The sequence below is a fragment of the Erwinia persicina genome (genome assembly GCF_014838825.1).
Classification (GTDB): domain Bacteria; phylum Pseudomonadota; class Gammaproteobacteria; order Enterobacterales; family Enterobacteriaceae; genus Erwinia; species Erwinia persicina_A.
This window is the reverse complement of sequence record NZ_JACYMO010000001.1, coordinates 400,407-456,253: the sequence shown is the minus strand read 5'-3', so window position 1 is coordinate 456,253 and position 55,847 is coordinate 400,407. Positions and strand designations below refer to the sequence as shown.

The following is a 55,847-nucleotide window of genomic DNA, read 5'->3' as shown; positions in this document are numbered from 1 at the left end:
TCGCCCGGCGGTGACGCCAGCCAAAACGCTGAAACCAGCGGCCTTTCCACGTCCAGCGCGGAATGGCCTGCTTAAGCTGGGTACCAATACTTTCTGACGGGTCGAGACACGACTGCGGCTCCTGAAAAATCATCGACACGTTATGGCCGACGATCTTGCGCCGTTCACGCGGCGACAGGTGCAGCAGGTCGATATCATCAAAGCGCATCCGATCTGCCGTGATGCGCCAGTTATCTTTGGTCACGCCGCAGATCGCTTTAGCGATCAGGCTTTTTCCTGAGCCGGACTCACCGACCAGGCCACGCACTTCGCCTTCAGTCAGCGTCATACTGACCCGATCCACTGCTTTCACCGGCCCGTCGGCCGTCATAAATTCAATGGTCAGGTTACGAATATCGAGCAGCGGCATTATTCAACTCCCGCATCGATGGCCCGGCGAACGCCGTCACCCAACAGGTTAACAATCAGAACACTGAGCATAATCGCCGCACCCGGTAGCATCACGGTCCAGGGGGCCACGTAGATCAACTCCAGTGAATCACCCAGCATCGCGCCCCACTCCGGTGAGGGAAGCTGGGCACCTAAATCGAGAAAACCCAGCGCGGCAATATCGAGGATAGCCATCGACAGGGCGCGGGTAAACTCGGTAACCAGCAGCGCCAGTATATTCGGCAGGATCGCATACCAGAGAATATCCAGGCTGCTGGCGCCATCCAGACGGGCGGCCACCACATACTCTTTTTCCAGCTCTTCATGTACCGCGCTGTAAATGGCGCGCACCAGACGGGGCAGGATCGCCAGATATACCGCCAGCATGGCGTGTTCCAGTCGGGGTCCCAGAAAAGCCACGACAATAATGGCCAGCAGCAGCGAAGGGATTGACAGCAGGGTGTCAAGAATATGGTTCATCACCGCCGAGCGCAGCCCGTGGGTCAGTCCAGCCATCACCCCAAGCACCATTGCACACAGCGAGGCGAAAAGCGTCACCACAATCGCTGAACCCACCGTCGGAGCGGCACCGCTTAATAACCGACTCAACAGGTCCCGCCCCAGATCGTCGGTCCCGAGGAAGAACGAGACGTCGCCATAATGTGACCATGACGGGGGAAGAAGCTGATAGCCCAGGAATTGCTGATCCAGTCCGTAAGGGGCCAGCAGCCCGCCGAAAATACACAGCAGCAGAACGGCAATAAAGGCGTAAAAACCGATCATCGCCGTGGTATCGCGATAGAACAGCCCCCAGGTATGACGCAGCGGGCTGGGGGGCCGCTTTTCAGCGTAAATATTATCGGAGGGCATACCACTCCTTATGTTTCAGCGGATTTGTCATAGCACCTAAAATATCAGAGAGCACATTCACGGCGATCACCAGTCCACCCACCACCATTACCCCGGCGGAGATCGCCGCGTAATCCTGCTGGCGGATAGCGTTAATCAGCCAGCGCCCCAGGCCTGGCCAGCTGAAGACCATCTCGGTGATCATCGCCAGCGTCAGCATCGTGGAAAATTGCAGGCCCAGACGCGGGATCACTGGCGGCAGCGCGTTATGCAGCACGTGGCGGCGAATAATGGTCCACAGCGACAGCCCTCGCGTGGCGGCGGCTTTCACGTAGTTCTGCTCCATCACCTCACGCGTGCTGATGCGCAGCAGGCGGATTACCTCCGTGGTCGGTGCGACGGCCAGGGCGGTCACTGGCAACACCATATGCTTCAGGGCGCTGACGATCATTTCATGCCGCCACGGGGAGTCGGTCAGCCAGGCGTCAATCATGGCAAATCCGGTGACATGCTGCACGGGATACAACAGGTCAAAACGCCCGGAGACCGGTAGCCAGCCAAGATTGAGCGAGAAAAACAGCGTCAGCAGCAGCGCCAGCCAGAACACCGGCAGGGAAAAGCCCAGCAGCGCCACGGCGCTGATCGCCTTATCCTGCCACTTATTACGCATTACTCCGGCGGCGATACCGAGTGGGATGCCCACCATCAGGGCGAGGCTGAAGGCCATGAAGCAGAGCTCCAGCGTGGCCGGGAACACCTCACGTAATTGCAAGTTTATGGACTGCCCGTTAATGCTGGATACGCCAAAATCCAGCTGCAGGATGCCTTTAAACCAGAACAACCAGGCATCCAGCAGCGACGCTCCCTGCAGAGGGGCGTGAGGGGTAAAATAGCTCAGGCTGAAACCGAGCAGCGTCAGCATAAACAGCGTGACAACAAACAGCACCAGTCTGCGAAGTGTATAGATAATCACGGTGACTTCTCCTCGCCGCCATCACGGTGTACACCCGCAAATGAGGCATTACCAAACGGGCTCAGTACCAGACCTTTGATGTCGTAGCGGTAAGCCTGCAACCGCAGGGAATAGGCCAGTGGCAGAACGGGCAGTTCCTGAGACAACATCGCCTGAGCGCGGTCATAATAGTCGATGCGTTTCGCCAGCTGTTGCGACAACAGCGCTTTATGCAGTAATTCATCAAACCCGGAATTGCACCAGTGCGCATAATTTGTCTGTGAGGCAATGGCGGCACAGCTGAGGAGAGGGCGGAAGAAGCTGTCCGGGTCATTACTGTCCGTTGCCCACCCCGTCAGCGTCAGGTCGTGATTCATCTCCATCAGCCGTGCCTCCTGGAAGCGACCTTCAACCTGCACGATGGTTACCTTTACGCCGACCTGAGCCAGGTCGGCCTGGATCAACTCTGCTGTCTTCAGCGGACTGGGGTTCCACGACTGCGAGGCCGACGGCACCCACAGATTCAGATGCAAATCTTCAATGCCCAGCGCTTTCAGCGCTTCACGCGCCTTTTGTGGATTATACGGCGTGACGCGGGCATCGGTGTCGTAGGCCCAGGACGCTCGCGGCAGGATCGACGCGGCGGTTTCCGCCGTGCCGTAATAAATCGACTCCATCAGGCGTTCATTGTTGATCGCCAGCGCCAGTGCCTGACGCACCTCGGGGCGGTCAAGGGGGGCCTTACGGGTGTTAAACGCCAGATAAGCAATGTTCATCCCCGGCCGCAGCGTCAGGCGCAGGCGGGGGTCGTCGCGCAACACAGACAGCTGGCTGGCGGCCGGATAGGCCAGCACATCACACTCGCCCGTCAGCAGCTTGGACATGCGGCCGGTGCCACCTGCACCCATATCTATCACCACCTGAGACATGCGCGGCTTGCCTTTCCAGTAGGCGTCGTTGCGCTGCAGGCGCACATACTGCCCGGCCCGGTAGTCATTGAGCATAAACGGCCCGGTACCGACCGGTTCACGATCCAGCTGCTCCTGACGGTCAACCCGGGTCAGCTGGTCGGCATACTCGGCCGACAGCACCGGCGCATAGTGGGTCGCGAGGTGCCAGAGGAACGACGCATCGGGACTGTTGAGGCGGATTTCGACGGTATTTTTATCCAGCTTTTTCACGCTCTGTACAGCGTCAGAAAATTGCAGGCTGTCGAAATAAGGGTAGCTGCCACCGTTGACATTGTGCCAGGGGTGGTTGCGATTAAATATCCGTTCAAAGCTGAACACCACATCATCGGCGTTCATCGTCCGGGTGGGCGTAAACCAGGCGGTATGCTGGAAAGCCACTTTCTGACGCAGATGGAAGCGATAGGTGGCCCCGTCGTCCAGCACTTCCCAGCTGTCCGCCAGCTCAGGGATCAGCCGGTAGGTATAAGGATCAACGTCAAGCAACCGGTCGTAGAGCTGGGCGGCGAGCGTATCGACCACCAGCCCGCTGCTGGCCATCTGCGGGTTAAAGGTATTCATTACGCCATTAACGCAATAGACGAAGCCGCTCTGACGAATATCGCCAGGCGTGGATGACCAGACCGGAGCACTCAGCGTACTCAGGCTGAGAAGCAGGGTGGAGATTAGTTTGCGCATAACTCTTCTGAAAATTCAGGCAATAAACACAGTGTACCGCACTCTCTGGCTGCACCCAAAGTTTGCAGCGGCGAGCCCGCGTTTTTCCGACAGAAAGATCGCCACAGGGGGAGGTGAAAGTGGAATACGCCTGATGTTGTTATGGTAATGAGAAAAATTCTCAACAAAACGCTTTACAGATAATATTGAGAATGATTATTATTCACTTGCACCTCAACGGTGGCTCTGCCGGTGAGGAGCACGACATTGCTCACATTGCTTCCAGTATTATTTAGCCCGCTTAACGCGGGTTTTTTTTTGCTCACGACTCACCGGCTCAGTCTTCATCGACGCCGATATCATCAACGCTGATATCGTGCTTTTTCAACATGGCGCGAAGCTGATGATAAGTCACCCCCAGCAATCCGGCGGCACGGCGCTGATTAAATCGCGCCTGGGCCAGTGCTTTCTCCACCAGCGCTTTTTCCTGATGAAGCTGCCAGTGGCGCAAATCGAAGGGCAGCGCAGGCAGGGCGTCCGCAACAGCATCTGCCGGGATGGCGTCCGGTTCCGCACGCTGGAAAGGGTTAATAATGATGTTATCCAGCGGGATTTCGCTGCTGGCGTGACGGTACACCGATCGTTCAACCACATTTTTCAGCTCACGCACGTTACCCGGCCAGGCGTAATCCAGCAGACGCTGTTCTGCCGCAGCGGTGAAGCCGGGAAACAACGTCAGCCCCAGTTCACGGCACATCTGAATGGCAAAATGCTGCGCCATCACCAGGATATCGCTGCGACGCTCGCGCAGCGGGGGCAGCTGCACCACATCAAACGCCAGCCTGTCCAGCAGGTCGGCGCGGAACTTCCCCTCACGCGCCAGCAGCGGCAAATCGTCATTGGTCGCGCAGACCAGCCGCACGCTGACCTGCAGCGGTTGGCTGCCGCCGACGCGCTCCAGCTGGCCGTATTCAATCACCCGCAGCAGTTTTTCCTGAACCAGCATCGGAGCCGTCGCCAGCTCATCCAGAAACAGCGTCCCGCCGTCGGCCCGCTCAAAGCGGCCGAGATGGCGCTTCTGCGCCCCGGTAAACGCCCCGGCTTCATGACCGAAAAGTTCTGAATCCAGCAGGTTCTCATTCAGGGCCGCACAGTTGAGCGAGATAAACGGTCCCTGCCAGCGTTCGGAGAGGTAGTGCAGACGGCTGGCAATCAGCTCTTTTCCGGTGCCGCGCTCACCGATCACCAGCACCGGCTTATTGAGCGGTGCCAGACGTGACACCTGCTCCAGAACGTCGATAAAATTGTTGGACTCACCGAGCAGGGTATCAGGATTTTCGCTCATCATTAATTTCACCAGATGTTAGTGATAAAAACCACTTTAGTCTTACTGTCTGCCCCTGTAAAGTCATCAGATCATGTAAAATCAATAAGATAAAAACTGGCACGGCTTTTGAATAGTGTTATGCAGCTTAACCGCATTATTCGACACCCGGCGTAATGCCAGACAATGACTGAAAGAGGATTTTGATTATGGGTATTTTTTCCCGCTTTGCCGACATCGTGAACGCCAACATTAACTCCCTGCTGGAAAAAGCAGAAGATCCGCAGAAGCTGGTGCGCCTGATGATTCAGGAGATGGAAGATACGCTGGTTGAAGTGCGTTCCACATCAGCCCGGGCCCTGGCCGAAAAGAAACAGTTACAGCGCCGAATTGAGCAGGCCGAGACTCAGCAGGCCGAATGGCAGGAAAAAGCCGAACTGGCCCTGCGCAAAGAAAAAGACGATCTGGCCCGTGCCGCGCTAATGGAAAAACAGAAGCTCACCGACCTGACGGTATCACTGCAGCAGGAAGCAGGGCAGGTTGAAGAGAGCCTGACGCGGATGAAAGGTGAAATTGGTGAGCTGGAAAGTAAACTCAGCGAAACCCGTGCCCGCCAGCAGGCGCTGACGCTGCGTCATCAGGCGGCATCCTCATCACGCGACGTGCGTCGCCAGCTAGACAGCGGCAAAATTGATGATGCCATGGCCCGCTTCGAATCTTTCGAACGCCGCATCGATCACATGGAAGCGGAAGCCGAAAGTCACAGCTTTGGCAAAAAGAAATCGCTCGATCAGGAGTTCGCTGAGTTACAGGCTGACGATGAAATCAGCCAGCAGCTGGCGGCGCTGAAAGCAAAAATGAACCGCAGTGAGTAACGGAGCTGGCCACGGCGGTGGCCGGCATCGCTAAGATTAACTTTCAAGGAACGTGAATGAGTGTCTTCATTATTGCCATACCCCTGACGTTGTTTCTGCTGTTTGTCGCGCCGATCTGGCTCTGGCTGCATTACACAAAACGCCAGAATGGTGGGGCGGAACTGACGCAGAATGAACTGCAGCGTCTGCAACAGCTGACCCAGGACGCGCGTAAAATGCGTGAACGTATCCAGGCGCTGGAAGCCATCCTCGATGCCGAGCATCCTCACTGGAGGCAGCCATGATTCAGAAGAAACTGTACTGCATCCCGGAGCAGGGAAAGCTCAAAGGCGTCTGTGCCGGGATTGCCGAATACCTGGGTGTGCCGGTCATGCTGGTCCGCGTTATCGTGGTGATGTCGATGTTTTTCGGCCTCTTTGTCCTGACTATCGTCGGCTACTTCCTGCTGGCGATGCTGCTGCCGGACTTGCCGGCCAGCGAACAGGGGCGTGATAAACCGCTCAGTGCGCGACAGCTGCTGGATGAATTAAGCGCAGAGCTGAACGGCGGCGAACGGGAATTGCGTGAGGTGGAGCGTTATGTCACCTCAGAAACCTTTAGCGTACGCAGCCGGTTCAGCCAGCTGTAATCTACGGTGCTTTTTCAGGAGTGAATCAATGAGAAACTGGCAGCCCCACCCGCGCCTGAAAAAGGCCGGTAAATTTGTCCTTATCAACGCGCTCACTTATGGTCCGGCAGGGTTAAGCGGTTGGGCGGTGAAGTCCGTCGCCCGCAGGCCGTTAAAAATCCTGTTGGCCTGGGCGCTTGAGCCCCTGTTTAAACGCGTGATGCGCCGGGCCGCCGCGCGCTGGGTAAAACCCGCGCCCTGAGTCAAAGAAGCGGCAATGGCAGGAGGATGTTACGATAAGGAATATTAACGATAAGGTGCCAATGCCACAGATGAAACGACTACAACATGAATTGCTGTCGCTGGTGAATCGCGGCGCGGATCGCCATCTGCGCCTGGCGGTGACCGGATTGAGCCGCAGCGGCAAGACCGCTTTTATCACCTCCCTGGTTAACCAACTACTTAACGTCAATTCCGGTGCGCGTCTGCCCATGTTCTCTGCGGTGCGCGAGCAGCGCCTGCTGGGCGTCAAACGTGTGCCACAGCGCGATCTTGGCATCCCGCGTTTTACCTATGATGAAGGCGTGGCGCAGCTGTACGGCACGCCGCCAGACTGGCCGACCCCCACCCGGGGCGTGAGCGAAATGCGCCTGGCGTTACGCTACCGTTCGCAGGCCTCCCTGCTGCGCCATTTTAAAGAAACCTCCACGCTTTATCTGGAAATCGTCGACTATCCCGGTGAATGGCTGCTCGACCTGCCGATGCTGGAACAGGATTACCTCAGCTGGTCACGGCAGATGACCGGCCTGCTGCAGGGCGATCGCGCGGAGTGGGCACAGCGCTGGCGTCAGCTGTGTGAGGGCCTTGACCCGCTGGCGCCCGCCGATGAAAACCGCCTGGCCGAGATCGCCGCCGCCTGGACCGACTACCTGCAGCGCTGTAAACAGGAGGGACTGCACTTTATCCAACCCGGCCGCTTTGTGCTGCCGGGTGAAATGGCCGGTGCCCCGGCGCTGCAATTTTTCCCGTGGCCCGAAATAGCGGAAGGGGGCGAAACCCGCCTGGCCCAGGGGGATGCCGCCAGCAATATCGGCATGCTGCGTGCCCGCTATCAGTTCTACTGCCAGCACGTGGTGAAGGACTTTTATAAAAATCACTTCCTGCGCTTCGACCGTCAGATTGTTCTGGTGGATTGCCTGCAGCCGCTCAACAGCGGGCCGCAGGCGTTTAACGACATGCGCCTGGCGCTGACGCAGCTGATGCAGAGTTTTTCGTACGGCCAGCGCACCCTGTTCCGCCGGCTGTTTTCTCCGGTCATCGACAAGCTGCTGTTTGCGGCGACCAAATCCGATCATGTCACCGCCGACCAGCACGCCAATCTGGTGTCGCTGCTCCAGCAACTGGTGCAGGACGCCTGGCAGAACGCCGCGTTTGAAGGGATCAGGATGGAATGCGTCGGGCTGGCCTCGGTACAGGCCACACAGAGCGGCCACGTCGAACATCAGGGTGAGAGTATCCCGGCCCTGCGCGGCCACCGTCTGACCGACAACACCCCGCTGACCGTCTATCCGGGCGAAGTCCCGCCGCGTCTGCCGGGCAGCGCCTTCTGGCAGGATCAGGGGTTTCATTTTGAACAGTTCCGCCCGCAGGATCTGGATGTTGACCGGCCACTGCCGCATATCCGGATGGACGCGGCGCTGGAATTTCTTCTGGGAGATAAACTGCGATGACCGCACCGATTAAACCGCGTATCGATTTTGCCCAGCCGCTGAGTGATGAACCGGTTCCGATCCTGCGTCCGTCAAAGGCGTTTGCCGATCGTCAGGATCAGTTTGTCGCCGCTGATCCGGCGCAGGACGTAGAACCTGAAGGACCCGGTGAGCTGGCGGTGGAAGCCGCACTGCGGCCTAAACGCAGCCTGTGGCGCAAGATGGTGATGGCGGGTCTGGGTCTGTTTGGTGTCAGCGTTGTTGCTCAGGGCGTACAGTGGGCACACCAGGCATGGATCACCCAGGACTGGATCGGCCTCGGCGGCAGCGTGGCGGGCGGGTTGATTGTCGCGGCAGGGACCGGATCGCTGATCGGTGAATGGCGACGTCTGTATCGACTGCGTGAACGTGCGGAAGAGCGCGATGTGGCGCGTGAGCTGCTGGCCAGCCACGGTAGCGGCCAGGGCAGAGCCTTTTGTGAAAAGCTGGCACAGCAGGCGGGGCTGGCGTCCGGGCATCCGGCGCTGCAGCGCTGGCACGCCTCACTGCATGAAACCCAAAACGATCGCGAGGTCGTCGAGCTGTACGCCCAACTGGTGCAGCCGGTACTGGATCGGCAGGCCCGCCGCGAAATCAGCCGCTATGCCGCTGAATCTACGCTGATGATCGCCGTCAGCCCGCTGGCGCTGGTCGATATGGCCTTTATAGCCTGGCGTAACCTGCGTCTGGTGAACCGTATCGCCGCCCTCTACGGCATTGAACTGGGCTATTTCAGCCGCCTGCGACTGTTCCGTCTGGTCCTGCTGAACATCGCGTTTGCCGGCGCGTCAGAGCTGGTCCGTGAAGTGGGCATGGACTGGATGTCACAGGATCTTGCCGCCCGACTTTCCACCCGCGCCGCCCAGGGGATCGGGGCCGGTCTGCTGACCGCCCGCCTGGGAATTAAAGCCATGGAACTGTGCCGCCCGCTGCCGTGGCTGGAAGGGGATAAACCCCGCCTTGGTGATTTCCGCCGTGAGCTGATAGGGCAGTTAAAAGAGAGCGTACAAGGTAACGGTAAGAAGGAGAGTTAAACAGACTGTCAACTTTTCATGACACAACACTTCTGGGCTGGCGAGGGATAGCGTATTATCCATCAATACGCTCCGCACGGTGATAATAAAGGTTAAAACGCATGCGTCTTGAAGTCTTTTGCCAGGACCGAATCGGCCTGACCCGCGAACTACTGGATCTGCTGGTTGAACGCCGCATCGATCTGCGCGGTATCGAAATTGCCGCCATTGGCCGCATCTATCTTAATTTCTCCACCATCAGTTTTGAGCAGTTCAGCCAGCTGATGGCGGAGATCCGCCGGATCCCCGGCGTGACTGACGTACGTACCGTCTCCTTCCTGCCTTCCGAGCGCGAACACCGCGCCCTGAGCGCACTGCTGGTGGCGCTGCCGGACCCGGTATTTTCCATTGATCTGAAAAGTAAAGTTGAGCTGGCTAACCCGGCGGCACAAAGCCTTTTCGCGCTCAATGAAGAGAAAATGCGGAACTACAGCGCCGGATCGCTGATCAGCGGGTTTAACTTCCAGCGCTGGCTGGAAAGCGAGCGGATCGCACCCGAAGCCCACCACGTTGTGCTTCAGGGCCGCGACTTCCTGATGGAGGTCACCCCGATCTATGCGGAGGAAGAAGAGGGCGCAGTGCCTAATCCCGTTGGCGGCGTGGTGCTGCTCAAGTCCACCGCCCGTATGGGACAACAGTTGCAGAACCTGGCGGTGAACGACGACAGTGAATTCCAGCATATTGTTGCCGTCAGCACGAAAATGCGTCAGGTGGTGGACCAGGCGCGCAAGCTGGCGATGCTGGATGCACCGCTACTGATCGTCGGGGATACCGGCACCGGCAAAGACATGCTGGCGCGGGCCTGCCATCTGCGCAGCGCTCGGGGTAAAAAACCATTCCTGGCGCTGAACTGTGCCTCGCTGCCGGATGATGTCGCGGAAAGTGAACTGTTTGGCCATGCGGCCGGAGCCTATCCGAACGCGCTGGAAGGCAAAAAGGGCTTCTTCGAACAGGCCAGCGGCGGGTCAGTGCTGTTGGATGAGATCGGCGAAATGTCGCCCCGCATGCAGACCAAGCTGCTGCGCTTCCTTAACGACGGTACCTTCCGTCGGGTGGGCGAAGAGCACGAAGTGCATGTTAATGTCAGGGTGATCTGCGCCACGCAGAAAAACCTGATGGAACTGGTGCAGCGCGGGGAGTTCCGTGAGGACCTGTTCTACCGTCTGAACGTTCTGACGCTGAACCTGCCGCCGCTGCGCGACCGTCCGCAGGATATTCTGCCGCTGACCGAAATGTTTGTGGCGCGCTTTGCCGATGAGCAGGGCGTATCCCGTCCGAAACTGTCTGCCCAGCTTAACGCCTTCCTTACCCGCTATACGTGGCCGGGTAACGTGCGTCAGCTGAAAAATGCCCTTTATCGCGCACTGACACAGCTGGATGGTTATGAGCTGCGTCCTCAGGATATCGTCCTGCCGGAATATGCAATGGAGATGCCGCTGGCTGATGACGCAATAGAGGGATCGCTGGACGATATCACCAGTCGTTTTGAGCGGTCGGTGCTGACCCGGCTCTATCTGTCGTATCCCAGTACGCGAAAGCTGGCAAAACGCCTTGGCGTATCCCATACGGCGATTGCCAATAAGCTGCGTGAGTATGGATTGAGTCAGAAAAAAACCGAGGCGGATTAGCGATCGGCAGAAGGGCTGACAGGGGGCAGACTGCGAAAGCAGTCTGCCCTGGACGTTACTTCAGGGATGCCAGAGCGGCATCGTAATCCGGTTCAGTGGTAATTTCATTCACCAGCTGGCTGTAAATAACTTTATCCTGCTCATCCAGCACCACTACGGCACGCGCCGTCAGGCCGGTCAGTGGGCCGTCAACAATAGCAACACCGTAGTCTTTTTTGAACTCGCTGCCGCGCAGGGTAGAGAGCGTCACCACGTTGCTCAGGCCATCAGAGCCGCAGAAGCGTGACTGGGCAAACGGCAGATCGGCAGAAATACACAGCACCACGGCATTATCCACTTCACCGGCGCGCTGATTAAACTTGCGCACGGAGGTGGCGCATACGCCGGTATCGATGCTGGGGAAAATGTTCAGGACTTTACGTTTGCCCGCATAGTGGGACAGAGAGACATCGGAGAGATCTTTGGCCACCAGGGTGAACGGTTTTGCCGCCTGGCCCGGTGCTGGCAGTTGCCCGTCAACGGAAACCGGGTTGCCCTGGAAATGTACGGTCTGAGACATAATCTATCCTTTTAATGTTAATGGTGTTTAACCTGCTTCAGTGTATGCCATGCTGAAGCAGTGAGACAGTATAAATACGACATAATATGCGCCCGCCAAACCAATTGAAGGATTTGAGCATGAGATCGGTAAAAGCCTGGCCGGAAAACTGGCCGTTACATTCGCCGTTTGTGATCGCACGCGGTGCCCGCAGTGACGCGGGCGTGGTGGTGGTTGAGCTGGAAGAGAACGGTATCAAAGCGGTGGGGGAATGTACCCCGTATCCACGCTACGGCGAGAGTGAGGATTCTGTGCTGGCGCAAATCAGCGCGCTGCTGCCAGCGCTGGAGCAGGGGCTGACGCGAGAAGAGCTGCAGCAGCGGCTGCCCGCCGGAGCAGCACGCAATGCTATCGACAGTGCCCTGTGGGGCCTTGAGGTGGCCCGCGATGGCCAGAATCTGTGGCAGCTGACCTCACAGCAGGCACCGGCGCTGATTGAGATTGCACAAACCGTCAGTATCGACGGCCCGGAGATGATGGCCAGCAGCGCGCTGGCGCTGTGGGAGAATGGTGCGCGGCTGCTGAAAATAAAACTGGATCATCATCTGATCACCGAACGTCTTGTGGCCATCCGCAGTGCGGTGCCGGAGGCAACGCTGATCGTCGATGCCAACGAGTCCTGGCAGAGCGAAGGGCTGGCAGCGCGCTGTCAGCTGCTGGCCGATCTTGGCGTCGCGATGCTGGAACAGCCACTCCCTGCCGGGGAAGACGCGGCGCTGGAAAACTTCATTCATCCGCTGCCCATTTGTGCGGATGAAAGCTGCCACACCGTAGAAAGCCTGCCGGCGCTGCGCGGACGCTATGAGATGGTGAATATCAAACTGGACAAAACCGGCGGTCTGACGGCCGCGCTGACGCTGGCGCAGGCCGCAGCAGACCAGGGGTTTGGCATCATGCTTGGCTGTATGCTGTGCACCTCACGCGCCATTCGCGCAGCGTTACCGCTGGTGCCGCAGGCGCGTTTTATCGATCTTGATGGCCCGACCTGGCTGGCGGTGGATGCGGAACCCGCCCTGCCGTTCAGCTGCGGGCGCATCGAGCTGTCACGGCTGCCAGTAGAGTAAATCGACCAGCGCCCCGAGATAGCGTTCGCTGGCCTCATCGGCGGCCACTGGCGGGAATTCCGCCGTAATGCAGGGCAGGCTGATATCCGCACACCAGCTGCCAAACGAACCCGGCGTGGCATAGCCGACGCTGCTGACCAGCGGCAGGCCGGTTTTTGCCGCCAGCCAGTGACCCAGCGGACTGCTATCAGGGTCTTCGATACAGGCCAGCGGCTCATGGAACGTGACAATCCAGGCAGGGGACAGCCGGTGGATCAGCTGGCACAGCGCCGCCGTTTCCGGCTCTGAACCGGCATGTTCCCCGGTGGAGAGCAACACATCGCGCTCATCGGCCACGCTGTTCCAGCGGTACACCGTTTCACCGTGCTGCCAGTTGGCAGCAGGAAAGTTGCGGTTAAGGTCGACCCCACTGGCATTGGCGCGCAGGCCAAGCTGACAGCCATCGGGGTTCACCGCCAGCACCACGTGATGACGACGATGACTGTCCTGTAACGTGCGCATGGCGCAGGAGAGGGTCACCACGGCGGCAGTTTCATCTCCGTGCGTTCCGGCCAGGATCAACCCGCTGTCCTTGCTGGCCAGCGGGGCCGGGAACCAGAGCAGTGGCGCACCCAGCACCGACTGCCCGTACTGTTGCGGGCGGGCATCAAGGCGACCGCGCAGCGGGCGGGGGTGGAATAACGACATGGGCAGGGCTCCGGATAGACTGTTCTGTGCTAAAACTAGCATATTGCCCGGGAAGGTACATCGCCTGGGTGTTGAATAAAAACACTATTTCACCGCATGTCATTTGCGTTACAGTGCCAGCAGTAAGAAAATCCCGCAGTTTTGCTGACAGGTAAGGATCCCGGAATGAGAAAATCCCCCTCTTTTGCGCTGGCCGCTCTGGCGCTGTGTATTGTCTCCACGTCTCGCGCTGCCGATGTTCCGGCGGGCACTGCGCTGGCCGCGCGCCAGGAAATCGTTCGTCACATTAAAGATGAACCCGCCTCGCTCGACCCGGTAAAAGCGGTGGGGCTGCCGGAGATCCCGGTGATCCGTGACCTTTTTGAAGGCTTAACCAATCAGGATGCCAGCGGAAAAATCGTACCGGGCGTCGCTACCACCTGGCAGACCAACGACAATAAGACCTGGATCTTTACGCTGCGCAAAGATGCCCGCTGGTCAAACGGTGACACTGTCACTGCTGCGGACTTTGTTTACAGCTGGCGGCGGCTGGTCGACCCCAAAAATACTTCAACCTTCGCCTGGTTTGCTGAACTGGCGGGCATACAGAATGCCGGGGCCATCGTTAAAGGTGATATGAGCCCGGACAAGCTGGGCGTCAGCGCCATCGATGATACCCATCTGCAGGTCACGCTCGACAGGCCGGTGCCGTATTTTGTCAGCCTCACCGCTAACTTCAGCCTGTTCCCTGTACCTGAAAAGGTTATCGCCACCTATGGCGACCAGTGGACGCGTCCGGGTAATCTGGTGGGTAACGGTGCCTACCAGCTGAACAGCCGGGTGGTAAATGAGAAAGTCGTACTGGTTCGCAATTCGCACTACTGGGATAACGCGCATACGGTGCTGACCAAAGTGACCTATGTGCCGATCAGTGAAGAGTCCAGTGCCACCAAGCGCTATCGAGCGGGGGATATTGATATCACCGAATCGTTCCCGAAAGAGCTGTATGGCTTGCTGAAAAAACAGATCCCCGGTGAGGTTTACACCCCTGACCAGTTGGGCACCTACTACTATGCGTTTAATACCCGCAAAGGGCCAACGGCTGACGTGCGTGTGCGTCAGGCGCTCTCCTGGTCCATCGACCGCAAAATTATTGCCGAAAAAGTGCTGGGAACCGGAGAAAAACCGGCCTGGCACTTCACGCCTGACGTCACGGCGGGCTTTACGCCGAAAGCCAGCTTTATGCAGCAGCACAGCCAGGAGGAGCTGAACGCTCAGGCGAAAGCCCTGCTGGCCGCGGCGGGTTACGGGCCGACCCATCCGCTTAACCTCACGCTGCTGTATAACACCTCAGAGACGCACAAGAAAATTGCGATTGCCGTCGCCTCAATGTGGAAGAAAAACCTCGGGGTGGACGTGAAGCTGCAAAACCAGGAGTGGAAAACCTATATTGATAGCCGCAACAGCGGCAACTTTGATGTGATCCGCGCGTCCTGGGTCGGGGATTATAATGAGCCGTCCACCTTCCTCAGCCTGCTTACCTCCACCCACAGCGGTAATATCTCCGGCTTCAATAGTGCAGAGTACGACGCCGTGCTGGCCCAGGCCAGCCGTCAGACGAATGACAAGGCGCGTAACGACGACTATAACCGGGCGGAGCAGATTATCGCCGGACAGGCCCCGATAGCGCCGATTTATCAGTACACCAACGGACGGCTGATCAAGCCGTATGTGAAGGGTTATCCCATCACCAACCCGGAAGATGTCGCCTACAGCCGTACCCTGTATATTTTAAAACACTGACCGTACGTCCGGCGTCATCGCCAGGATAAGCCGCGGCACCGGTTGCTGCTTATGCCATTGAGCCGCGGGGATGTGGTGCATAATGCAGCAACTCAGTTTGACGGTGATGATGATGAAACGATTTGCTCTGCTTGTGTTTGTGGTGATGCTCAGTGGCTGCGCACTGAAACAGTATCCTGCTTCTCCGCCGGTTAGCGCGGTGCAGGCCGATCAGCTCGACTGCCAGGGCGTGCAGCAGCAAATCGCTGAACAGAAAAAAGTGCAGCAGGAAATTGATAAAAAAGGGGAGTTTGATGCCCTGACCGTGGTAGGTGCCGCAATGGACTTTGGCATTGGCAACGGTATAGCCAAACAACAGGCGCAAAAACACGCCACGGAGCGTGAACAGCAGTTGAACGATCTGGCCACCCGCAAATGTTCCCGGCGCGTTTAGGAAACAGATCGTTACAAAGCGCGAGCTCTATCACAGAACGGCAGACCGGTGCTTGAGACCCGCGTATAATACCTTATCGTGTGAACACTGGATTGTTACTGCATTTTAGCAGGCAAAACCTGACCACCGGAGCTCCTCCGGCGGTCAGGTTTTTTTGTTTTCAGGCCGGGAAATGAAAATAGCAAAAGTGTTAAATAATAACGTGGTCATTGTCCATGACGAACAGGGGCATGAACTGGTGGTGATGGGTCGTGGGCTGGCGTTTAAAAAGCGCAGCGGAGAAGAATTCGATCCGGCGCTGGTTGAAAAAACCTTTGCGCTGAAAAGTCAGGAGCTGACCGGGCGTCTGGGCGAACTGCTGTCTGAAATCCCGCTGGAGGTAGTGATTGCCACAGAATGTATCATTGCGCTGGCGCGGGAGCAGCTCGGTAGTCCGCTTCATGACAGTCTGGCTATTGCGCTGACCGATCATGTTAATTTTGCCCTGACCCGGCATCAGCAAAACCTGCCGATCCGTAACGTGCTGCAGTGGGAGATCCGAAGCCTCTATCCGAAGGAGTATGCAATCGGGCTGGCGGCGCTGGATATTATCGAAAAGCGCCTGCAGGTACGACTGCCGGAGGATGAAGCCGGGTTTATTGCCCTGCATCTGGTTAATGCCCAGCTGGGCAGCGAGATGCCCGCAGTGATGCACATCACTAAATTTATGCAGGAGATCCTGCATCTGGTGAAGTACCAGCTACAGCTCGATTATCAGCCCGACTCGCTAAGTTATAACCGCTTTGTCACCCATCTAAAATTTTTCTCGCAGCGGATGCTGGGAAAACGCGGCGTTTATAGCGATGACGAATCGCTGCACGATGTGGTTCGCGATCGTTATCCTGCGGCCTACCGGTGCGTGGACAAAATTGATCGCCATGTGAGAAAGAATTACGACTACGCGCTGGGCAGTGAGGAGCGGATGTTTTTAACAATCCATATTGAGCGTGTCAGGAAGGAGACGCTGGCGCTGGATGATGATAAAGATGAGGCCTGATGGCCTCATCTCCTCACATGCTGTGAAAGTTTACGCCGGGTTCAGCACCCGGCGCGTGCGGCCTGAGCTCAGGTAGTCCGCAATATAGTCCTGGGAAATCTCTCCGCTGTAGCGACCGTCCTCGTCGACAATGGGCATCCACACCATATTGTGTTCATACAGCTTGGACAGCACCACGCGCAGGTTCTCTTCGGCTTTACCGGTGACGGTAAAGTGATGCAGCCTGTCGGCACAGACGCCGCTGGCACCGCGCGCTTCACGGCGCTTAACAAAGCCCAGCGGTCGGCCGTCCTCGTCGACCACCGTAATCGAACGCAAATCGTGATCGTCCATCATGCCGAACGCATCCGCCAGCGGGGTAGACTTTTGCACGGTATGGGTCGGCTGCTGGTCGGTGACATCGCCCGCCTGCACCAGTAACAAACGCTTCAGCGTACGGTCCTGGCCGACGAACGATCCGACAAATTCATTGGCCGGCTTCGCCAGCAGCTCGTCCGGGCTGGCACACTGCACGATCTTTCCCTGACCGAACACGGCAATGCGGTCACCCAGTTTCAGCGCTTCATCAATGTCATGGCTGACCAGCATCACGGTCTTTTTCAGCTGGCGCTGCATATCAAGAAACTCATTCTGGATCACCTCGCGGTTAATCGGGTCGACGGCACCGAACGGCTCATCCATCAGCAGCACCGGTGGATCTGCCGCCAGTGCGCGGATGACGCCGATACGCTGCTGCTGGCCGCCCGACATTTCACGCGGGTAGCGCTGCAGAAACTTATTCGCATCCAGCGCCATCATGCTCATCAGCTCGCTGGCACGCGCCTTACAGCGCTGCTTATCCCAGCCCAGCATGCGCGGCACCACGGTGATGTTCTCTTCAATAGTCATATTCGGGAACAGGCCAATCTGCTGGATGACGTAGCCAATATTACGACGCAGCGTCACGGTATCCAGCCCGCTGGTGTCTTCACCGTTGATGAGGATTTTACCACTGCTGGACGGGATCAGCCGGTTGATCATTTTCAGCGTGGTGGTTTTACCACAGCCGGAAGGGCCGAGTAGTACGCACATCTCACCCTCAGGGACATTTAGGCTGACGTTGTCGACGGCATTAAAGCTGTTGCCGTTTTTCTGCCTGAAGGTTTTGGTGAGATTTTCCAGTTTTATCATTATCGAATCCCCTTAGGTGTCAGTGCTATCTGCAAACGGTGCAGCAGCCAGTCAAGCACGATCGCCAGTAAGCAGATCATTAATGCACCAGCAATCAACATGCGGATATCGCTTCCGCTAATTCCATCCAGCAGCAGCAGGCCAAGACCGCCCGCGCCAATCACCGCTGCGATGGCCATCACGCCGACGTTCATCACCACCGCCGTGCGGATACCGCCAAAAATCACCGGCAGGGCCATAGGAATTTCGACCCAGCGCAGGCGCTGCCAGAAAGTCATCCCAATCCCGCGTCCCGCTTCACGCAGGCCGTCGGGCAGATTTTCCAGCGCCGTGTGGGTGTTGCGCACAATCGGTAACAGAGAATAGAGAAACACCGCTGTGACGGCGGGCAGGACACCAATGCCCTGACCGATCAGTGAAAAAAGCGGGATCATCAGGCCAAACAGGGCGATAGAAGGAATGGTCAGCACAATAGTGGCCAGTCCAAGTACCGGCGTCGCCAGCCATTTAAAACGCACAATCAGAATACCGAGCGGCACGCCCGCAACAATGGCGAAACCGACGGCCAGCGCCACCAGCCACAGGTGCTGAAAGGTGAGGGTGCCGAGATAGCCGGCATTATCAATCATATAATGGATCGTCTCCACGAAGCCTCCTTACAGCATGTTGTGGGATGTCAGGAAATCACGGGCCACCTGCTGAGGCGACTGGTGGTCGATATCCACACGCTTGTTCATTTCAGTGATGGCTTCGTCGGTGATCAGCGGCGACAGCTTATTCAGCGCCGCTTCCAGACCCGGATGATCCCGCAGCGCTTTCTCGGTCACCACCGGCGTCACCGCATAGCTGGGGAAGAAACCTTTGTCATCTTTCAACACTTTCAGTTCGAAGCCTTTTACCCGGCCGTCGGTGGTATATACCAGTCCGGCGTCAACAAAACCGTCACGAATGGCGTTATACACCAGTCCCGGATCCATCTGGCGGATCTGCGGGCGATCCAGCGGCATATTGTAGGCTTTCTGCAGGGGTTTAAGCCCATCTGAACGTCCGGCAAACTCCAAATCCAGTCCCAGCATCCAGTTGTGGTCAGGGTCGTTTTTACGCACCTGCTCAATTTTCGCCACCAGCTGCGACAGAGTCTCAATGTTTTCGGCTTTCGCACGTTCGGCGGACATCGCAAAGGCGTAAGTGTTATTCATCGGGGCGGGTTTCAGCCACACCAGCCCCAGCTTTGCATCCAGCTTTTTCACCGTCTGATAGGCCTGCTCTGACGACATGCGCTGAGTGATGTTATTGAAAATAATCAGCGAGGTGCCGGTATACTCCCAGGCCATGTCGACCTGTTTATTGATCATCGCGTTACGGGCAATCACGGTAGCAATATTGGTCTTGGGTTCAACCTCAAAGCCCTGTTTACGCAGATACTGCGTGGTGAGCGCAGATAAAATATGCTGCTCGGTAAAACTCTTGGTGGTCATGACAATAGGCGCGGCAGCGGCCATACCGCTTAACGCCAGTGATGCCGCCAGGGCAAGCGCGCTCGCCTGAAGCCAGCGGGAAAGAAGGGGGGTACCAGCCATAGTCAGCTCCCTGTTATTTTTAAGCCGTATGCGGGCTGAGAAGACGGCCGAGGCCGGCCAGCAATAAATCGAGGATCAGGGCAAAAAGCGCCGTTGCCGCTGCCCCCAGGATCAACGTCGGGAAATCATTGAGGTAGATACCGGGGAAAATCAGCTCACCGTAACTGCTGGCACCAATCAGAAACGCCAGCGGGGCTGTACCCACGTTGATCGCCATCGCCACGCGAATGCCGGATAACATCACGGGCATTGCATTAGGAAGCTCGACCTGACGCAGGCGCTGTCCCCGGGTCATGCCGATACCGTCGGCCGCTTCCAGCAGCGATGACGGTACCGAACAGAGCCCGGCATAGGTGTTACGCACAACCGGCAGCAGTGAGGCGAGGAAGAGGGCAACGATCGCCGGACGGTCACCGATGCCGATCACCACCATCGCCAGCGCCAGTACCGCCAGCGGCGGCAGCGTATTGCCGATGTTAAAGATCTGCATGATGTACTCTGCCCAGCGGCGCGCGCCAGGACGGCTGAGGGCGATACCGCTGGGGATGCCCACCAGCAGCGCAAACAGCATGGACCAGAACACCAGCGTCATGTGCTGCTGGCCCAGATAGATCAGATCGACGCGTTTTGCCTTAATGGTTTCAAACCCCAGCCCCCAGACCAGCAGGGCAACGATCGCGGCAATAAAAAGCGCCGCCAGTAAGGCACGCCGTAACAGCGTGGTAGGTTGCATATCAGTGTTCTCCCTGGAACGCGGGTAAGCATTAAAAGTGTTGATCTCATGGGCGATTATCACTTTACCCGGTAAACTAGCCCTCAAATCTATAGCAGCGAAACGGCAGAACTGGCAAATTTTTGGCTGAAAATCAGTAGGATACTTTTTCGCTAAATGTGCCTGCAGCCCTTGATAGCACAGGAAAAATTAACGATGAAAAAATTCATCGTCAAAAGGTGACACCGTCACAAAAGTAAAAATAAGCACAATTCGGAAACTGCCGTGCGAAATATCATCCACACTTTCAGGCTCTACTTCAGAAAGGGACACCATGTCGGAATCAATTGCTACGCCCGTTAAGTCACGCCACTGGATCCTGATTGCCTCGATGCTGGCCATGTTCATGGCGGCGATTGAAGTGACTATCGTGGCCACCGCGATGCCGACCATCATTGCTGAACTGGGCGGTTTTTCGCAGTTTGGCTGGGTTTTTTCTATCTATCTGCTGACCCAGGCGGTCAGCGTGCCGATTTACGGGCGGCTGGCCGATCTGTGGGGCCGCAAACGCATGTTCTTTATCGGCACCGGGCTGTTTCTTGTCGGGTCTGTGCTGTGCGGGTTCGCCACCCATATGGGCTGGCTGATCCTGTTCCGCGCCTTCCAGGGGTTAGGGGCCGGGGCCATTATGCCGCTGACCTCGACGATTATTGCCGATGTCTATCCGCCCAAAGAGCGGGCTGGCGTTCAGGGATGGCTGTCGAGCGTCTGGGGCGTTGCCGCCATTGTCGGGCCGCTGACCGGAGCCTGGCTGGTACAGCATTTCAACTGGGCACTGATTTTCTGGGTCAACGTGCCCATTGGCATCCTGTCAATGCTGCTGCTGGCGCGCTTCTTCCCGGAGTCGAAAGCGCGCAGCCCGCACCGGCTTAACCTGGCGGGCAGCGCGTGGCTGATGCTGACCGTCAGTGCGCTACTGGTGGCCTTGTTACAGGCTGAGGCGCTTGGTGCTACGCGGGTGGTGGGACTGTTGCTGCTGGCCGTGCTGACCGGGATAGCACTGGTACGGCACGAACGCAGCGCCCGCGAACCGCTGTTCCCGGCGGCGATCTGGCGCAGCCGCACGTTGCTGGCCGGTAACGCGGGCAATCTGATGATTGGGGCGGCCATGATGGGCATCAGTGCCTTTCTGCCGACGTGGATACAGGGGGTTAACGGCGGCACGCCGCTGCAGGCGGGCAGTGCGCTGGCCATGATGTCGATCGGCTGGCCGCTGGCCAGTACCCTCAGTGGCCGACTGATGCAGCGTACTTCTTACCGTTTTACCGCGCTGCTGGGCTCGGTGCTGCTGATCCTCGGTACCGGTCTGCTGCTGACGCTGCACCGTGAAAGTCCGGTGTGGCACGCCGGGCTGTTCGCCTTTGTGATCGGGACGGGAATGGGCATGACCAGCACCACCTTCCTTATTGCCGTGCAGAACACCGCAGACTTCGCCATTCGCGGTATCTGCACCGCATCGATTATGTTTAGCCGCATGCTCGGGTCGGCACTCGGCACTGCGGTGATGGGCGCGGTGCTGAACTACAATTTGCTATTGCGCCTGCCAGACGATACCGATCCGGTGCAGCAGGTGATGTCACACGGCCAGCGGCAGCAGATTGACCCGTCAACGTTGACGGTGATGTTGAATGAAATCGCGCATTCGCTGCACTGGGTGTTTGCCGTTTCGGCCGTTATCGCGGGGATGAGTCTGGTGATTTCGCGCTTTGTTCCGGCAGAAAAGCCGATCTGAGACGGGAGAGGGGGGTGGGCCGGTTTGCCGGTCACCCCGCCGGGGTCATACGTTACTGTGCCGGGGCATCCTGCGAGGTGCCGGCGCTGGCAGGAACGCTGCTGTCAGCATCGTTACCACTGCGCTTATAAACAATTTTCTGCGTGTCGTTTTCACAATGGCCGACAACCTGTCCGCCAGCCTGATCCGCCTGATCGTTAGGAACCACATCCAGCGTAAAGCCAGAAGCGGGAACCCCATTATTAATAATTTTCTGATTAATATCCGCTTTGACCGTTTCGCACGAAGCCTGTACCGCAAGCGGTGCGGCAAAGAGCAGTGCGGTTAATACCCAATTAATGCCTTTCATTTGTTCATCCTTTTTGCATGAAATCTGCGCTAACTATAGCAGGAAAGTCAGCTTATGGCGTAACAGCACGACCGGTACGGCGATCGAGGCAGCGCAGCGTATTAGGCTCCCAGTACGCATTGAGGTTCATGCTCTTTTCACAGCCTTCCTGGGTGTCAAAAGCCTGATCCACCCGGTCAAACTCTTTTTCCACGCGGTTATTCACTTTGCCACGCAGGCGGTGAGTGGCATCCCACTGCTCTTTCTGTTCGCGGGCCTGCTCTTTCGTCAGCGCATTATCGCCATCCTGAATAATCAGGTGGTCAGTGCGCGCCTGGGCAGCGTGCTGAACGGAAAACAGCGCGGTCAGCAGCAGCAACGGCAAAGAGGCCTTAGCCAGACGTTGTTTTACAGTTTTCATGATGTTCGTTTCCTTGTTGGGGAGCATACAGCCACGGCATCTGCACTTGGCAGATCATGTGTTGTAGTATATCACCAGCTTTCGGGCACCCACCAGCCGTGCGGTACCGCCGTTGAACATTAAGAGAGAAAAGTCCCTGTGTTGACCACAACATTACTGTTTTTTGCTACGGCCCTGGCCGAAATTATTGGCTGCTTTCTGCCCTACCTGTGGCTAAAAAAGAACGCGTCTGCCTGGCTGCTGCTGCCTGCAGGACTCAGCCTGATGGTGTTCGTCTGGCTGCTGACGCTGCATCCGGCGGCCAGCGGTCGCGTCTATGCGGCCTATGGCGGCGTGTATGTGGTCACCGCGCTGCTGTGGTTACGTATCGTTGACGGGGTAAAACTTAGCAGCTACGACTGGGTCGGTGCTGCCGTGGCATTTTGCGGCATGCTGATTATTGTCGCGGGGTGGGGACGGGCCTGAAAACAGACCCGGAGAGACTGAATTACGCTTTATGTACCCGCAGACCCGCCTGGCTCTGACCGACCGGCATCATCTCCAGCGCGCTGATATTGACGTGCTTTGGCAGGGTGGCCACCCACCACACGGCCTCGGTCACATCCTCCGGCGTCAGTGGTTCAGTACCGTCATACACACTGTCGGCGCGGCTGTCATCGCCTTTAAAACGGACGTTCGAAAACTCCGTACCACCAACCAGGCCCGGCTCAATATCGGTCACACGCAGTGCGGTGCCGTGCAGGTCGGTGCGCAGGTTAAAGCTGAACTGGCGGACGAACGCCTTGGTGGCACCGTAAACATTGCCGCCCGGATACGGCCAGCTGCCGGCGATAGAGCCGATATTAATGATATGACCGACATTGCGCTCCACCATGCCGGGCAGCAGCGCGCGTGTCATATACACCAGGCCTTTGTTGTTGGTGTCGATCATATCCTCCCAGTCTTCCAGGCTGGCACGCTGTGCAGGCTCAATGCCCAGCGCCAGTCCGGCATTGTTGACCAGAATATCGATGTTGCGCCACGCCGCAGGCAGGGAGGCCACGGCCGCGTCGATGCCCGCACGGTCGCGCACGTCCAGCACCAGCGTGTGAATACTGTCGCCGTATTCTTCTTTCAGCGCATCCAGACGTTCCTGGCGGCGGCCGGTAGCAATCACCTGATGGCCCTGGCTGATAAAGCGGCGGGTAATGCTCTGACCAAATCCGGCGGTCGCCCCGGTAACAAATACAATCATCTCGCTGTTCCTTAACCCGTTTTAGATTTTTCCCACCTTATCATTTCAGGGCAGAGCTGATAAGGCGCTATTGATGGTGACGAATAAGAAAAGCTGCACCAACAGCGTGCAGTCGCCGCCTGGCCTGCCTTATGGCAGTGCGCTACAGGCGGGCAGAATGCGCGGGCCGGGTGTTTTTTACTTCAGAGCAATCGGTTGCCTTTTTAGCAACCGGTTGCGCAACCGTTTTACTCTTTTAAAATGCGCCTTCACCCCTCTTTTTCTTTGTAACCATTTGAATAAAAGAGAAAAATTGAAAACTGGACGAATGGCATAACTCTTGCAAATCTTAAGCGATACGATCCCGCACTGCCGACCCGCATCGCGGCCTGATTTTAAGGAACAGTTATGACACAGCACTATACCCAGGCCATTCGCGCCCGTTTTTTTGATATCACCCGAACGGTGGAAGAACCGCAACAGCTGCCCGAGGCGGCACGCTATCTTGATGATGGCCTGCTGCTGCTGGATGGCGGTACGGTCGTCGGGTTGTGGGACTGGGAGGAGGGCCGTCATCTGCTACAGGACGGCAGGACGCTGCTGGACTGCCGTGACCGGCTGATTGTGCCGGGGTTTGTCGATACGCACATCCATTACCCGCAAACCGAGATGATCGGTGCCTTTGGCGAACAGTTGCTGGAGTGGCTGGATCAGTACACCTTCCCGGTGGAAAGCCAGTATCACTGCCCACAGCACGCCGCCCGCATGTCAGACTTTTTTCTGCAGCAGTTGCTGAGTAACGGCACGACCACCGCGCTGGTCTTTGGCACCGTCCATCCGCAGTCTGTCGAGGCCCTGTTTACCGCCGCCTCAGCGCTGGAGATGCGCTTGATTGCCGGTAAAGTGATGATGGATCGCAACGGCCCGGACGCTCTGATGGAAACGCCGGAGCAGAGCTACCGGCAGACCCGGGAACTGATTGAACGCTGGCACCGTCATGGCCGCCTGGGCTATGCGCTGACGCCGCGTTTTGCCCCGACGTCGTCCCCGGCGCTGCTGGCGAAAGTGCAGCAGCTGCGTGAAGAATTTCCGGACACCTGGCTGCATACGCATCTCAGCGAAAATCCGCAGGAGGTGGCGTGGGTAAAAGCCCTGTTCCCCCAACACAGCGGCTACCTGGATGTGTATCATCAGTATCAGCTGACCGGTGAGCGCAGCGTGTTTGCCCACTGCCTGCATCTGGACGACAGCGAGTGGAACTGTCTGCACCACACCGGCTCGGCGGTGGCCTTCTGTCCGACGTCGAACCTGTTTCTCGGCAGCGGCCTGTTCGACCTGAACACCTGCTGGCATAAAGGGGTCAAAATGGGGATCGGCACTGACGTCGGGGCAGGCACCACCTTTAATCTGCTGCAGACAATGGGCGAGGCGTACAAGGTAGGCCAGCTTCAGCGCTATAAGCTCTCCGCGTGTGAGGCGTTTTACCATGCCACGCTGGGTGGGGCGAGAGCCCTGGATCTGGATGGAAAGATTGGTAATTTCATGCCGGGTAAAGAGGCGGATTTTATGATGCTCGATCCAGCAGTTTCGCCGCTGCAGCAGATGCGTCACGCCAACAGCCGCGATATCTGGGAGCAACTGTTTGTGCTGATGACCCTGGGCGACGACCGCAATATTGCCGCCACCTGGGTCAACGGCCGCTGCGTATGGCAGCGTGACGAGAAGGAGCAGGCCGCATGATCCAGTTCTTACTTAACCAGCGCCTGGTCAGCGAGGACCATATCGACCCCAATACGACGGTGCTGAACTATCTGCGCCAGCATCAGCGCCGCTGCGGCACGAAAGAGGGCTGCGCCTCCGGCGACTGCGGCGCGTGTACCGTGACGCTTGGCCACGTGGAGGGAGGGCGCATGCGTTACCAGACGGTTAACAGCTGCCTGACCTTTGTCAGCCATTTGCAGGGCAAGCAGCTGATCAGCGTGGAAGATCTGCGCCAGCCGAAGGGACTGCACAGCGCACAGCAGGCGATGGTGAACTGCCATGCCTCACAGTGTGGCTTCTGTACTCCCGGATTTGTGATGTCGATTTTTACCCTGCAAAAAAACGGCGGTGGGGCGGAAAACCACCAGATAGAGCAGGCACTGGCCGGTAACCTCTGCCGCTGTACCGGCTACCGGCCCATCGTCGACGCCGCGCGACAGGCCTGCGCTGCAGAGGGGACAGACAGCTTTCAGCAGCAGGAGGCGGCCACCGTGGCGCAACTGCTGTCACTGCACTCCCCGGAGATGCAGGAACTCCGCTGGCAGGGCAACCGCTGCCTGCTGCCGAAAACCATCAAACAGCTCAGTGATGCGTTGCTCGCTCACCCCGGGGCGATGCTGCTGGCCGGCGGTACCGACCTCGCGCTGCAGGTTACACAACGCGGCGAAACCCTGCCGCTGCTGATCGCGGTTGGCCAGATCGATGAGCTGAAGCAGTGCGTCAGTCATGATGACGAGAGGGTGATAGGCGCGGGGGTATCCCTGAGTGCATGCTGGCAATGGCTGGGCGAAGCGATCCCGGCGCTGACGCAGATCCTGGCGCGGTTTGCCTCGCAGCAGATCCGTAACCTCGGTACGCTGGGCGGCAATATCGGTAACGCCTCACCGATTGGTGATATGCCGCCGATGCTGCTGGCGCTGGATGCCTCCCTGATCCTGCAGCAGGGCGACCAGCAGCGTCGCCTGCCGCTGGCGGATTTTTTCCTTAGTTACCGCAAAACGGCACTGCGTGAGGGCGAGTTTATCCGGGCGGTGGCGATCCCCCATAGCGCAACGGAAGAGCATTTCCGCGCCTGGAAGGTCTCAAAACGGCGTGAGGACGATATCTCGGCGGTATTTGCCGCCTTTACGCTGGCCACCGATGACGCAGGCCGGGTCAGCCGCGTGCGTATCGCCTTTGGCGGTATGGCGGAAACTCCCCGACGCGCCTTTCACTGTGAACAACAACTGCTGGGGCAGCCGCTGACCGCCGCGACGGTTGAGAACGCCTGCCGCGCCCTGGAGCAGGATTTCCAGCCCCTGAGCGATTTTCGCGCCAGCGCGGCCTACCGCCTGCAGCTGGCAAAAAACCTGCTGCGGCGTTATCACGCCTCACTGAGCGGTGAACTGACTCTGACGGAGGTCTCTGACTATGTCCCATAAACCCCCGGTCGTCATACCGGATGCGCTGGCGCAACAGTTTCAACAGGACACTCCGGGTGGCGTGGGCAAAAGCACCCGCCACGACAGTGCCGCGATGCACGTCAGCGGCGAAGCGCGCTATATCGACGATCGCCTGGAGCTGCCCGGCATGCTGTATCTCTGGCCCCGGCTCAGCGAACATGCTCATGCGCGCATTCTCAGCATTGATGTCGCGCCCTGCTATCGTGTTCCGGGCGTAGTTCAGGTGCTGACCTGGCAGGACGTGCCCGGCGAGCTGGATATCGGGCCGCTGGAACCTGGCGATCCGCTGATGGCAAAAGAGATCGTGGAATACGTCGGGCAGATGGTACTGGTGGTGGCGGCAGAGAGTGAACAGGCGGCCCGTCAGGCCGCCGCACTGGCAGTGATAACCTGTCAGCCGCTGACCCCGATCCTGGATGTAAAGCAGGCTCTCGCTCAGGGCAACTTTGTTCAGCAGCCGCATGTCCACCGGCGCGGAGATGCAGATGCGGCGCTAAAAAAAGCGGTGCATCGCCTGCGCGGAGAGTTTCATATCGGCGGGCAGGAGCACTTTTACCTGGAAACACAGGTGGCGCTGGTGGTGCCGGGTGAAGACCGCGCCCTTCAGGTGTACTCATCCACGCAAAACCCGACCGAGGTGCAAAAGCTCGTAGCGTCGGTGATGGGCCTGACGATGAACAAGGTGACCATCGATATGCGCCGTATGGGCGGGGGATTTGGTGGTAAAGAGACCCAGGCCGCAGGTGTCGCCTGCCTGTGCGCAGTGGCGGCACGCCTGACCGGACGACCGGCCAAAATGCGTCTGTCCCGGCGCGATGACATGCTGACCACCGGCAAGCGGCATCCCTTTTTTGTTCGTTACGAGGTTGGCGTGGATGCCGGGGGCCGTTTTAGCGGGGTAAAAATTGACCTGGCGGGTAACTGCGGCTATTCCCTGGATCTTTCCGGATCGATTGTCGATCGTGCGATGTTTCACGCCGATAATGCCTATTATCTGGGCGATGCGCTGATCACAGGCTACCGCTGCCGCACCAATACGGCCTCCAATACCGCCTATCGCGGCTTTGGTGGACCGCAGGGCATGGTCGCGATAGAGCAGATTATGGACCATATCGCCCGCGAGCTGGGCCTTGACCCGCTGACGGTGCGCAAACGTAATTACTACGGCAAAGAGACGCGCAACGTCACCCATTATCATCAGACGGTACAGGATAACCTGCTGGATGAGATCACCGCACAGCTTGAGCAGAGCGCAGACTATGCCGCACGACGGGCGGAGATCGCCGCTTTCAACGCGGCCAGCCCGGTGATGAAACGCGGCCTGGCGCTGACTCCGGTAAAATTTGGCATCTCTTTTACCTCCAGTTTTCTCAACCAGGCGGGCGCGCTGCTCCTGATTTACACCGACGGCACGGTGCAGTTGAACCACGGTGGTACGGAGATGGGCCAGGGGCTGAATACCAAAGTGGCGCAGATTGTGGCGGAAGTGCTGCAAATTGACATCGACAGTATTCAGATCACTGCCACCGACACCGGCAAAGTGCCCAATACCTCCCCGACGGCGGCCTCCAGCGGTACCGATCTTAACGGTAAAGCGGCACAGAACGCGGCGGAGATCCTGCGCGACCGTCTGGTCGCCATGCTGTGCAGGCTGCACGCCTGCGAAGCGCAACAGGTGCGATTCAGTAACGGCGTGGTACAGGTCGGTGAAAACTATTTCAGCTTTGCGGAGGTGGCGCAGCTGGCCTGGCTGAATCAGGTACCACTGTCGGCCACCGGGTATTACCGCGTGCCGGGGATCCACTATGACCGCCTGGCCGGGCGCGGTGAGCCATTCTATTACTTTGCGTTTGGCGCAGCCTGTGCGGAGGTGCTGATCGACAGCCTGACCGGCGAGTATCGGCTGCTGCGTACGGACATCCTTCATGACGTCGGTGCCTCGCTCAACCCGGCTATAGATACCGGGCAGGTGGAGGGGGGCTTTGTACAGGGCATGGGTTGGCTGACCACGGAAGAACTGGTGTGGAATGATCAGGGGCGGCTGCTGACCGACGGCCCGGCCAGCTATAAAATTCCAGCCATTGGCGATGTGCCACACGACCTGCGGGTCACGCTGGTCGAAAATCGAAAAAATCCGAAGGACACGGTGTTCCACTCCAAGGCGGTGGGTGAACCGCCATTTATGCTGGGCATTTCGGTCTGGTGTGCATTACAGGATGCGGTGGCCAGCATTGGCGGTTATCGTCAGCACCCGCTGCTGGATGCGCCCGCTACGCCGGAGCGGGTGTTCTGGGGCGCAGAGAAACAGCGTGCAGGAGGCGGGCATGCGTAGCGACGACTGGATCACTATTCTGGCCAATCTGCGCGATCGCGGTGAGCCCTGCGTGCTGCTGACGGTGCTGGACGATCGCGGATCCGTGCCGCGCGATCGCGGCAGCAAGATGGTGGTGTCCGCCACTGCGACCTGGCTGACCATCGGTGGCGGCCATCTGGAACATCAGTCGGTGGCTATTGCGCGCGACATGTTACTCAACGGTCATTCACAGGCGCGCTGCGAACAGTTCAACCTGGGGGCCCGTCTCGGGCAGTGCTGCGGCGGGGTGTGCAGCGTGCTGTTTGAACCGCTGATACAGCCGCAGCCCCAGATCGCCGTGTTTGGTGCCGGACATGTCGGGCAGGCGCTGGTGAGCATTCTGGCTACGTTACCCTGTCACGTTTTTTGGGTCGATGAACGGCCGGAACAGTTTTCACGTGTGCCGGAGGGCGTCACTGTCTGCTGCCCCGAGGATCCGACAGAGCAGGTGAGGCAAATGCCAGCAGGCAGTTACTATGTGGTGATGACGCATCACCATCCGCGCGACCAGCAGCTTTGCGAGGCCATTCTGCGCCGTGACGATGCTGCCTATGTCGGCATGATTGGCTCGGCGACCAAGCGCCAGCGCTTTGAATACCGGCTGGAAGGGAAAGGCTTCAGCCGCGGGCAGATAGATCGCCTGCACTGCCCGATTGGTCTGCCGGAGGTGACGGGCAAGCTGCCCGCTGAAATCGCCGTCGCGGTCGCCGGGGAGATCGTTGCCTGTTATCAACGGCGGCAATGATTTTGCACGACCGTCCTCTGGCGATTATGCTGAGAGTTCAGCTACATGGAATGGGAGCAAAGAAATGAGGATCGCACCGTTAGTCTGGGCTATCAGTCTGGCCCTGACCGCCAGCGCACAAACCGCGCTGGCGGCAGAGTCGCAAAAGGAGAGTCGCCACATGGCATCGCAGCAGAATAATCCCTTCAGTCACGCCAGCCCACTGCCTTTCCAGGCTCCGCCCTTTGACCGTATCTCTGCCGGGGATTACCGTCCGGCGCTAACGGCGGCGATGGCGCAGAAGCGTGAAGAGATTGCCCGCATTGCGGATAATCCCGCCCCTCCGACGTTTGAAAACACCTACCAGGCGCTGGAGCAGAGTGGACAGAGCCTGCGGCGGGTAAATAACGTCTTCAGCGCCATGACCTCGGCCAATACCAGCGATGAACTCCAGGCGCTGGATGAAGAGATGTCACCGAAGCTGGCCGCGCTGGACGATGATATTAAACTGAACGGCAGGCTGTTTGCGCGGCTGGATAAGGTGTATCAGCAGCGTCAGCAGTCAGGCCTCGACGCGGAATCGCTGCGCCTGGTGGAAGTGACCTGGCAGGCATTTGTGCTGGACGGTGCGCGCCTGAGTGAGACAGAAAAAACCGAACTGAAAGCCCTGAATCAGGAGTCAGCCACGCTCGGCACCCGCTTTACCAATCGCCTGCTGGCAGCCACCAAGTCCGGCGGCGTGCTGTTTACCGATGCGCAGGCGCTGGCCGGTCTGAGCGAGGCGGATATCGCTGCCGCTGCCGGGGCGGCTGAGGCACGCGGCCTGAAAAATCAGTGGCTACTGGCCTTACAGAACACCACCCAGCAGCCCGATCTGCAGGCGATGAGCGACCGCAGCGCGCGTGAAAAACTGTTCACCGCCAGCTGGACCCGTGCCGAAAAAGGGGACGGTAATGATACCCGGGAACTGATTGCGCGACTGGCACAGGTGCGCGCAAAGCAGGCAAAACTGCTGGGCTATGACAGCTACGCCGCGTGGAAACTGCAGGATCAGATGGCAAAAACCCCCCAGGCCGCCCTTGATTTTATGCGGCAGATTGTGCCGGCGGCTACCGCCCGGGCACAGCGTGAAGCAGGGGATATTCAGGCGGTGATTGACCGGCAGAAGGGCGGATTTACGCTGCAACCCTGGGACTGGCTTTTCTACGCTGAACAGGTGAGACGAGCGAAGTACGATCTGGATGAATCGCAGATCAAACCCTTCTTTGAGCTGAATAACGTGCTGGAAAATGGCGTGTTTTATGCGGCTACACAGCTGTACGGCATTACCTTTAAACCACGGCCAGACCTGCCGGTGTATCACCCGGATGTGAAGGTATATGAAGTGCTGGATAAGGATGGCAGCCCGCTGGCGCTGTTCTATGCCGACTGGTTTAAGCGTGATAACAAAGGCGGCGGCGCCTGGATGGGCAACTTTGTTGAGCAATCAACGCTGCTGGGCACCCGTCCGGTGATCTACAACGTGGCCAACTTCAGCAAACCTGTTGCCGGGCAGCCCGCGCTGCTCTCCTGGGACGATGTGATCACGATGTTCCACGAGTTCGGCCATGCGCTGCACGGTATGTTCGCCGACCAGCGCTATCCGAGCCTCTCCGGCACCGAAACTCCGCGCGACTTTGTGGAGTTTCCGTCACAGTTTAACGAGCACTGGGCCAGTTATCCTCAGGTGTTCAGTCATTTCGCCCGCCATTACCAGAGCGGGGAACCGATGCCTGCGGCACTGCGCGATAAAATGCTGCGTGCCAGCACTTTTAACAAAGGCTATGACATGAGCGAATTGCTGGCGGCAGCACTGCTCGATCTGCACTGGCACAGCCTGCGCGAGGGAGAGCCGCTACAGCAGGTGGATACCTTTGAGCAGGGCGCGCTGGAAAAAGAGCACATCCGTCTGGCGGCCGTACCGCCGCGTTATCGCTCCAGCTATTTCCAGCATATCTGGGGGAACGGCTATGCCGCCGGGTATTATGCCTATCTGTGGACCGAGATGCTGGCCGACGACGGGTTTACCTGGTTTGAGGAGCACGGCGGCCTGACGCGGGAAAACGGCCAGCGTTTTCGTGATAACATTCTGTCGCGCGGTAACAGTGAAGATCTGCAGCAGCTCTATCACGACTGGCGCGGTCACGACCCGGTGATTGAGCCGATGCTGCACAACCGTGGCCTGAAATAAATCTTTCGCTGAAAGGAATTCTATGACGATTTTACTGCAACGCCGCCAGCTGCTGGTGGCGGGTGCGGCGCTGGCGCTGACCGCCTCGCTGATGCCATTGAACGTATTTGCAGCCAGTGATTCGCTGCAGCGGCAGCTTGCCGCACTGGAAACAGAGGTGAACGGCCGCATCGGGCTGGCCCTGATCGACAGCGCCAGCCAGCAGGCGTGGAGCTATCGCGGCGACGAACGCTTCCCGCTGTGCAGCACCTTTAAACTGCTGCTGGTCGCTGCCGTTTTAAAACGCAGCGAGTCGCAGCCCGCCCTGATGCAACAAACCCTGCACTGGACACCCGCAGATCATCTGAGCTATATGCCAGTAACGGCGAAGCATCCGCAGGGGATGACCGTCAGCGATCTGTGTGCGGCCGCGCTGCAATACAGTGACAACCTGGCGGCCAACGTGCTGCTGACGCTGCTGGGAGGACCCTCATCGGTAACGCGGCTGGCCCGATCTTTAGGTGACAGTGTCACGCAGCTCGACCGTAATGAACCGACGCTCAACACCGCCATCCCGGGCGATCCGCGTGACACCACCACGCCGCTGCATATGTCGCATAGCGTGCAGCAGCTGTTGGTGAAGTCGGGATTACAGACTGCCCAGCGACAGCAACTGATCGCCTGGCTGAAGGGGAACACCACGGGTAAAAACGCCATTGCTGCGGCGCTGCCTGCTAGCTGGGAAATCGGGGATAAGACTGGTAGCGGGGGCTATGGCACAACCAACGATGTCGCTATCCTCTGGCCTCCGGGCAAGGCTCCGCTGATCCTTTCTATCTACTTTACCCAGCATGCCCCGGAGGAGCAGAGTCGTCAGGACGTGCTGGCGAAAGCCGCCAGCATTGCACTGAAATCCTTTATCTGATCGTTAAGGGTCACCCGCTTCAGCCGGGCGGCCCGCGATCAGCGTGATTTATCCAGCGACCAGGTCGCTGAACTGACATTCACTTTCACCGGCAGCAGCCCAATCTGGGTAAATTTATTGGCCAGTGCCTGCTGCTGCTTAAACACTTCCGGCGTCATCCGCTCCGCACCATAGGGCATTCTGGCCAGCGCCCGCTGCCAGATGGGCTGCGGCAGACCGGTGGATGCCGACAGGATCCCGGCCGCCTGCGCCGGGTGAGCATTAGCCCAGTCACTCAGGGTACCCAACTCATCCACCACCTGCTTTGCCGTCTGCGGCCAGCGGTCGGCAAACTTGCGACTGGCAAGGTAGAAGGTGTAGTGCGGTACCAGGCCTTCCGCATTTTTGACCAGGCGCGCGTTGGCACGGGTTTGCACTTCGGCGTAGTACGGGTCCCAGATCACCCACGCATCCACCGCACCGCGCTGAAACGCCGCACGGGCATCCGCCGGCGGAAGGTATACCGGGGTAATGTCCCTGTAGCTCAGTCCGGCATCTTCCAGTGCGCTGACCAGCAGGTAGTTCACGTCAGAGCCTTTATTCAGCGCCACGCGTTTCCCTTTCAGGTCAGCCACGTTTTTAACGGGCGAGTTTTCCGGCACCACAATAGCCTCGGTTTTGGGATTCGCCGGGGAGTGGGCCAGATAGACCAGATCAGCCTGGGCCGCCTGAGCAAAGACCGGCGGTGCATCCCCGGTTGCCGCCAGATCGATGCTACCTACGTTCAGCCCCTCCAGCATTTGTGGCCCGGCGGGAAACTCCACCCAGCGCACGGCAATACCCTGCTTTTTAAACTTTTCGTCCAGGGTGCCGCGGTATTTCAGCAGGGCGAAAATATTGGCCTTTTGATAGCCGATGTTAATGGTTTTTGGCACAGATTCTGCGGCCGCAGCCGACAGGGTGGTCGCAGTAACGATGGCGGCGATCAGACCGCTTAAGCGTGCTTTTTTCATGTTATTTCCCCAGGAGATAAGAGCAATGGGAAAACATAACAAAATGCCTGGGAGAGGCTTAACGAGGAGTTATGATAACGATATGCGCAGAGCGGATAACGCGCTTGTCTGTCGCACGGAGTGAGGAAAGCCTCAATCCGTGCGGCAACGGTGCTTACTGATACTGCAGATAGGCGACGTGGGTTTGCAGATACTCTTCCAGCCCGTGACGGCCATCGGCACCGCCAATGCCGGACTTACGCCAGCCTGCATGGAACCCCTGCATCGCTTCGAAATGCTCACGGTTGACGTAGGTTTCACCAAACTTAAGCTGCTTCAGTGCCAGCATCGCCGTGTTGAGGTTGCGGGTGAAAATAGAGGAGGTCAGGCCGTAGTCGCTGTCGTTGGCCAGCGCGATGGCTTCATCTAGCGTACTAAATTTCATCACCGGAAGAACCGGGCCAAATGTCTCGTCCTGCATAATGTCCATCTGCTGCTCTACGTTGGTGAGCAGGGTCGGTTCGAAGAAGAAACCGGTGGTGCCCGCCCGTCTGCCGCCGGTGACGATGGTCGCGCCCGCAGCGACGGCATCCGCCACTTTCTGCTCTACGCGCTGCAGGGCGGCCGCTGTGATCAGCGGGCCCATATCCAGTCCTTTCTGCGTTGCAGGATCACCCCAGGTGACTTTTTTAAAGGCTGCGCTCATGCGCTCAACCACCTCATCGTACACTCCGTCCTGCACATACAGGCGCTCGGCGCAGTTACATACCTGCCCGGTATTGATCATCCGCGAGGCAACAACTGCCCTGACGGCCAGATCGAGATCGGCATCGTTCATAATAATCGCCGGAGCTTTACCGCCTAACTCCAGCGAGACTTTAGTGATGTTGTTTGCCACCGCCTGCATGGTAGCAACACCGGCCCCTACGCTGCCGGTCAGGCTGACCAGGCCGACTTTCGGGCTGGCCGCCAGCGCATGGCCTACCACCGGGCCATAGCCCGTCACCAGGTTAAACACCCCAGCAGGCAGACCGATGTCGTGCACAATCTGTGCGAATATGATCGCGTTGTTCGGCGTCAGTTCACTGGGTTTTATCACTATCGTATTGCCAGTCAGCAGGGCCGGAGCGGCCTTACGGGCGATCAGGAAGAACGGGAAGTTCCACGGCAGGATGCCGGTGGTCACGCCAATGGCTTTCTTAAAGACCAGAATATTTTCCTGCGGGCGGTCGCTCTGGACAATCTCGCCCTCGTAGCGGCGGGCCCATCCGGCCATATAGTCCAGGTAGTCAGCGGTGAAAAAGACCTCGGTTTTGGCCAGTTCCTGCGTTTTACCGCCTTCCGCGACAATGACAGCCGTCAGTTCGTCGGCACGCTGACGCACGCCCTGAGCGATTTTCTGCAGCCAGTGACCGCGCTCGATGGCGGGCAGCGCTTCCCAGCCGGGCTGGGCAGCCGCAGCGGCATCAATGGCCCGCTGTGCATCGTCAGCACTGCCTTCGGGAATACGCGACAGCAGGGCTTCCGTCGCCGGGTTGATCACCTCGATCCAGCGATCGGCGCGGTTTTCGACAAATTCACCGTTGATGTACATCTGTTGCTGAACTGGGTTCATGGCAGCTTCTCCGTGACATGATTTTTACAGGGTTGTTAACGGACAGCATAAAGGCTGTTGCAGGCCTGAAACGGTGCAACAGCCGGGCCGCAATCACCTTGATCTGGCTGCCATCAATGAGAGCTGGCTGGCAAAATCCGCAAGAACCCCGTGTCGCATCTGGCATTTTTGAGATTTAGTGTTGAATATGAGCGGCTTAGCGAAAATCACGCCATGACGGGTGGCCAGCGCTGAGATCGGTGATTTGTGATCGTGGTCGGTGGAAGGCGCTGAATTTTGCCAGATTTGCTGCCAGTGGGGCAGCCAGCGTAAGGTTGAACGGTACGCATTCTCCGTAGACTCCTTCGTCATCAGGGCAAACAACAACGAAGGAAAACAAAAAATGAATGAAGCCATCGTCTCCGGTATTTTGTGGCATCTGGTCGGGGCCGCCAGTGCTGCCTGCTTTTACGCACCCTTTAAAAAAGTTCGTCACTGGTCATGGGAAACCATGTGGTCAGTGGGGGGGATCATGTCGTGGATCGTGCTCCCCTGGGCGGTCAGCGCCATCCTGCTGCCCAACTTCTGGGCCTACTACAGTTCATTTACCCTTGCCCAGCTGATGCCGGTCTTCCTGTTCGGCGCAATGTGGGGGATCGGAAATATCAACTATGGCCTGACCATGCGTTATCTCGGTATGTCGATGGGTATTGGCATTGCTATCGGTATCACTCTGGTCGTCGGTACGCTGATGACCCCGCTTCTGCAGGGGCGTTTCGTTGAGCTGTTCAGCTCTGCGGGAGGCCGGATGACCCTTCTGGGGGTGCTGGTCGCCCTGGCGGGCGTGGCGATTGTCTCCCGTGCCGGGCTGTTAAAAGAGCGGGCCATGGGCATCACCGCAGAAGAGTTCAATCTGAAAAAAGGGCTGGTGCTGGCGGTGATGTGCGGGATCTTCTCCGCCGGCATGTCATTCGCCATGGATGCCGCCAAACCCATGCACGACGCCGCTGCGGCGCTGGGTATCGACCCGTTGTATGTGGCACTGCCAAGCTATGTGGTGATCATGGGCGGCGGTGCGCTGGTTAACCTTGGCTTCTGTTTTGTCCGGCTGGCCACCCGATCAGACCTGTCAGTCAAGGCCGATTTCTCCGTGGTGAAGTCGGTGCTGATGGCCAATATTGCGCTCTCCCTGCTGGGCGGTACCATGTGGTATCTGCAGTTCTTCTTCTATGCCTGGGGCCATGCACGAATTCCGGCACAGTACGACTTCGTCAGCTGGATGCTGCATATGAGCTTCTATGTGCTGTGTGGCGGCCTGGTGGGGTTGATACTGAAAGAGTGGAACAACGTCGGACGTCAGCCGGTGCGCGTGCTGAGCGTCGGCTGCTTTGTGATTATCCTGGCAGCGAATATTGTTGGTCTGGGAATGGTTTCCTGACGGCAACGTCAGGGTAGCAGTCAGGGGCTGGCCAGGCGGTCAGCCCTTGTGCATGCTGCGCATCAGGCTTTTTCGTGGCGGGCGAGGGAAGGCGGACGAACAAACTGCTGGCGCCATGCGCTGGGTGTCATGCCGGTCTCGCGGGTAAACACCACCGAGAAATAGTTGCTGTCATCGAAGCCGCAGCGGGAAGCCACTTCGCCAATCAGACCGTCACTGGTTCGCAGCAGGTGCTTCGCCTGGCACAGCTGCAGCTGGCGGAGGTAATGACCGACAGTCATCCCGGTCTGCTGGCGGAACAGCTGTTTTAGCGCCCGCTCGGCCAGCTGATGCTGTTCGCAGAAGGTGGCGAGGTCGAAAGGCACCGCTATCTGCCCCTGAATGGCCGCCATCAGCAGATCGAGCTGTTCCCCCTCCGGCATCTGCCAGGCGCGATCGGACGCATAGCGATGGCGCTGCAACACCAGCGCCAGCTGTAAAAACAGCGCTTCCGTCAGCTGACGCGACAGCACGTCGCTTTTGCGGCTCTCCTGTTCCAGCTGCTGGATCACGCCGCGTGCCAGCGCCATCCCCCGCGTGGTTAACCGCCATGCGGCGGACTCGGGCGGGGGCAGCAGCTGCGACCAGTCCAGACTCAGCTGAAAGCGCTCCGGGCAGTAAATAATATTATCCAGCGCCAGCTCATTGACCGACTCATAGCTGTGACAGTCATCGGCATTCAGATAGAAGATGTCGCCGCAGGTGACCAGCCAGGGCCGATCATTCATCACATGCAGGCCATTCCCGCGCCACACCAGCACAATCTCATTGAATTCGTGAACGTGAGGCGGGAAGGAGGGTTGTGAGGTACGTTCAGCCACCGCAACGGGCATTTGTTCAGACGGTAAATAGTCAGCTTTTGCCAGCCGAAGGAGAGCAGTCACGGATCACCTCATCAGTTATGTTGTCGCAGTGTACGGGGAGAACAGCCAAACTCACGCTTGAACAGCGTAGAAAAGTGATTGCTGTCACCAAAACCACAGTGAAACGCAATATCGGTAACGCGCATTTCGCTGTGGCGCAGCAGATGACGGGCCTCCAGCAGCCGCAGGCGGTTAAGGTAGCGCTGGGGCGTACTGCCGGTCTGATGTTTTAACTGGCGATGCAGCGTGCGCAGTGAAAGTGAGAAGCGGTCAGCCAGGCCTTCCCAGTCAACGTCCTCACTGTAGTGATCCGCCAGCCAGTCCAGCAGACCACGCAGGCGGCTGTCCTGATCGTCACTGTCCGCAGCACTGCATCCCTGACGCAGCAGGACCAGCAGGCGCATGAAATACATCTCCTGTTCCGCCTGACTGCTGAGGCTGTCATTCAGCGGCGGCTGCACAAGGTGGTCGAGCAGCTGCCTGGCCTGGGCCAGTACCTTATTGCCGATGCGCCAGTGGGAAGGGTAGTGGCCGTCCTGCTCCTGGGGCAACAGATGTTCCAGCCCCGCCAGAAAACGGAACGACTCCGGCCCGCGATACAGCACGTTTGTCAGGCACAGATTCTCGGTTTGCTCATACAAGTGGCGATCATGGCTGCGGACAAAACAGACACAGCCGCTGCATAACGGCTGCGACTGCCCGTTAAACACATGAATGCCTGCCCCCTGCTCAACAATGACGATTTCATGAAAATCATCATGATAGTGTTCAGGAAACACGCCCTGCGGCGCACGGGGTTCAATGGCGACGGGGAAATGCCCTGTCGGGAAGAAATCAACGCTGTGCAGCACGGTCATGATCGTTTCCTCTTTAACATTCAGGTAACAGAGTCTACGCAGCAGCGTAAAACGACACCTTGAATTTTTGACCGGGAATCGCGCTATCCCGGTGATTTTTTCAAGAAAAAGCGGGAATGCGTCAGAAATGCGGGCAGCATCACATCTGCCTCACCGGCCCCATCGATGCCAAACTGTGATTTACTTCACGTTCATCTTTGCCATCCTGCCAGCCCGCCGGTCCCGCTGGCAGTAGTAAGAAGGTAGCGAAAACAGGCTCTTTTACACTGGTGACATCGAATCATCAGGAAGCCATCACATGAGCCTTCGTCACTTTGTTGCCATTGATCTTGGCGCATCCAGCGGCCGCGTTATGCTGGCGCAGCATGACTCACAGAGCGGAGCTATCACCCTTAGCGAAGTCAGCCGCTGCACCAATCAGCTGATCACCGTTCAGCATCGCCAGTGCTGGGATATTGACGCCCTGGAAGGGTTTATCCTTGCCGCGCTGGAAAAAATTGACGCGCAGGGCATCGTGCCGGAAAGCATCGGTATTGATACCTGGGCGGTGGATTTTGTGCTGCTGGATGCGGAGGGGAACCGGGTCGGGCTGCCGGTCGCTTACCGTGACGATCGTACGCACGGGCTGATGGCCCAGGCCTGCCGTGAACTGGGCCAGGAGCAGATTTATCAGCGAACCGGCATTCAGTTCCTGCCGTTCAATACACTGTATCAGCTGCGGGCGCTGTGCCGTGATGGGGCGACCGGGACTGATCGGGTCGCCCATGCACTGATGATCCCAGATTATCTTCATTACCGGCTGACCGGCGTACTCAACTGGGAGTACACCAACGCTACCACGACGCAAATGCTGAATATCAGCAGTGGCGACTGGGACACGGAGCTGCTGCGCTGGAGCGGGGCGGATCCGGCCTGGTTTGGCCAGCCCTCGCAGCCAGGCCAGGGAGTGGGGGTCTGGAACAGTCCAGCGGGTAAGGCCATCCCGGTGGTGGCCGTTGCCACCCATGATACCGCCAGTGCCGTGCTGGCCACACCGCTGACCGGCGACAATGCGGCCTATCTCAGCTCCGGTACCTGGTCATTAATGGGCTTTGAGAGCCTCAAGCCCTGTACCGGCCCGGGGGCACTGGAAGCGAATATCACCAACGAAGGCGGGGCTGAAGGGCGCTTTCGGGTGCTGAAGAATATTATGGGCCTGTGGCTGTTACAACGCGTGTGTAACGAACTGGCCGTCAGCGACCTCTGCCCGCTGATCGCAGAAGCACAGCAGCAACCCGCCTGCCGCTGGCTGATCAACCCCAACGACGATCGCTTCATTAACCCCGCCAGCATGGTGCGTGAGATTCAGGACGCCTGTGCCGGGCAGCGTATGCCAGTGCCCTCGACACCGGCAGAACTGGCCCGCTGCATCTTTGACAGCCTGGCCTTTTGTTACCACCAGGTGCTGCTGGAGCTGGAACAGGTACGGGGAACACGCTTCAGCCAGTTGCACATCGTCGGCGGCGGCAGCCAGAACCCGTTTCTTAACCAGCTGTGTGCCGATGCCTGTGGCATTCCGGTGTTTGCCGGGCCGGTGGAAGCCTCCACGCTCGGCAACGTCGGCAGCCAGATGATCGCCGCCGGTGCCGTCGCTGATGTCACGGCTTTCCGCCAGCAGCTGGCACAGCATTTCCCGCTTACCCGTTATGACTCTCACGGCAGTGACGTATTTCGCCGTCATCTGCCGCGTTTTCAGTCACTGACCCATTCTGTAAAGGAGCTTTGTATATGACTCAGGCCATTGAACAGGCTTTCGCCCTGGCGAAACAGCGCTTTGCCGATATCGGCGTAGACGTGGACGCCGCGCTGGCGCAGCTCGACCAGCTACCGGTGTCGATGCACTGCTGGCAGGGGGACGACGTGCGCGGTTTTGAAAATCCCCAGGGCGCGCTGACCGGCGGTATTCAGGCCACCGGTAACTATCCCGGTCGCGCACGCAATGTGGCAGAGCTGCGCGCCGATCTCGATCTGGCGATGTCACTGATCCCCGGGCCAAAACGGCTGAACCTGCACGCTATCTATCTGGAAAGCGAGCAGGCGGTAAAACGCAATGAAATCAAGCCGCACCATTTTTCTGGGTGGGTAGCGTGGGCCCGCGACCGGCAGCTGGGTCTGGACTTCAACCCCAGCTGTTTTTCCCATGAGCTGAGTGCTGACGGTTTTACCCTGGCCCACAGCAATGCGGAGATCCGCCAGTTCTGGATCGAACACTGTCAGGCAAGCCGAAAGGTATCCGCCTGGTTTGGTGAACAGCTCGGATCGCCCTCGGTGATGAATATCTGGGTGCCGGACGGTATGAAAGATGTGACCGTCGATCGTCTGGCGCCGCGCCAGCGCCTGATGGACTCTCTGGATGAGGTGATCCGCGAAAAACTGGATCCGGCACACCATATCGATGCGGTAGAGAGCAAGCTGTTCGGCATCGGCGCGGAAAGCTATACCGTCGGCTCCAACGAATTCTGTCTTGGCTATGCTGCCAGCCGCCAGACGGCGCTGACGCTGGACGCCGGGCATTTCCATCCGACCGAAGTGATCTCGGATAAGATCTCCACCGCCATGCTCTACGTGCCGCGCCTGCTGCTGCACGTCAGTCGCCCGGTTCGCTGGGACAGCGACCATGTCGTGCTGCTCGATGATGAAACGCAGGCGATTGCCAGTGAAATCGTGCGTCAGCGCCTGTTCGATAAAGTACACATTGGTCTCGACTTCTTCGATGCTTCAATCAACCGCATTGCGGCCTGGGTGATCGGCACGCGTAACGCCAAAAAAGCCCTGCTGCGCGCCCTGCTTGAACCGGTTGATACACTGAAAACGCTGGAAAACGACGGTGACTACACCGCACGTCTGGCGCTGCTTGAAGAGCAAAAGTCCCTGCCGTGGCAGGCCGTGTGGGAGGCCTGGTGCCTGCGCCACGAAGTGCCCGCCGGGGCCAGCTGGTTAGGCGAAGTCCGCCAGTACGAACAACAGATCCTCAGCCAACGTTAAGGTAACTCTATGCATCAGATTCTCAACGCCTGGTTTGTCCAGGGAATGGTAAAAGCAACAACCGATATGTGGCTGAAGGGCTGGGACGAACGCAACGGCGGAAATGTCTCATTGCGCCTGCTGGATGAGGAAGTCCAGCCCTTTGCCGCTGATTTTGACCGCAATCCGCGTACCCTTGAGCTGAGTCAGCCCGCGCCCCTGCTGGCCAATGACTGGTTCCTGGTCACCGGCTCAGGGAAGTTTTTCCGTAACGTGCAGCTGGACCCGGCTGACTGTCTGGTGTTGCTGCGCGTCAGTGAGGACGGGCGGGCGTTCACCATTCACTGGGGCCTGACCCACGGCGGCGTACCGACGTCGGAGCTGGCTTCACACTTCCAGTCGCACAGCGTGCGTAAGCAGCTAACCGACGGCGCAGACCGGGTGATTATGCACTGCCATGCCACGAATTTTATGGCGCTCAGCTATGTAGTCGAGTTGGACTCTGCCCGCTTTACCCGCCTGCTCTGGGAGGGCAGTACCGAGTGTCTGGTGGTGTTCCCGGACGGCGTCGGTATTGTGCCGTGGATGGTGCCGGGCACTGACGGTATTGGCCGCGCGACTGCAGAAAAAATGCAGTCACACTCACTGGTAATGTGGCCGTTCCACGGCATTTTCGGTGCAGGGCCGACGCTTGATGAAACCTTTGGTCTGATAGATACCGCCGAAAAGTCCTCTGAAGTGGTGGTAAAAGTGCTGTCGATGGGGGGCATGAGGCAGAGCATTACCACCGATGAACTGATCGCGCTCGGCGAACGTTTTGGCGTCAAACCCTGGCGCGCCGCGCTGGAAGCGAAGCATAATCATGTTGCGTAAGGCTTTTGTGATGCAGGTACATCCTGACAAACATCAGGCGTATCAGCAGCGCCACAATCCGATCTGGCCTGAGCTGGCAGAGACGCTGAAAGCGCACGGCGCGCACCACTACAGCATTTTTCTGGATGCGCCGCGCAGTCTGCTGTTTGCCGTCGTGGAAATCGAGTCAGAAGCGCGCTGGAATGCGGTGGCGAAAACAGAGGTGTGCCAGCGATGGTGGCAGTCAATGAGCGAACTGATGCCGTCGAATGAGGACCACAGCCCGGTGAGTCAGGCGCTGACCCCGGTATTTTATCTGGACTGAGGTGACAGCAGGGGGCCGATCGCATTGCCGATCGGCCCTTTCCGGTTGTTAACCATTTAACCGCAACTGCGGATAACGCTTCATACTCCACGCACACCACAGCAACGCCAGGGTGCCGATCGCACCGCCGACATAGCCTACGCTGGCCATATTCAGATGCAGACTCACCTGATTGCCCAACAGCGCGCCCGCGCCGATACCAATATTATAAATCCCCGACAGCAGTGACATAGCCACATCCGTCGCATCCGGTGCCAGCGCCAGCACGCGCACCTGGACCGCCAGGCCAATGATCATCATCGCCATCCCCCAGATAATGCACAAGGTGGAAATGGCCAGCGTATGGGTGGCGGATAAATACAGCGACAGCATCGACAGGGTAATCAGCGCAATGGCCCCGAGTAAAAATGTCGCCGGATATTTATTGCCGTAAATACTGAACAGCACGCTGCCGACAATCCCTGCCGCGCCGAAAATGAGCAGCAGGAACGTGGTGAAGCCACCGCTCAGGGCGGCGACGCTCTGAATAAACGGCTCAATATAGCTGTAAGCGGTGTAGTGCGCGGTCACGGTCACCGCAATCAAAATATACAGGGCGACCAGGGCCGGGCGACGGAACAGCATCGGCACGCTTTTCAGCGACCCGGTATGTTCGCTGGGCAGCTTAGGCAGCAACTTCACCAGCAGCAGCATGGTGACCAGCGCCACTGCACCAATAACGGCAAAGGTGATGCGCCAGCCGAGCAGCTGGCCGATCATGCGACCAATCGGCAGGCCGAGCACCATCGCCAGCGCGGTGCCGGTCGCCAGCATACTCAGCGCCTGGGTTTTTTTCCCCGGTGGAGCGACGCGGATCGCCAGTGAGGCCGTGATCGACCAGAAAACAGCATGTGAAAAGGCGATGCCGATGCGCGACACCACTAACGTGGTGAAGTCCCAGGCGACGGAAGAGAGTGCGTGGCTGGCAATAAACAGCACAAAGATCACAATCAACAACAGCCGGCGTTCAATATTACGCGTCAACAGCATCATCGGCAGCGACATTAATGCCACCACCCAGGCATAAATGGTCAGCATCAGGCCGACCTGTGCCGTGGGCATGGAAAAACTGCTGCCGATATCGGAAAGCAGGCCGACCGGAACAAACTCCGTGGTATTAAAAATAAACGCACCAATAGCGAGCATTACCACGCGTAGCCATGCGGTCTTACGGGAAACAGTAGTTGATTGCATTGAAGTTAACGACGTGTTGAGGGAATGTTAACCTGAAAGTCAGGTAAAAGAATAACGCCGGATATTGTCTTTTATTTACCCGCCAGATGAAATAAAAAAATCCACAAAATTGTAAATCAGAATTTTTATATAAACGGGCGTTATGCTGCCGTTATATTTCAGTCGTTAAAATTATGTAAAAAAACTCACACCTTCTTCCTGTCAATAATTGACGCCGCTGCGGCCAGGCCGCAGAATCGCCCGGGAAATGAAACCATCAGGCCAGCGGCAGAGGAAAGGTTAACGTGAGTGTTCTGGACAATGCGTTGTTGAGTGAGATCCTCGATCAGGTTCGCCCGTTAATCGGGCAGGGGAAGGTGGCTGATTACATCCCGGCGCTGGCGGATGTGTCCGCAGACCGGCTCGGCATCGCGGTCTGTATGCTCGACGGCACCGTTTATCAGGCGGGGGACGCAGAGGAACGCTTTTCTATACAGTCCATTTCCAAGGTGCTGTCGCTGACGCTGGCACTGACGCGTTATCAGGACAGTGAAATCTGGCAGCGGGTCGGCAAAGAACCGTCCGGTCAGCCGTTCAACTCGCTGTTACAGCTGGAGCTGGAACAGGGGAAACCGCGAAATCCCTTTATCAACGCCGGGGCGCTGGTCGTATGCGATATGCTGGAAACCCGCCTGACCGCTCCCCGGCAGCGTATGCTGGAAGTGGTCAGGGGTCTGGTGCAGGAGCCTGAAATCGCCTATGACCGCCACGTCGCGCGTTCCGAGTTCGATCATTCCGCCCGCAATGCCTCCATCGCCTGGCTGATGAAATCCTTTGGCAATTTCGACAACGACGTGCCAACAGTGCTGCAAACCTATTTCCATTACTGCTCAATGACGCTGAGCTGCGTGGAACTGGCTCGCTGTTTCCTCTATCTTGCCAATCATGGCAAAGGACCGGGGCAGGATGACGTGATATTGTCGCCAAAACAGACCCGTCAGATCAACGCCCTGATGGTCACCAGCGGCATGTATGACGGGGCCGGGGAGTTCGCATGGCGTGTCGGAATGCCCGGTAAGTCCGGGGTAGGCGGCGGGATCATTGCCGTGGTGCCGGGTGAGATGAGTATCGCCGTCTGGTCGCCAGAACTGGATACGTCGGGCAACTCTTTAGCGGGTACAGCGGCGCTGGAGCGTCTGGCCGAGCGCATCGGGCGATCGATTTTTTAGTGACTAACGGCCTGATGCCGGCAGGAAATCAATTTCCGTAAGTAATAATTGATCTACGTCAAATAATTACCCAGCACAAACTGCTAATATTTCGCGGAGAAAAATAACTATTCGCACAGCAGCAGAACCTGAGAGGGTAAAAAATGACAATTCCGGCACGGCAGTTAACGCTTAATCATCAACTGCGTCAGTTTGGCATGCTGGTTAAACTGGCGATGATACGCAGCACCCCGCAGAGCATTGAAGTCTGGACCACCAGCGGAAACCGGATGCGCTTTACGCCCGCCCAGCAGGTGGAGGCGCAGCTAGTCGTATGATGAACGTCCGACTTTTACTGATCGCCGCCGCGATCATGCTGGTAGTCACCGCGCTGGGTGTGATCACCCAGCCCCTTCCCGCGCTTTACTCCTACGATGACACGCCGTCGACAAAATAATGCCCTGTGGCAGGGCAGGCTGTTCTAAGCGTGCAGATTAAGCTACCCTGGTTAGGTTCCTGCGACGCGTGCGCGTTGCGTTTATACACCTTCACCAGGGAGACAACCTGTGACGTCACTTCCTACGGTCGCCGTGCTCGGTCTGGGCGCGATGGGCCACGCCTTTGCTGCCAATCTTCTGAAAAATAACTTCCGAGTCTACGGCTGGAACCGCACGCGTCAGCGTGGTGAAGACCTGATCCCTGCGGGCCTGATGATGTGTGACAGCGCCAGTGAGGCCGTGGCAGAGGCGGAGGTGGTTCTGATCATGCTCTCCGACGGAGCGACCACGTTGTCCACCTGTGAGTCGATCCTGCCGCAGCTCCGGCCGTCTGCCGTACTGTGCCAGATGGGCACCATCGGCATAGACGCCACGCAACAGCTTATCGACTGCGTTCAGCATACACGCCCGGACGTAGTGCTGCTGGATGCGCCCGTATCCGGCACCAAAGCCCCGGCTGAACAGGCACAGATCCTCGTGCTGGCCAGCGGCGATCGTCAGCGCGCGACCGCCATTGAACCCGTTTTTGCGGCGATTGCCAAAAGAGCAACGTGGCTGGGCGCGGCAGGTGCCGGTTCAAAGATGAAACTGGTGGCGAACGCCTGGCTGGTTTCGATGATGCAGGGCGTGGCGGAAAGCACCCAGCTGGCGCATCAGTTAGGATTTACCCCCGATGATTTCTGGCAGGTGCTGGAAGGTGGGCCGCTGGCTGCTCCCTATGTAAAAGGCAAACTGGCCATGATTACCGACGGGGAGTATCCGGCGCAGATGCAGCTGACTTGGGCGCTGAAAGACGCACGGCTGGCGCTGGATGCGGCGGGCGACAGCACCATGCCCGTGCTGCAAACCATTGCCACACAGTGGCAGGAGGCGGTAGAGGCAGGATACGGTGACAAAGATCTGTCGGTTGTCTATCGCTATCTGCAGGATCAGCAGAATAAAGCGTAAAAGAGGCGGGCAGGGTGCCGTTTATAATTCCCTGCAAATCATCATGATAGGCCCAATAGCCCGTACTGCTTAGTGGGCGTCTTCAAAATTGTATCTAAGTTTGTTATATTATCAAACTCATGTATTTTATAGTTGACTGATTTTTAATGCTTTTTATTGTAGTGATTCGTTCTCTGATGAGCCGAAAAAAGCAAGGATCACATCATGCTTGATATTCGTTTTCCTACCGCCATGCAAATGGTGCTGTGTATCGCTAAGGCGGATAGCGAGGGACTGCGCTGCACCAGTAAAATTCTCGCCGATGGCCTGGATGCTAATCCCAGCTTCGTGCGCAAGATGATGGTGCCACTGACGCGTGACGGCATTATCGTCTCGACACTCGGCCGCTGCGGCACAACGCGCCTTGGCCGCCCGGCAGACCAGATAACGCTGTGCGATATCTACACCTCAGTGATAGAAGATAAGCCGCTGATGGCCGGTCGCCCGGACGTTCCGGCACTCTGTGTCGTTAGCGCCAATGCCTGCTGGTACTTTAAACAGCTGGCCAAAGAAGCCGAACAGGCGTCGCTTGATGTGCTCGCCCGACGTACCGTCGCCGATGCCCTGCGTGAAATTATGCAGCGTAACGACCTTCACCCCGATCAGCGCTGCGCCTCCTGAATACCCCCTGATTTCCCCTGTGCCCGCGGTGCGCGGGGGAAATAGCCTCCCTTAATCTCTCCCGACAGCGGTGCCCGTCCGTTCCTTTACCCTTCCGGCGATCGCACTTAATGCAACAATAAAACTTGCATTATAACGGTGGCTGTCTTACCGTTATTAAGTGCATTCGTTACAGTTGCTCTTTAGTAGCCACCTGCTCAGTCAGAACGACTGCACACTAATGACATTATTGCCTTAATCAATTCAGGGGAAGTCCGATGAGCCATGATGATTTTATTAACGATCTCGTAATGTGGATCGATACGCACATTGAAGGGAAAATGGATTTAGACACCGTGTCCGCACGCGCTGGCTATTCCAAGTGGCACCTGCAACGCATGTTTAAACAGCACACCGGCTACGCGCTGGGTGAATATATTCGTGAACGCCGTCTGAAAAAATCCGCTGAACGCCTCGCACGGGGCGGTGAGCCGATTCTGGACGTGGCGATCAGCTTTGGCTTTGACTCCCAGCAATCCTTCAACCGCAGCTTTAAGCGTCAGTTTGGCCAGTCTCCGGGGGCATGGCGTCGTCAGGTTCAGATCGCCGCGCACGCGGCCTGACAGACGCATTCCCCTGTGGCGTGGGTGGGTATGAAAGTATCCATCCGCGCCAGCCAGGCAACGCTGTTGCTTTTCATTTCTTAACCCGCCATGCCGCCCGTCCAGCATTACGGTCAGATCCTCTCCGTACTCTGAGCGCTTTCCGCGCCAAAAGAAAATAACATTCCCGCATTTAGAATTGCAGACTGACCTTATCTGCGATTGTGCCAACCTTTGCCACTATTGATATTTTACCTGCCGCGCAAAAAACGGAATATTCCCTCTATCAGCCGGAGCGCCTGCCGCTCGCCCTGACCGCCCGACGTTTCGCCGCGTGTCATAAACCCTGTTACGGAGTTTCCATGAGCCAGATTACCTCATTACCGATCCTTGATTTCGCCCAGCTCGACGGTGATGCCGCACAGCAGAAGGCCTTTTTGCAAAAGCTCAGCCGGTCGGCGCGCGACGTGGGCTTTTTCTATCTGATTAATCACGGGGTAGATGAACAGCTGTCGGCACGCGTACAGCAGCTGTCACGCCAGTTTTTTGCACTGCCGGAGGACGACAAGCAGCGGGTATCGATGATCCACTCGCCGCATTTTCGTGGTTATAACCGGGCGGGTTCCGAGGTAACACGCAGTCAGCCAGACTGGCGTGAACAGTTTGATATTGGTGCGGAACGTCCCGCACTGCCGTTGCAAAAGGGGGAGGCGGGCTGGAAACGCCTGCAGGGGCCGAATCTGTGGCCTGAAGCTTTACCCGAACTCAAACCGACGCTGCTGCACTGGCAGCAGGAAATGACCACCATGTCCCAGCGGCTGCTGCGCGCTTTTGCTCAGGCGCTGGAACTGGCGCCGGATGCCTTTGATTCGCTTTATGGTGAAAAGCCTAACGAGCATATCAAGCTGATCCGCTATCCCGGGCAGACCACAGAAACCACCCGTCAGGGCGTCGGCGCACACAAAGACTCCGGCTTCCTCAGCTTCCTGTTACAGGATCAGCAGCGCGGATTACAGGTGGAGGTCGAGCCGGATCGCTGGGTGGATGCGCTGCCGCTGCAGGGGGCATTTGTGGTGAATATTGGTGAGCTGCTGGAGCTGGCCAGCAATGGTTACCTGCGCGCTACCGTGCACCGCGTGGTGTCACCGCCCAACGACCAGGATCGCCTGTCCATTGCGTTTTTCCTTGGCGCACAGCTGGACGCCGTCGTGCCGGTCTTTACGCTGCCGGAAGAGATTGCCCGGCTGGCACAGGGCCCGGCCAGTGACCCGCTCAATCCGCTGCTGCGCGATGTCGGCTGGAACTATCTCAAAGGCCGGCTGCGCTCCCATCCTGACGTGGCAGCCCGCTGGTATCAGGAATTACAACAACAACCTCAACATACGGCTTAAACAAGGAAACACCATGACACCTCAGGCTTCATTTTCTCTGGCAGGGATCGCGTTATCACTGACGCTGGCTTTTTCCGCTCAGGCGGCGCAACCCCTTCGCGTGGCGGCCGATGCCGTCCCGCACGCTGAAATTCTTAACTACGTGAAGAAAATCGACCCCTCGCTGGATATTAAAATCATTGAGCTGACCAGCGGCATCAACGCCAACGAGCTGCTGGCACACGGGGACGTGGACGCCAACTACTTCCAGCACGTGCCTTACCTGCGCGATCAGGAGAAAGCCCTGGGACAGACGTTTACCGTCGCGGCCACGGTACATATTGAACCGCTGGGGATCTACTCACGTAAAGTGAAAAGCCTGAAGGATGTGCCGGAGAAGGGCACCGTGGCGGTACCAAACAATGTTACCAACCTCAGCCGCGCCCTCTATCTGCTGCAAAGCCAGGGGCTGATCACGCTGAAACCAGGGTTCAGTGACCCGGCAAAAGACCAGGCCACGCCGAAAGATATTGCCACCAATCCTAAGCAGCTGAAGATCCTGGAAGTGGAATCCCCGCAGATCCCCCGGGCGTTGGACGATGTCGATCTGGCCGTTATTAACGGTAACTATGCGCTGGAAGCGGGGCTTAATCCGGCAAAAGACGCGCTGGGGCTGGAGTCAGCCAAAAATAACCCGTACGCCAATATTCTGGTCACTACGCCGAAACTGGCGAACGACCCCCGTATCATACAGCTGGCTAAAGATCTCCAGTCGAAGCAGGTCGCTGAGTACATTCAGCAGACCTATAAAGGCTCGGTGATCCCGGTGACAGGGCAATAAGATGATTGAGATTGAGAATGTCACCCGCCGCTATCATCCGGACCAGCCCCCGGCGCTGGATAATGTTTCGCTGACCATACCGGACGGCTCGATTTTTGGCATTCTCGGCCGCAGCGGGGCGGGAAAGAGCACCCTGATCCGCTGCCTTAATCTGCTTGAACGGCCGGACGCCGGGCAGGTCCGTGTCGACGGCCAGGATATTACCGGGTTGAGTCAGTCGGCTCTGCGCCGGCAGCGGCTGCGTAGCGGTATGATCTTCCAGCATTTTAACCTGTTGCATTCGCGCAGCGTGGCGGGAAACGTGGCCGTACCGCTGGAAATAGCCGGGATGAAATCCGCCGTGCGGCAGGCGCGCGTAGCTGAGTTACTGGCCCTGGTGGGGCTGAGTGATAAAGCGGAGGCGTTTCCCTCCCAGCTTTCCGGGGGACAGCAGCAGCGCGTGGGCATTGCCCGTGCGCTGGCGGCCAGGCCGGACTACCTGCTGTGCGATGAGGCCACCAGCGCGCTGGATGTCGAGACCACCGCCTCGGTGCTGGCGTTGTTGCAGGAGATTAATCAGCAGTTCGGACTAACCATCGTGATGATCACCCATCAGCTGGAAGTGGTGAAGGCGATCTGCGATCGCGCTGCGCTGCTGGAGGGGGGCAGGATCGTCGAGAGCGGGGCGCTGAGTACCCTGCTGCGTCAGCCGGACTCAGTATTGCGCAACGCACTGCTTCACGACCCTGCCGCTGAACGGCGTTTCCTGCAGCGTCACGGTATTCACGGAGGTGAACTGTGCGCGGTAGCCTGAATCTGGATGAACTCTGGTCGCTGATGTCGGCGGCCACGCTGGAAACCCTGTATATGGTTTCCCTGGCCGGTCTGTTTACGCTGCTTATTGGTCTGCCGCTGGGGGTGCTACTGAAAGTGGCCCGTCACGACGGCATTTTACCGTTACCGCGTCTTAATGCCGTGCTGGGAACTGCCGTCAATATCGGACGTTCACTGCCGTTTGTGGTGCTGCTTATCGCCCTGATCCCGTTAACCCGCCTGATAGTCGGTACGACGCTCGGCAGCAGTGCTGCCGTGGTGCCGATTGCGCTGGGGGCTATCCCGTTTTTTGCCCGTATCGTTGAAAACGCGCTGGATGAGGTGCCAAAAGGCCGCATTGAAGCGATGGAGTCCATGGGCGGCAGTGGCTGGCATGTGGTCAGTAAGGTGCTGCTGCCGGAAGCGCTGCCGGCCCTGCTGGCCGGGATGACGCTGACGCTGGTGATGCTGATTGGCTTTTCATCCATGGCCGGAGTGATCGGTGGCGGTGGGTTGGGGGATCTGGCGATCCGCTACGGTTACCAGCGCTTTAATCAGCCGGTCATGATCGCGACCGTGGTGATGCTGGTACTGATGGTGCAGGGGGTTCAGATGGCCGGTGACCGGCTCGTGCGGCGTCTGGCTCATCGCCGTTAATTCAGCAAAAATCCCGGCCCGCATAGTATACTGTCTGAATTCGCTTCACTTTTTTCCTTTCGGACAGGACAGGTCATGGAAATACGGAACGTTAATCGGGCGCAGTTATGTCAGGCAACCAGCTATGGGCTGATTTTTATTGCGCTGTTTGCCATCTTCCCGCTGCGTTTGTTGCCCTGCTTTCTGGCAGGTTTTATCGTTTATGAAACCATCCTGGCACTGACGCCACTGGTGGAGCGGCTGGTGAAGGGGCCGATCGCCCGCTGGATCAGCATTATGTTCCTCAGCGTGGTGATTATTCTGTCGCTGGTGACCGGTATTACCAAGCTGATCGGCTTCCTGCTGCATGACTTCCAGAATCCCGCCGCGTTTCACGCCACGGCCAGTAAACTGCTGGAAGATGCCCAGCATACGCTGTCGCCGGTGATCACCCGCTATCTGCCTTCCGATATCGACGAATTGCAAAATCAGGTCGTCGCCTGGCTGCGCGAACATCTGGTGGTGGTGCAAACCTTCGGCCGCAGTGCCGCCCACACCTTTGCCACCATGCTGATCGGCATGCTGCTGGGAGCGATCATCTCGCTGCGCATCAGCAGCGGCGTGCGCCCGGAAGCGCCGTTAAAGCAGGCCATGCTCGATCGCCTGACCACCCTGGCGGCGGCGTTCCACAACGTAGTGTTTGCCCAGATCAAAGTCTCGCTGGTCAACACAGTTCTCACCTGCGGTTTTCTGTTTGGCGTGCTGCCGCTGTTTGGCCTGCATTTTCCGTTTGCCAAAACCGTAGTGGTACTGACCTTTATCGCCGGACTGTTGCCCATCATCGGTAATCTGATCTCGAATACGGTCATTGTGCTGATCGGTCTCTCTATTTCGCTGGAGGCGGCGCTGATTGCCCTGATCTACCTGGTGCTGATCCACAAGCTGGAATACTTCATTAACGCACGCATTTTTGGCAGCCGCATCAGTGCAAAAACCTGGGAGATCCTGCTGGCAATGCTGGTGTTTGAATCGGCCTTTGGCCTCGCTGGTGTCGTAGCGGCCCCCGTGTATTACGCCTATCTGAAGGCGGAACTGCGCGCGTCGAGACTGATTTAACGCGATTTCTGGCCGGCTGATACCGGCCCTGACGGAAAACTCCCATGTCTTTGCTGGCCACGCTGTTCCATCAGATCCTGATTGCTTTGCCGCTGTTCGTGCTGATCGGGCTGGGCTGGCTGCTGGTGCGCTGGCGTCAGTGGCCGGACAGCATCACCAGCGCTCTTAACCGCCTGGTGTTCCGCGTGGCTCTGCCCGTTATGCTTTTCCGTCTGATGTGTGATTTTTCCGCCGGGCCGCCGGTCGATGCCCGCCTGCTTATTGCCTTCTTTGGCGGCTGCCTGCTGGTGTTTGCCTTTGGCAGGGTGGTGGCATCACGGCTGTTTAAGCTGGATGGCGTGTCCGGGTCGGTTTTTGCCCTGGGCGGTATCTTTTCGAATAATGTGCTGCTTGGCCTGCCGATTGCGCGGGTGATGCTCGGCGATGCCGCCATCCCGTCCGTCGCCCTGGTGCTGGTTTTTAACGGACTGATCCTCTGGACGCTTGCGACGGTATCGGTGGAGTGGTTCCGGCACGGCGCGCTCAATCTGCGCGGCTTTGGCCAGACGGCCGTCAGCGTGCTGAAAAATCCGCTGATCATCGGCATCCTTTCCGGCACGCTGTTCAGCCTGACCGGCCTGCCATTACCGGAATTTATCGACCAGCCGCTGAGTATGCTGGGGCAGATTGCCGTCCCACTGGCGCTGGTTGCGCTGGGTATGAGCCTGGCGGGGTATCGCATCAAAGAGGGGCTGGCCATCAGCTATGCACTGAGCGCCATCAAACTGATTGTGCAGCCGCTGGTGGTGTGGGGGCTGGCGTGGATAACAGGGCTGCCCCCGCTGGAGAGCAAAGTGGTGGTTCTGCTGGCCTCTATGTCCGTGGGCGTGAACGTCTATCTGATGTCGCAGCAGTTTAATGCCCTTACCGGGCCTGCGGCGACCAGCATGCTGTTGACCACGCTTTTTTCGGCAATAACCACCCCAGTGCTGATGATGACGATGGACTGGGTGTATGGGTGAGCGAAGATAACCTGACGGTCGTCAGAAGGGTATGTCGCTGGGGACGCGTTGAATGACAAAGGCTGTGCAAAGCCATTCACGGCAGTTCAACGAGTATGTCTGAGAGATGATGATAAATAATCAAGGCTAAGGAAGATGTCTTTATGCGGACTGTTATTGTAGTGCCATATGATGATAAATGGCCTGAGATGTTCGAAGCTGAAAGTTTACTGATAAAGGCATTACTCGGTGCAGTGGCTGTGAGTGTCCATCATATTGGCAGTACGTCAGTGCCAGGCCTCTCTGCAAAACCCATCATCGACATACTGGTGGAAGTTACCGATATAAATGAACTGGATACATACAATCTTGCTATGGTCAGTGCAGGGTACATTCCACGCGGTGAGAACGGCATTCCGGGGCGCAGATATTTCATTAAGGGAAGTGGTCAGCGTAGTCATCAAGTGCATGCGTTTGCCATAGGCGATCTGCAGGTATTAAGACATCTTATTTTTCGTGATTATCTTAGAAAAAATAGAGATATTGCAGGGGAATATGCTGAGATAAAACACTCGGCAGTGTTACTCAGTCAGAACGATGTTCACCGCTACAGTGCGCTTAAAGCGGACTTTATAGCGCATCATCTACGGCTGGCGCTGACTGCCTGAGGTTCATCACTGAAGCGGATCGGCACTCAGCAGCGCCGTCACCCTGCGCAGCGCATGGAGTGCTGCAGTGTGGATCACTGTTTCTGGCGGCCCCGCGATCTGCTGAACTTCAGCGACGGTCCGCTCTCCCGGTAATCCCCATGCAAACCACACCGTACCGGCGGGGGTGCCGTCCTCTCCGCCTTCCGGTCCGGCATAACCACTGATGGCCAGACTCACCGCTTCGCCCGACAAACGCTGTGCGCCCACGACCATTTCCCTGACGGTTTCTTCGCTGACCGCGCTGTACGTCTTCAGGGTGATTTCGCTCACGCTTAGGATACGGTGTTTAGCAGAATCGCTATAGGTGACAAAACCCGAGGTGTAAAATTCGCTGCTGCCTGATGCCGCGCCCAGCGACATGGCGACCAGCCCGGAGGTACAGGACTCCGCCGTCGCCAGCCGCAGTCCTTTTGCCTTTAACCGCGCACCGAGCGCTTCGGCAGCCTGTAACAGTTGTTGATCCATAGGGCTCCTTATAAACCATCGGGGCTACCCTTTGCGGCAGGCAGCCCGGGACGATCGGGGTAAAAATGACCGGCACGGTTATGCCGTCGGTCTGATAAGGCGGATGGCGTGTTCCAGTACCTTTTGCTCTTCGCGGTCAGCGTCAGACCGTAACTGACGCGTCTGTTGTAGCAGGTCGGTGAGGGTGCTTCGCTGGGTGTTTTTACCATCTTCTGCCAGCACGATCACGGCGTCACCAATCACGCGACACACCTCATCATAATATTCTTCACTGAGCACATCTCGTTTCATCGGCGTTCCTCATTTATATACCGTTCTGATACCTTTTTCATTGTAGACAACGTAAATTGCCTTGCAGAAATAATTGTGTTCAGTACGCAATGAAATAAACAGCCTCACCGTACGGTAGCGATGCGCTAAATAAACCACACCCGAATTTCATATCAGAAATCGTGCACTTCTTCGCTTCGCTTAAAAATAAATTAGGATTTTTCTGAAATGAGTGAGGTGGAAATAAATAACCGCAGCGCAACCATTTCACTTTCGCTT

The 55,847-nt window shown here is 57.9% G+C and carries 60 protein-coding genes (1 of these 60 only partly in view); 38 read left to right on the top strand and 22 right to left on the bottom strand.

Annotated features, from left to right (window positions below):
• The 5 genes from sapD to pspF form a co-directional block, all read right to left on the bottom strand.
• Positions 1-409: the beginning of a putrescine export ABC transporter ATP-binding protein SapD gene (sapD, locus tag IFU29_RS02135; protein WP_191932463.1), read on the bottom strand. The gene continues 584 nt to the left of window position 1, outside the view; 409 of the gene's 993 nt are visible here — the first part of the coding sequence; it begins with the start codon at positions 407-409; the stop codon falls past the left edge of the window.
• Entirely contained in the window at positions 409-1,299 is an 891-nt protein-coding gene (gene sapC / locus IFU29_RS02130) for a putrescine export ABC transporter permease SapC (protein ID WP_191932462.1), read from the bottom strand. Before sapC ends, sapD begins: the two co-directional genes overlap by 1 nt.
• Entirely contained in the window at positions 1,286-2,251 is a 966-nt protein-coding gene (gene sapB, locus IFU29_RS02125) for a putrescine export ABC transporter permease SapB (protein WP_191932461.1), read from the bottom strand. The genes sapC and sapB overlap by 14 nt, the downstream gene beginning before the upstream one ends.
• The gene (sapA, locus tag IFU29_RS02120) at positions 2,248-3,876 is read right to left on the bottom strand and encodes an ABC transporter substrate-binding protein SapA (RefSeq protein ID WP_191932460.1); all 1,629 of its coding nucleotides are present in this window, start codon (positions 3,874-3,876) and stop codon (positions 2,248-2,250) included. Before sapA ends, sapB begins: the two co-directional genes overlap by 4 nt.
• Before the next feature lie 316 nt (positions 3,877-4,192).
• The gene (pspF, locus tag IFU29_RS02115) at positions 4,193-5,203 is read right to left on the bottom strand and encodes a phage shock protein operon transcriptional activator (protein ID WP_191932459.1); all 1,011 of its coding nucleotides are present in this window, start codon (positions 5,201-5,203) and stop codon (positions 4,193-4,195) included.
• A gap of 185 nt (positions 5,204-5,388) precedes the next feature.
• Between pspF and pspA the strand changes: the two genes are divergently transcribed.
• The 7 genes from pspA to tyrR all read left to right on the top strand — a co-directional run bounded on the left by pspA (position 5,389) and on the right by tyrR (position 11,110).
• Complete coding sequence (gene pspA / locus IFU29_RS02110) at positions 5,389-6,054, top strand: phage shock protein PspA (RefSeq protein ID WP_191932458.1); 666 nt, start codon at positions 5,389-5,391, stop codon at positions 6,052-6,054.
• 56 nt (positions 6,055-6,110) lie between these two features.
• On the top strand, positions 6,111-6,338 hold the full coding sequence (gene pspB / locus IFU29_RS02105; protein ID WP_062743180.1) for an envelope stress response membrane protein PspB: 228 nt from the start codon (positions 6,111-6,113) through the stop codon (positions 6,336-6,338).
• On the top strand, positions 6,335-6,682 hold the full coding sequence (pspC, locus tag IFU29_RS02100) for an envelope stress response membrane protein PspC (protein WP_191932457.1): 348 nt from the start codon (positions 6,335-6,337) through the stop codon (positions 6,680-6,682). Before pspB ends, pspC begins: the two co-directional genes overlap by 4 nt.
• Positions 6,683-6,710: 28 nt before the next feature.
• On the top strand, positions 6,711-6,923 hold the full coding sequence (gene pspD, locus IFU29_RS02095; RefSeq protein ID WP_191932456.1) for a phage shock protein PspD: 213 nt from the start codon (positions 6,711-6,713) through the stop codon (positions 6,921-6,923).
• Between the two features lie 70 nt (positions 6,924-6,993).
• Positions 6,994-8,391, top strand: a complete 1,398-nt coding sequence (locus IFU29_RS02090) for a YcjX family protein (RefSeq protein WP_191932455.1) — start codon at positions 6,994-6,996, stop codon at positions 8,389-8,391.
• A complete protein-coding gene (locus tag IFU29_RS02085; protein WP_191932454.1) occupies positions 8,388-9,443 on the top strand; it encodes a YcjF family protein in 1,056 nt (351 codons plus the stop codon). Before IFU29_RS02090 ends, IFU29_RS02085 begins: the two co-directional genes overlap by 4 nt.
• A 101-nt stretch (positions 9,444-9,544) precedes the next feature.
• Entirely contained in the window at positions 9,545-11,110 is a 1,566-nt protein-coding gene (gene tyrR / locus IFU29_RS02080) for a transcriptional regulator TyrR (RefSeq protein ID WP_191932453.1), read from the top strand.
• A gap of 55 nt (positions 11,111-11,165) precedes the next feature.
• Here the strand turns inward: tyrR and tpx are convergent, their stop codons facing one another.
• Positions 11,166-11,669: a thiol peroxidase gene (tpx, locus tag IFU29_RS02075; protein ID WP_191932452.1), complete on the bottom strand. Its 504-nt coding sequence runs from the start codon at positions 11,667-11,669 to the stop codon at positions 11,166-11,168.
• Positions 11,670-11,788: 119 nt separating this feature from the next.
• Between tpx and ycjG the strand changes: the two genes are divergently transcribed.
• Entirely contained in the window at positions 11,789-12,772 is a 984-nt protein-coding gene (ycjG, locus tag IFU29_RS02070) for an L-Ala-D/L-Glu epimerase (protein WP_191932451.1), read from the top strand.
• Here the strand turns inward: ycjG and mpaA are convergent.
• On the bottom strand, positions 12,752-13,459 hold the full coding sequence (mpaA, locus tag IFU29_RS02065; RefSeq protein ID WP_191932450.1) for a murein tripeptide amidase MpaA: 708 nt from the start codon (positions 13,457-13,459) through the stop codon (positions 12,752-12,754). The two genes, ycjG and mpaA, sit on opposite strands and share 21 nt — an antisense overlap.
• A gap of 165 nt (positions 13,460-13,624) precedes the next feature.
• Between mpaA and IFU29_RS02060 the strand changes: the two genes are divergently transcribed.
• The 3 genes from IFU29_RS02060 to licT all read left to right on the top strand — a co-directional run bounded on the left by IFU29_RS02060 (position 13,625) and on the right by licT (position 16,710).
• A complete protein-coding gene (locus IFU29_RS02060; protein WP_191932449.1) occupies positions 13,625-15,241 on the top strand; it encodes a peptide ABC transporter substrate-binding protein in 1,617 nt (538 codons plus the stop codon).
• 82 nt (positions 15,242-15,323) lie between these two features.
• A complete protein-coding gene (locus tag IFU29_RS02055; RefSeq protein ID WP_244633606.1) occupies positions 15,324-15,674 on the top strand; it encodes a hypothetical protein in 351 nt (116 codons plus the stop codon).
• Between the two features lie 172 nt (positions 15,675-15,846).
• Positions 15,847-16,710, top strand: coding sequence for a BglG family transcription antiterminator LicT (licT, locus tag IFU29_RS02050; RefSeq protein WP_191932448.1), 864 nt, complete (start codon positions 15,847-15,849; stop codon positions 16,708-16,710).
• Between the two features lie 30 nt (positions 16,711-16,740).
• Here the strand turns inward: licT and osmV are convergent, their stop codons facing one another.
• Genes osmV through IFU29_RS02030 form a run of 4 tightly spaced genes read right to left on the bottom strand, consistent with a single transcriptional unit; the run spans position 16,741 to position 20,193 of the window.
• Positions 16,741-17,880: an osmoprotectant ABC transporter ATP-binding protein OsmV gene (gene osmV, locus IFU29_RS02045; protein ID WP_191932447.1), complete on the bottom strand. Its 1,140-nt coding sequence runs from the start codon at positions 17,878-17,880 to the stop codon at positions 16,741-16,743.
• Positions 17,880-18,527 (bottom strand): osmoprotectant ABC transporter permease OsmW, encoded by a 648-nt coding sequence (gene osmW, locus IFU29_RS02040; RefSeq protein ID WP_191932446.1) that lies wholly within the window; start codon positions 18,525-18,527, stop codon positions 17,880-17,882. The genes osmV and osmW overlap by 1 nt, the downstream gene beginning before the upstream one ends.
• Before the next feature lie 9 nt (positions 18,528-18,536).
• On the bottom strand, positions 18,537-19,460 hold the full coding sequence (locus tag IFU29_RS02035; RefSeq protein ID WP_191932445.1) for a glycine betaine ABC transporter substrate-binding protein: 924 nt from the start codon (positions 19,458-19,460) through the stop codon (positions 18,537-18,539).
• 19 nt (positions 19,461-19,479) lie between these two features.
• Positions 19,480-20,193: an ABC transporter permease gene (locus IFU29_RS02030; protein WP_191932444.1), complete on the bottom strand. Its 714-nt coding sequence runs from the start codon at positions 20,191-20,193 to the stop codon at positions 19,480-19,482.
• 313 nt (positions 20,194-20,506) lie between these two features.
• On the opposite strand from IFU29_RS02030, the gene IFU29_RS02025 reads away from it, so the two are divergent.
• Complete coding sequence (locus tag IFU29_RS02025; RefSeq protein ID WP_191932443.1) at positions 20,507-21,964, top strand: MDR family MFS transporter; 1,458 nt, start codon at positions 20,507-20,509, stop codon at positions 21,962-21,964.
• A 52-nt stretch (positions 21,965-22,016) separates the two neighbouring features.
• Here the strand turns inward: IFU29_RS02025 and IFU29_RS02020 are convergent, their stop codons facing one another.
• Positions 22,017-22,313, bottom strand: coding sequence for a DUF1161 domain-containing protein (locus IFU29_RS02020; RefSeq protein WP_191932442.1), 297 nt, complete (start codon positions 22,311-22,313; stop codon positions 22,017-22,019).
• Between the two features lie 52 nt (positions 22,314-22,365).
• Positions 22,366-22,713, bottom strand: coding sequence for a DUF1283 family protein (locus IFU29_RS02015; RefSeq protein ID WP_191932441.1), 348 nt, complete (start codon positions 22,711-22,713; stop codon positions 22,366-22,368).
• A gap of 138 nt (positions 22,714-22,851) precedes the next feature.
• On the opposite strand from IFU29_RS02015, the gene IFU29_RS02010 reads away from it, so the two are divergent.
• A complete protein-coding gene (locus IFU29_RS02010) occupies positions 22,852-23,178 on the top strand; it encodes a YnfA family protein (RefSeq protein ID WP_191932440.1) in 327 nt (108 codons plus the stop codon).
• A gap of 22 nt (positions 23,179-23,200) precedes the next feature.
• On the opposite strand, the gene ydfG is transcribed toward IFU29_RS02010, so the two are convergent.
• Entirely contained in the window at positions 23,201-23,947 is a 747-nt protein-coding gene (gene ydfG, locus IFU29_RS02005) for a bifunctional NADP-dependent 3-hydroxy acid dehydrogenase/3-hydroxypropionate dehydrogenase YdfG (RefSeq protein WP_191932439.1), read from the bottom strand.
• Between the two features lie 73 nt (positions 23,948-24,020).
• Between ydfG and IFU29_RS02000 the strand changes: the two genes are divergently transcribed.
• From IFU29_RS02000 to bla, 7 genes are all read left to right on the top strand, one after another.
• Positions 24,021-24,263, top strand: a complete 243-nt coding sequence (locus tag IFU29_RS02000; protein ID WP_191932438.1) for a hypothetical protein — start codon at positions 24,021-24,023, stop codon at positions 24,261-24,263.
• A 71-nt stretch (positions 24,264-24,334) separates the two neighbouring features.
• On the top strand, positions 24,335-25,666 hold the full coding sequence (guaD, locus tag IFU29_RS01995) for a guanine deaminase (RefSeq protein ID WP_191932437.1): 1,332 nt from the start codon (positions 24,335-24,337) through the stop codon (positions 25,664-25,666).
• Positions 25,663-27,108, top strand: a complete 1,446-nt coding sequence (gene xdhA, locus IFU29_RS01990; RefSeq protein WP_191932436.1) for a xanthine dehydrogenase small subunit — start codon at positions 25,663-25,665, stop codon at positions 27,106-27,108. Before guaD ends, xdhA begins: the two co-directional genes overlap by 4 nt.
• Entirely contained in the window at positions 27,098-29,461 is a 2,364-nt protein-coding gene (gene xdhB / locus IFU29_RS01985) for a xanthine dehydrogenase molybdopterin binding subunit (RefSeq protein ID WP_191932435.1), read from the top strand. Before xdhA ends, xdhB begins: the two co-directional genes overlap by 11 nt.
• Positions 29,454-30,227, top strand: coding sequence for a xanthine dehydrogenase accessory protein XdhC (gene xdhC, locus IFU29_RS01980; RefSeq protein ID WP_191932434.1), 774 nt, complete (start codon positions 29,454-29,456; stop codon positions 30,225-30,227). The genes xdhB and xdhC overlap by 8 nt, the downstream gene beginning before the upstream one ends.
• 64 nt (positions 30,228-30,291) lie before the next feature.
• Entirely contained in the window at positions 30,292-32,436 is a 2,145-nt protein-coding gene (gene dcp / locus IFU29_RS01975) for a peptidyl-dipeptidase Dcp (protein WP_191932433.1), read from the top strand.
• A 22-nt stretch (positions 32,437-32,458) separates the two neighbouring features.
• Positions 32,459-33,340: a class A beta-lactamase gene (gene bla, locus IFU29_RS01970; protein WP_191932432.1), complete on the top strand. Its 882-nt coding sequence runs from the start codon at positions 32,459-32,461 to the stop codon at positions 33,338-33,340.
• A 38-nt stretch (positions 33,341-33,378) separates the two neighbouring features.
• Here bla and IFU29_RS01965 read toward each other — a convergent pair whose 3' ends face one another.
• The 3 genes from IFU29_RS01965 to IFU29_RS01955 all read right to left on the bottom strand — a co-directional run bounded on the left by IFU29_RS01965 (position 33,379) and on the right by IFU29_RS01955 (position 36,322).
• Positions 33,379-34,332 carry a sulfonate ABC transporter substrate-binding protein gene (locus IFU29_RS01965; protein WP_191932431.1) on the bottom strand — a complete coding sequence of 318 codons (954 nt, stop codon included), beginning with the start codon at positions 34,330-34,332 and terminating at the stop codon, positions 33,379-33,381.
• A 154-nt stretch (positions 34,333-34,486) separates the two neighbouring features.
• Entirely contained in the window at positions 34,487-35,926 is a 1,440-nt protein-coding gene (gene aldA / locus IFU29_RS01960; protein ID WP_191932430.1) for an aldehyde dehydrogenase, read from the bottom strand.
• Positions 35,927-36,019: 93 nt separating this feature from the next.
• Positions 36,020-36,322, bottom strand: coding sequence for a hypothetical protein (locus IFU29_RS01955; RefSeq protein ID WP_191932429.1), 303 nt, complete (start codon positions 36,320-36,322; stop codon positions 36,020-36,022).
• On the opposite strand from IFU29_RS01955, the gene rhaT reads away from it, so the two are divergent.
• Positions 36,309-37,343, top strand: a complete 1,035-nt coding sequence (gene rhaT / locus IFU29_RS01950; protein ID WP_191932428.1) for an L-rhamnose/proton symporter RhaT — start codon at positions 36,309-36,311, stop codon at positions 37,341-37,343. The genes IFU29_RS01955 and rhaT overlap by 14 nt on opposite strands.
• Positions 37,344-37,405: 62 nt before the next feature.
• Here rhaT and rhaR read toward each other — a convergent pair whose 3' ends face one another.
• Entirely contained in the window at positions 37,406-38,266 is an 861-nt protein-coding gene (gene rhaR, locus IFU29_RS01945) for an HTH-type transcriptional activator RhaR (protein ID WP_191932427.1), read from the bottom strand.
• Between the two features lie 11 nt (positions 38,267-38,277).
• Entirely contained in the window at positions 38,278-39,102 is an 825-nt protein-coding gene (gene rhaS, locus IFU29_RS01940) for an HTH-type transcriptional activator RhaS (RefSeq protein WP_191932426.1), read from the bottom strand.
• A gap of 298 nt (positions 39,103-39,400) precedes the next feature.
• On the opposite strand from rhaS, the gene rhaB reads away from it, so the two are divergent.
• The 4 genes from rhaB to rhaM are packed head-to-tail and all read left to right on the top strand — an operon-like array spanning position 39,401 to position 43,282.
• The gene (gene rhaB / locus IFU29_RS01935) at positions 39,401-40,873 is read left to right on the top strand and encodes a rhamnulokinase (RefSeq protein WP_191932425.1); all 1,473 of its coding nucleotides are present in this window, start codon (positions 39,401-39,403) and stop codon (positions 40,871-40,873) included.
• Positions 40,870-42,126 (top strand): L-rhamnose isomerase, encoded by a 1,257-nt coding sequence (locus IFU29_RS01930; RefSeq protein ID WP_191932424.1) that lies wholly within the window; start codon positions 40,870-40,872, stop codon positions 42,124-42,126. Before rhaB ends, IFU29_RS01930 begins: the two co-directional genes overlap by 4 nt.
• Before the next feature lie 9 nt (positions 42,127-42,135).
• The gene (gene rhaD, locus IFU29_RS01925) at positions 42,136-42,978 is read left to right on the top strand and encodes a rhamnulose-1-phosphate aldolase (RefSeq protein ID WP_191932423.1); all 843 of its coding nucleotides are present in this window, start codon (positions 42,136-42,138) and stop codon (positions 42,976-42,978) included.
• Positions 42,968-43,282 carry an L-rhamnose mutarotase gene (rhaM, locus tag IFU29_RS01920; protein WP_191932422.1) on the top strand — a complete coding sequence of 105 codons (315 nt, stop codon included), beginning with the start codon at positions 42,968-42,970 and terminating at the stop codon, positions 43,280-43,282. Before rhaD ends, rhaM begins: the two co-directional genes overlap by 11 nt.
• 48 nt (positions 43,283-43,330) lie before the next feature.
• On the opposite strand, the gene IFU29_RS01915 is transcribed toward rhaM, so the two are convergent.
• Positions 43,331-44,515 carry a sugar transporter gene (locus IFU29_RS01915; RefSeq protein ID WP_062743214.1) on the bottom strand — a complete coding sequence of 395 codons (1,185 nt, stop codon included), beginning with the start codon at positions 44,513-44,515 and terminating at the stop codon, positions 43,331-43,333.
• Between the two features lie 284 nt (positions 44,516-44,799).
• Between IFU29_RS01915 and glsB the strand changes: the two genes are divergently transcribed.
• The 13 genes from glsB to IFU29_RS01855 all read left to right on the top strand — a co-directional run bounded on the left by glsB (position 44,800) and on the right by IFU29_RS01855 (position 54,791).
• Positions 44,800-45,723: a glutaminase B gene (gene glsB / locus IFU29_RS01910; protein ID WP_191932421.1), complete on the top strand. Its 924-nt coding sequence runs from the start codon at positions 44,800-44,802 to the stop codon at positions 45,721-45,723.
• Between the two features lie 143 nt (positions 45,724-45,866).
• On the top strand, positions 45,867-46,040 hold the full coding sequence (locus IFU29_RS01905) for a hypothetical protein (protein WP_191932420.1): 174 nt from the start codon (positions 45,867-45,869) through the stop codon (positions 46,038-46,040).
• On the top strand, positions 46,037-46,159 hold the full coding sequence (locus IFU29_RS22630; protein WP_274604274.1) for a hypothetical protein: 123 nt from the start codon (positions 46,037-46,039) through the stop codon (positions 46,157-46,159). Before IFU29_RS01905 ends, IFU29_RS22630 begins: the two co-directional genes overlap by 4 nt.
• A 109-nt stretch (positions 46,160-46,268) precedes the next feature.
• Entirely contained in the window at positions 46,269-47,147 is an 879-nt protein-coding gene (locus tag IFU29_RS01900; protein WP_191932419.1) for an NAD(P)-binding domain-containing protein, read from the top strand.
• Between the two features lie 204 nt (positions 47,148-47,351).
• Positions 47,352-47,807 (top strand): RrF2 family transcriptional regulator, encoded by a 456-nt coding sequence (locus IFU29_RS01895; protein WP_191932418.1) that lies wholly within the window; start codon positions 47,352-47,354, stop codon positions 47,805-47,807.
• 257 nt (positions 47,808-48,064) lie between these two features.
• Entirely contained in the window at positions 48,065-48,409 is a 345-nt protein-coding gene (locus tag IFU29_RS01890) for a helix-turn-helix domain-containing protein (protein WP_062743218.1), read from the top strand.
• 341 nt (positions 48,410-48,750) lie between these two features.
• Complete coding sequence (locus tag IFU29_RS01885) at positions 48,751-49,779, top strand: isopenicillin N synthase family dioxygenase (protein ID WP_191932417.1); 1,029 nt, start codon at positions 48,751-48,753, stop codon at positions 49,777-49,779.
• A 13-nt stretch (positions 49,780-49,792) separates the two neighbouring features.
• On the top strand, positions 49,793-50,599 hold the full coding sequence (locus tag IFU29_RS01880) for a MetQ/NlpA family ABC transporter substrate-binding protein (protein WP_191932416.1): 807 nt from the start codon (positions 49,793-49,795) through the stop codon (positions 50,597-50,599).
• Position 50,600: 1 nt separating this feature from the next.
• The gene (locus IFU29_RS01875; RefSeq protein WP_191932415.1) at positions 50,601-51,392 is read left to right on the top strand and encodes a methionine ABC transporter ATP-binding protein; all 792 of its coding nucleotides are present in this window, start codon (positions 50,601-50,603) and stop codon (positions 51,390-51,392) included.
• Positions 51,393-51,415: 23 nt separating this feature from the next.
• Positions 51,416-52,048 carry a methionine ABC transporter permease gene (locus IFU29_RS01870; RefSeq protein WP_194710611.1) on the top strand — a complete coding sequence of 211 codons (633 nt, stop codon included), beginning with the start codon at positions 51,416-51,418 and terminating at the stop codon, positions 52,046-52,048.
• Between the two features lie 75 nt (positions 52,049-52,123).
• A complete protein-coding gene (locus IFU29_RS01865) occupies positions 52,124-53,143 on the top strand; it encodes an AI-2E family transporter (protein ID WP_062743222.1) in 1,020 nt (339 codons plus the stop codon).
• Between the two features lie 44 nt (positions 53,144-53,187).
• Positions 53,188-54,144 (top strand): AEC family transporter, encoded by a 957-nt coding sequence (locus IFU29_RS01860; protein ID WP_191932413.1) that lies wholly within the window; start codon positions 53,188-53,190, stop codon positions 54,142-54,144.
• A gap of 143 nt (positions 54,145-54,287) precedes the next feature.
• Positions 54,288-54,791, top strand: coding sequence for a GrpB family protein (locus IFU29_RS01855; RefSeq protein WP_191932412.1), 504 nt, complete (start codon positions 54,288-54,290; stop codon positions 54,789-54,791).
• Positions 54,792-54,797: 6 nt separating this feature from the next.
• On the opposite strand, the gene IFU29_RS01850 is transcribed toward IFU29_RS01855, so the two are convergent.
• Positions 54,798-55,298 carry a CinA family protein gene (locus IFU29_RS01850; RefSeq protein WP_191932411.1) on the bottom strand — a complete coding sequence of 167 codons (501 nt, stop codon included), beginning with the start codon at positions 55,296-55,298 and terminating at the stop codon, positions 54,798-54,800.
• 78 nt (positions 55,299-55,376) lie between these two features.
• Positions 55,377-55,589, bottom strand: coding sequence for a DUF2767 family protein (locus IFU29_RS01845; protein WP_191932410.1), 213 nt, complete (start codon positions 55,587-55,589; stop codon positions 55,377-55,379).
• Positions 55,590-55,847 lie beyond the last annotated feature (258 nt).

Coding starts and splice junctions, on each gene's coding strand:
- sapC (WP_191932462.1), bottom strand. CDS start 1,299: ATGCCCTCCGATAATATTTACGCTGAAAAGCGGCCCCCCAGCCCGCTG.
- sapA (WP_191932460.1), bottom strand. CDS start 3,876: ATGCGCAAACTAATCTCCACCCTGCTTCTCAGCCTGAGTACGCTGAGT.
- pspF (WP_191932459.1), bottom strand. CDS start 5,203: ATGATGAGCGAAAATCCTGATACCCTGCTCGGTGAGTCCAACAATTTT.
- pspA (WP_191932458.1), top strand. CDS start 5,389: ATGGGTATTTTTTCCCGCTTTGCCGACATCGTGAACGCCAACATTAAC.
- pspB (WP_062743180.1), top strand. CDS start 6,111: ATGAGTGTCTTCATTATTGCCATACCCCTGACGTTGTTTCTGCTGTTT.
- pspC (WP_191932457.1), top strand. CDS start 6,335: ATGATTCAGAAGAAACTGTACTGCATCCCGGAGCAGGGAAAGCTCAAA.
- pspD (WP_191932456.1), top strand. CDS start 6,711: ATGAGAAACTGGCAGCCCCACCCGCGCCTGAAAAAGGCCGGTAAATTT.
- IFU29_RS02090 (WP_191932455.1), top strand. CDS start 6,994: ATGAAACGACTACAACATGAATTGCTGTCGCTGGTGAATCGCGGCGCG.
- IFU29_RS02085 (WP_191932454.1), top strand. CDS start 8,388: ATGACCGCACCGATTAAACCGCGTATCGATTTTGCCCAGCCGCTGAGT.
- tyrR (WP_191932453.1), top strand. CDS start 9,545: ATGCGTCTTGAAGTCTTTTGCCAGGACCGAATCGGCCTGACCCGCGAA.
- tpx (WP_191932452.1), bottom strand. CDS start 11,669: ATGTCTCAGACCGTACATTTCCAGGGCAACCCGGTTTCCGTTGACGGG.
- ycjG (WP_191932451.1), top strand. CDS start 11,789: ATGAGATCGGTAAAAGCCTGGCCGGAAAACTGGCCGTTACATTCGCCG.
- mpaA (WP_191932450.1), bottom strand. CDS start 13,459: ATGTCGTTATTCCACCCCCGCCCGCTGCGCGGTCGCCTTGATGCCCGC.
- IFU29_RS02060 (WP_191932449.1), top strand. CDS start 13,625: ATGAGAAAATCCCCCTCTTTTGCGCTGGCCGCTCTGGCGCTGTGTATT.
- IFU29_RS02055 (WP_244633606.1), top strand. CDS start 15,324: ATGCAGCAACTCAGTTTGACGGTGATGATGATGAAACGATTTGCTCTG.
- licT (WP_191932448.1), top strand. CDS start 15,847: ATGAAAATAGCAAAAGTGTTAAATAATAACGTGGTCATTGTCCATGAC.
- osmV (WP_191932447.1), bottom strand. CDS start 17,880: ATGATAAAACTGGAAAATCTCACCAAAACCTTCAGGCAGAAAAACGGC.
- IFU29_RS02035 (WP_191932445.1), bottom strand. CDS start 19,460: ATGGCTGGTACCCCCCTTCTTTCCCGCTGGCTTCAGGCGAGCGCGCTT.
- IFU29_RS02030 (WP_191932444.1), bottom strand. CDS start 20,193: ATGCAACCTACCACGCTGTTACGGCGTGCCTTACTGGCGGCGCTTTTT.
- IFU29_RS02025 (WP_191932443.1), top strand. CDS start 20,507: ATGTCGGAATCAATTGCTACGCCCGTTAAGTCACGCCACTGGATCCTG.
- IFU29_RS02020 (WP_191932442.1), bottom strand. CDS start 22,313: ATGAAAGGCATTAATTGGGTATTAACCGCACTGCTCTTTGCCGCACCG.
- IFU29_RS02015 (WP_191932441.1), bottom strand. CDS start 22,713: ATGAAAACTGTAAAACAACGTCTGGCTAAGGCCTCTTTGCCGTTGCTG.
- ydfG (WP_191932439.1), bottom strand. CDS start 23,947: ATGATTGTATTTGTTACCGGGGCGACCGCCGGATTTGGTCAGAGCATT.
- IFU29_RS02000 (WP_191932438.1), top strand. CDS start 24,021: ATGGTGACGAATAAGAAAAGCTGCACCAACAGCGTGCAGTCGCCGCCT.
- guaD (WP_191932437.1), top strand. CDS start 24,335: ATGACACAGCACTATACCCAGGCCATTCGCGCCCGTTTTTTTGATATC.
- xdhA (WP_191932436.1), top strand. CDS start 25,663: ATGATCCAGTTCTTACTTAACCAGCGCCTGGTCAGCGAGGACCATATC.
- xdhB (WP_191932435.1), top strand. CDS start 27,098: ATGTCCCATAAACCCCCGGTCGTCATACCGGATGCGCTGGCGCAACAG.
- xdhC (WP_191932434.1), top strand. CDS start 29,454: ATGCGTAGCGACGACTGGATCACTATTCTGGCCAATCTGCGCGATCGC.
- dcp (WP_191932433.1), top strand. CDS start 30,292: ATGAGGATCGCACCGTTAGTCTGGGCTATCAGTCTGGCCCTGACCGCC.
- bla (WP_191932432.1), top strand. CDS start 32,459: ATGACGATTTTACTGCAACGCCGCCAGCTGCTGGTGGCGGGTGCGGCG.
- IFU29_RS01965 (WP_191932431.1), bottom strand. CDS start 34,332: ATGAAAAAAGCACGCTTAAGCGGTCTGATCGCCGCCATCGTTACTGCG.
- aldA (WP_191932430.1), bottom strand. CDS start 35,926: ATGAACCCAGTTCAGCAACAGATGTACATCAACGGTGAATTTGTCGAA.
- rhaT (WP_191932428.1), top strand. CDS start 36,309: ATGAATGAAGCCATCGTCTCCGGTATTTTGTGGCATCTGGTCGGGGCC.
- IFU29_RS01955 (WP_191932429.1), bottom strand. CDS start 36,322: ATGGCTTCATTCATTTTTTGTTTTCCTTCGTTGTTGTTTGCCCTGATG.
- rhaS (WP_191932426.1), bottom strand. CDS start 39,102: ATGACCGTGCTGCACAGCGTTGATTTCTTCCCGACAGGGCATTTCCCC.
- rhaB (WP_191932425.1), top strand. CDS start 39,401: ATGAGCCTTCGTCACTTTGTTGCCATTGATCTTGGCGCATCCAGCGGC.
- IFU29_RS01930 (WP_191932424.1), top strand. CDS start 40,870: ATGACTCAGGCCATTGAACAGGCTTTCGCCCTGGCGAAACAGCGCTTT.
- rhaD (WP_191932423.1), top strand. CDS start 42,136: ATGCATCAGATTCTCAACGCCTGGTTTGTCCAGGGAATGGTAAAAGCA.
- rhaM (WP_191932422.1), top strand. CDS start 42,968: ATGTTGCGTAAGGCTTTTGTGATGCAGGTACATCCTGACAAACATCAG.
- IFU29_RS01915 (WP_062743214.1), bottom strand. CDS start 44,515: ATGCAATCAACTACTGTTTCCCGTAAGACCGCATGGCTACGCGTGGTA.
- IFU29_RS01905 (WP_191932420.1), top strand. CDS start 45,867: ATGACAATTCCGGCACGGCAGTTAACGCTTAATCATCAACTGCGTCAG.
- IFU29_RS22630 (WP_274604274.1), top strand. CDS start 46,037: ATGATGAACGTCCGACTTTTACTGATCGCCGCCGCGATCATGCTGGTA.
- IFU29_RS01895 (WP_191932418.1), top strand. CDS start 47,352: ATGCTTGATATTCGTTTTCCTACCGCCATGCAAATGGTGCTGTGTATC.
- IFU29_RS01890 (WP_062743218.1), top strand. CDS start 48,065: ATGAGCCATGATGATTTTATTAACGATCTCGTAATGTGGATCGATACG.
- IFU29_RS01885 (WP_191932417.1), top strand. CDS start 48,751: ATGAGCCAGATTACCTCATTACCGATCCTTGATTTCGCCCAGCTCGAC.
- IFU29_RS01880 (WP_191932416.1), top strand. CDS start 49,793: ATGACACCTCAGGCTTCATTTTCTCTGGCAGGGATCGCGTTATCACTG.
- IFU29_RS01875 (WP_191932415.1), top strand. CDS start 50,601: ATGATTGAGATTGAGAATGTCACCCGCCGCTATCATCCGGACCAGCCC.
- IFU29_RS01870 (WP_194710611.1), top strand. CDS start 51,416: ATGTCGGCGGCCACGCTGGAAACCCTGTATATGGTTTCCCTGGCCGGT.
- IFU29_RS01865 (WP_062743222.1), top strand. CDS start 52,124: ATGGAAATACGGAACGTTAATCGGGCGCAGTTATGTCAGGCAACCAGC.
- IFU29_RS01860 (WP_191932413.1), top strand. CDS start 53,188: ATGTCTTTGCTGGCCACGCTGTTCCATCAGATCCTGATTGCTTTGCCG.
- IFU29_RS01855 (WP_191932412.1), top strand. CDS start 54,288: ATGCGGACTGTTATTGTAGTGCCATATGATGATAAATGGCCTGAGATG.
- IFU29_RS01850 (WP_191932411.1), bottom strand. CDS start 55,298: ATGGATCAACAACTGTTACAGGCTGCCGAAGCGCTCGGTGCGCGGTTA.
- IFU29_RS01845 (WP_191932410.1), bottom strand. CDS start 55,589: ATGAAACGAGATGTGCTCAGTGAAGAATATTATGATGAGGTGTGTCGC.